Genomic DNA, 56,585 nt, shown 5'->3' on the forward strand with positions numbered 1-56,585 from the left:
AGTTCGCGCCGCCGTAAATACTCCTGCGCCAGCGCGAAGCGCACGCCATCGAGCACCTGCTGGAAGCTCGATCCGGCCTCGGCCAGCTTGCGCTGCAGCGTGCGCGCCGACAATCCCAGTTCTGCCGCCACCGGCGCCAGGCGTGCCTGGCCATCGGGCAGCCGCGGCGTCAGCGCCGCCGTCACCCGCGCCACGATACCGTCGGCGACCAGGACGCGCTGCGCCAGCAGCCCTTCGGCATGCTGTTGCAGCACCGGGTAGAGGCTGGGGTCGGCGTTCGGCACCGGCATGTCGAGCAGCGCCACGTCGAAGGCAGCGCAGTGGCGTGGCGCGTCGAAGGTTGGCGCGACGCCCAGCACGCGCCGGTATTCGTCGTGGCCGTGGCCGGGATCGGCGTGCCGGAAGCGCATCGCCTGCGGTAGTAGCGGCCGGCCCGCCATCCAGCTGCCGAACACGGCAATGCCGGCATACACGCTTTCAGCCAGGTGACGCGTGGCGTCCGGATAGCGGCTGATCCATTCATATTGTGCCTGCGGGCCCTCGATCCCCAGCCGGCTGCGGCCCAGGTCGTGCGCGAGCGATTCATAGCGCTGGGTCAGCGCCATCGCATGGCCGAAACTGCTGCAGGCCAGCAGCAGCAGGCCGTAGGCGCTGTAGGTTGCGGGCCGCACCTGTTCGCCGACATGCAAACCGAAAAACGGATCGTTCGCCAGCCGCGCGCCAGCATCGAGCAGGGCGATGTAGCGTGCTGTCGGCAGGGTGGCAGGAAGCGGGTCGAGTGCATCGGCGGCAAGGCCGACGGCAGCGGCAAGCGCATCGTGCGTAACACCGCGGGCAAGGGCAGCATGGAGAAGCGCCTGCAGGTAGGCGCCAGTCACGCGGGCGGGATTGGGCAAGTGTGGCGTGATGGAGCAAGGCGATGGCATGAATGCGCAATACAGTTGGCGAAGCCCTGACTAGTCTGGCAAAAAGGGCAACTTGTGCCCAGTATAACGGGAAGCGTATCGATGCGGCGTTGGAACGGCTGGAGTAACGAAGTAATGGCGGTGCGACTGCAAGACCGGCCCCGGGCGTTGGATGTCCGGCCATGTGCGCTGTTTTGCCGGTCCGGTCCCGCCGGCTGCATGCGTGCCGCCTGTATGGTGCGGCCATGACGACGTTCCCGCCACCGCGCGACTGGGATGTGCTCGTGATCGGCGGCGGCATCACGGGCGCCGGCGTCCTGCTTGAAGCGGCACGCCGCGGCCTCAAAACGCTGCTGGTGGAGCAGGCCGACTTTGGCTGCGGCACGTCGAGCCGCTCGTCGAAACTGATGCATGGTGGCCTGCGCTATCTGGCGGCCGGCAGCCTGCGCCGCACGCGCGACGCGGTGGCCGAGCGTGAAGCGCTGCTGCGCGCGGCGCCCGGCCTCGTCGATGCACAGCCGTTCGCGTTTGCCAACCATGGCGCCGACCTCACGCGCCGCCTGGGCCTGCTGTCGATGCTGCGCGTGGTCGACCTGCTCACGGGCCGGCGCGAACCGCAATGGCAGCGCCAGGACGCGCTGCGCAAACCGGCCCCGGATGCGCCCGATCCGCGCAGCGCCGGCAGCATCCGCTACACCGACGCCAAGACCGACGATGCGCGCCTCGTGCTACGCGTGCTGGGCGAGGCGCGCACCCATGGCGCGGTGGCGTGCAATTACGTGACCGTGCAATCGCTCGTGCGCGATGGCGGCAAGGTGCATGGCGCCTTGCTGCGCGACGAACGCACGGGCGCCGAGACGGCCGTGCGCGCCCGCCTGGTGATCGACGCCACCGGCGCGCCGCCGGCGCCTGCCAACGCCGGCGGCAACGACAAAGCACCCCGCCTGCGCTGGCTGCGCGGCAGCCACCTGCTGCTGCCGGCCGACCGCCTGCCACTGACCGAAGCCGTCAGCCTGCTGCATCCGGTCGACGGTCGTCCCGTGTTTGCCTTTCCGTGGGAGGGCGTGACGCTGGTGGGCACGGCCGACATCGACCAGGCCGACGACGTCAACGCCCAGCCGAGCATCACGCGCCGCGAATTCGATTACCTGATGGCGGCCGTGCAGGCCCAGTTCGCGCCGCTGGCGCTGGTCGATGCCGACGTGCTCGCCACGTTTGCCGGCGTGCGCCTCGTGTTCGACAGCGGTAGCGACGGCGTATCGATCAGCGACAAGCGCGAGCATCTGGTGTGGTCCGAGCCCGGCCTGGTGTCGGTCGCGGGCGGCACGCTGACCACGTTCCGCCTCGCCGCGCGCGACGTGCTGCGCGAAGCGGCCCGCCAGTTGCCGGGCTGGCAGATGCGCACCGAGCGCGGCGCCGTGTTCGCGCGCGCCAGTGCGCCGGCGCGGCGCGACCTGCCGCCCAATGTGCTGCGCCGGCTGACGGGCCGCCACGGCGCGCACGTCAAGGCGCTGCTTTCTGCCGCGCACGCGGGCGAGCTCGAATGCATTCCAGGCACGCACACGCTGTGGGCCGAGCTGCGCTGGGCGGCGCGCGCCGAACAGGTGTACCGCCTCGACGACCTGTTGCTGCGCCGCACGCGCCTGGGCATCCAGCTGACCGACGGCGGCGCCGCCCTCATGGGTCGGGTGCGCGCGATCTGCCAGAAGGAGCTGGGGTGGGATGATGCGCAGTGGGAGGCGCAGGAAAAACGTTATATCGCAGCCTGGCGGTTGCAGCACGCGGTGCCGGCAGCCTGAGTCGTACCAAGCTTGGTTTAAATTACCGGAACACGCAACTCCAGAAGGCGTTTCCGGAGCAGTCAGAATAAATCTTCGCCCTCTCAGTCGTCATCCTGAGGAATGTCGAGCCACATCTCGTAGAGGCCAACCTCTGGCGGGTCGCTGATTTTCCCGCCTCGGATTTTCGCTGAGCATTCAAAATGTTTGAACTCAGCCAGATCGCCCTCAATGACCGCGCGTCTGAAATCTTGGGCAAGGCGAGGAGACAGGTTGCCTACAATCTCTTCGTCCAACAAGACTCTCACGCTATTTGATGATGCTGCAAGAAGCAATTGAACTTGGGTGTCAACAACTGTACCTTTTTGGGTTCGTGGACCACATACAGCTTCAAACACATTTTGATAACGTCGCGTGCCGAGCGTTTCAATACGAAACTGCCGAGGCCCACTGATAACTGGAATAATCGAGGGCGCGCCTGCCTGCACTGTCTTGTCCCTGCTCCGTTCGGGCATGCCCGCAGAGTTCGCTTTGATGGCCCGGAAATAGACTTCCAGTGCAACCAGCGTGTCATCCAACGCACGATGGCTGGAGCCTGTTTCGAGATCCAAATGCTTTGCGAGATGGATCAGTTTGTGGCTCGACAAGTCGGGCCACGCAGATCGCGCTCTGGCGAGGGCACAATGTCCGACATTTCGCACGGGCATGCGACCGTGACGTTCGATTGCGGCATTAAGAAATCGCACATCAAAATTGATATTGAATGCCACGACATCGTGACCTCCAATGAATTCGATGAACTCATCCAACACTTCTTCCATCGGTCGGCCACCTTCGCGAAGCATGACGTCGGTAATACCCGTCAGATTTGTGATGAATCGGGGCAGGGGCCTGTCGATTGCAATCAGCTTCTGCATGTGGGGATGTGATACAGCGCCTGGAACATACTTGACCGCTGCTACTTCGATAATTCGATCTTTTTTTGAACAGAAGCCTGTGGTTTCAAAATCGAAGAAGACGATTGGCTCGCCGGACTGAGGATAGTAAGAATCGAGCATGGGTAAATTATGATGATTCGACTGGGGCGGTTAGGGGGCGCGGTTGGCGATGTTGAAAAAGCTTGAGATCAGGGCACGCGGCCGCCGCGCACGGTTTCCAGCGTCGTCCCTGCCTGCAGCATCACGACCTGATTGCGTCCGCGCGCCTTGGCCTCGTACATGGCCCGGTCGGCCGAGATGAACAGCGAGCGCAGATCGTCGAACAGCGTCGGCACGATGCAGGCCACGCCCAGGCTGGCCGTGACCACGCCGGTGCCGTCGGCGCGCGGGTTCGGCATGGCCAGGCGCTCGATGTGGGCGCGGATCGTTTCACCGAGACTCGCAGCGTTTGCGGCGCTGGTATCGGCGAGCAGCACGACGAATTCCTCACCGCCGTAGCGCGCCGCCAGATCGGTCGGGCGCATCGCATGCGATTGCAGCGCTTCGGCGATCGATTGCAGACAGGCGTCGCCGGCGGCGTGGCCCAGACTGTCGTTAAAGCCCTTGAAATGGTCGACGTCGATCACGATCAGCGACAGCGGCTGGCCATTGCGGATCGCGCGCTGCCATTCTTTTTCGAGGAAGGCGTCGAAGTGGCGCCGGTTGGCGATGCGCGTGAGCGGGTCGACCAGGGCGGCATGCTGCAGCGCCGTCTCGGACTGCTTGTGGTGCGTGATGTCGTGCAGCAGGATGACGAACAGGGTTTCGTCGCCGGCCATCGGCGAGAGTCCCATGTCGATCGCACGCAGTGCACCGTCGGGCTGGTGCAGCAGCACTTCGCGCGTGCCCCGGCAGCGTGCAGCGGCATTCTCGTCCGACGGGTTGGCGAAGAAGGCGGCATAGTCGTGGGCCGCCGGCGGCTCGAGCAGATCGCACAGCGGGCGCCCGACGAGCAGGCTGCGGGGCTGCGCCAGGAAGCCTTCGCTGGCAGGGTTGGCAAAGGCGATGCAACCGCTTGCATCGACGAGCATCAGGCCTTCGTCCATCCCGTCGACGACCAGCTGGAGGCGCTCGGCCTGCTGTTTCTGGCTGTCGCTGCTGCTGCGCAGGCGCAGCTGGGCGCGCACGCGCACGCAGACTTCGGCCATCCGTACGGGCTTGGCGATGTAATCGGCGGCGCCGGTGTCGAAGCCGGCGACGACGTCATCGGTCTCGCTGCACTCGCTGATGAAGATGACGGGGATGTGGGCGGTGTCAGGGGAGCGCTTGAGGCGGCGGCAGATTTCCAGCCCGTCGAGGTCGGGCAGGCGTACGTCGAGCAGGATCAGGTCGGGCTGCACGCGCAGCGCAATGTCGAGTGCACGTTTGCCGGTGCCGGCGACGAAGGTCTGGTAACCCTGCTGTCGCATCATGTCCTGCAACAAGCCGACGCTGTCCGGGGCGTCGTCGACGATCAAAATGGCGGATTGGCGCGCCGGAGCTGCTAGCGCTAGAGCAGGGTACATCATCAGTTGCGGAAAGACCTCATCAGTGTGCGGAAATCATAACCGCAATCCGAGGTAATCAGACAACTGATCTTGCCAGAAACCCACCACGTGATACGGTTGTTGCAATAATGCAACTGAACCGTTATTGGCCCGCGGACGAATCGCGGGCCAATCGGGGTGGTATTACAGCATGCCGGCGATGAGCTTGCCCAGGATGGCGATGCCTTCGCGGATGCGTTCAGGTGGCACCGTCACGAACGACAGGCGCAGCGTGTTCGACGCCGGATCGTTGGCATAGAACGGCGCGCCCGGCACGAACGCCACTTTGGCGGCCAGCGACTGCTCGAGCAGTTTCATCGCGTCGATCTGCTGTGGCAGCGTGACCCAGATGAACATGCCGCCTTCCGGTTCGGTCCAGCTGACGCTCGTCGGGAAGTGTTCTTTCATCGCGTCGAGCATGCACTGGCACTGGTCGCTGTACAACTTGCGGATGGTCGGGATGTGCTCGTCGAGGAAACCGTCCTTGACGACTTCATGCACGACCATCTGCGTGAGCTGCGCGGTGTGCAGGTCGGCAGCCTGCTTGGCCAGCTCGAGGCGGCGCACCAGCGGCAGCGGGGCGCACACGTAACCCAGGCGGATGCCGGGCGTCAGCACCTTCGAGAACGAGCCCATATAGATGACGCCATCCGGGTTCATCGCGACCATCTTCGGCATCGGCTCGCCGCGGTACGACAGCGAACCGTACGGATCATCCTCGATCAGCGGGATGGCCAGGCGCGCGCAGGTTTCCACCAGTTCGCGACGGCGCTCGAGCGACAGGCTGCGGCCGGTCGGGTTCTGGAAGTTCGGCAGCGAGTACAGCATGCGCGCGCCCTTGGCGACGGCGTCGATCGACGACGGCACCAGGCCGTGCTCGTCGGTGTCGACGGATTTGAATTCGGGGCGGTACACCGAGAACGCCTGCAGCGCGCCCAGGTAGCTCGGGGTTTCGACCAGCACGCGGCTGCCTTCGTCGACCAGCACCTTGCCGAGCAGGTCGAGTGCCTGCTGCGAGCCGGACGTCATCAGGATCTGTTCCGGCAGGATGATCGAGCCTTCGGTCGACAACGAATTGGCAATCCATTCGCGCAGTGGCGCGTAACCGTCGGTCGGGCCGTATTGCAGCGCCACCTTGCCGGCTTCGCTCAGCACCTTGTCGTAGGCCGCTTTCATGCGCTCGACCGGGAAGGTCGCTGGCGACGGCAGGCCACCGGCAAACGAAATGATGTCCGGACGCTGGGTGATCTTCAGGATTTCGCGGATGAAGGAGCTTTGCAGCTGCGCGGCGCGTTCCGAGAACTGCCACTGGATAGGATTAGGGTTGTCGATTTTCATACTTGTCTCGCAGGAAGGGGCACGGTCGTGCCGGGCCATTATATAGAACACGCCGGGTAGGCGATCTCTTGTCGGCGGACGGCGCCGGGTCAGCGCCACCCGTCATGACAGTAAAGGAAACACCGGCGAATGTGCGCCGGTTATTGCCACGCAAACGCTGTTTTTATGCCACTTCCACGATCATTTCGATCTCGACGCACGTGCCGCGTGGCAGCGATGCGACGCCAAAGGCCGACCGCGCGTGCTTGCCAGCGTCGCCGAATACTTCGCCGATCAGTTCCGACGCGCCATTGGTGACCAGGTGCTGCTCGTTGTACTCCGGGGTCGATGCGACCAGGCTCATGAGCTTGACGATGCGCTTGACACGGGTCAGGTCGCCGCCGACGGCTTCCTGCAGCGTGCCGATCAGGTCGATGGCGACCGAGCGCGCAGCGGCCTGGCCGTCGGCGGTGGTCTTGTCGCGGCCCAGGATGCCGGCGTTCGGCGAACCGTCGGCGTTCTTGGCGATGTGGCCCGAGATGAACACGAGGTTGCCGGTCTGGACGTACATGACGTAGGCTGCGGCCGGGGTGGCTGGCGCTTCCAGCGTGATGTTCAGTTCTTTGAGTTTGTCGTAGACGGTCATGGAATTTCCAGGGTGCGTGAATGAATCCGGTATTGTACGTCGAGCCGGCGGCGCTGCCCAACCACCGGGTTTGGGAGTACCCATCTACGGGGTCACCGGCGCCGCGCGATATTGCTTATCAAAAATATCTCTTGAAATCCCCCGGCAGGGCCACATATGCGTCCGGGTCTGACCAACCCTATTGTCTTTAACGAGGAACAAGATGGCACATGCCGAAAAAGAAACCCTTGGATTTCAGGCTGAAGTAAAACAGCTGCTGCAACTGATGATTCACTCCTTGTACTCCAACAAGGAAATCTTCCTGCGCGAACTGATCTCGAACGCGTCGGATGCCTCCGACAAGCTGCGCTTCGAGGCGATCAACAACGACGCCCTGTACGGCAACGACCACGAATTGAAAATCAAGGTGGCGTTCGACGCTGCCGCCAAGACGATCACGATCTCGGACAACGGTATCGGCATGAACCGTGACGAAGTGATCTCGCACCTGGGCACCATCGCCAAGTCGGGCACCAAGGAATTCTTCAGCAAGCTGTCCGGCGACCAGCAGCAGGATGCCGCGCTGATCGGCCAGTTCGGCGTGGGCTTTTACTCGGGCTTCATCGTCGCGTCGAAAATCACGGTCGAGACCCGCCGCGCAGGCGCCGACGCGTCCGAAGGCGTGCGCTGGGAGTCCGCCGGTGAAGGCGACTACAGCATCGAGCAGATCGACAAGACCGGTCGCGGCACCGACGTGATCCTGCACCTGCGCGACGGCGAAGAAGAACTGCTGTCGGCCTGGAAGCTCAAGTCGATCATCCGCAAATACTCGGACCACATCTCGCTGCCGATCGTGATGCAGAAAGAAGAGTGGGACGAAGAAAAGAAGGAAACCGTCCTGAAGGACGACGTCGAGACCGTGAACCAGGCCAGCGCGCTGTGGGCACGCTCGAAGAACGAAATCACCGAAGAGCAGTACAACGAGTTCTACAAGCACGTCTCGCACGACTTCCAGGAACCGCTGACTTATACCCATAACCGGGTCGAGGGCCGCAGCGAATACACGCAGCTGCTGTACGTGCCGGCGCACGCGCCGTTCGACCTGTGGGACCGCAACAAGCGCGGCGGTATCAAGCTGTACGTCAAGCGCGTCTTCATCATGGACGATGCCGAGCAGCTGATGCCGACCTACCTGCGCTTCATCAAGGGCGTGATCGACTCGAGCGACCTGCCGCTGAACGTCTCGCGTGAAATCCTGCAGGAATCGCGCGACGTGCGCGTGATCCGCGAAGGTTCGACCAAGCGCGTGCTGGGCATGCTCGAAGAAATGGCGAACTCGGACGAGCAGGCCGGCAAGGACAAGTACGCGACCTTCTGGAAGGAATTCGGCCAGGTGCTCAAGGAAGGCGTGGGCGAAGATGCGACCAACAAGGACCGCATCGCCAAGCTGCTGCGCTTTGCGTCGACCGCCAATGACTCGGATGCCCAGACCGTCTCGTTCGCCGATTATATCGGCCGCATGAAGGAAGGCCAGGACAAGATCTATTACGTCACGGCCGACAACTACAATGCCGGCAAGAACAGCCCGCACCTGGAAATCTTCCGCAAGAAGGGCGTTGAAGTCATCCTGATGACCGACCGCGTCGACGAGTGGATGCTGTCGTTCTTCACCGAGTTCGAAGGCAAGGAACTGGTGTCGGTCGCCAAGGGCGGCCTGGACCTGGGCGGGCTGGAAGACGAAGCCGAGAAGAAGGAACATGCCGAGACCGAGGCTGGCTACAAGGAACTGGTCGAGAGCATGAAGGGCGCGCTGGGCGAGAAGGCCAAGGAAGTACGCGTGACGTTCCGCCTGACCGATTCGCCGGCCTGCCTGGTGGCGGACGACAACGAGCTGTCGGGCAATCTGCTGCGCATGCTCAAGGCAGCAGGCCAGGACGCGCCGGAATCCAAGCCCATCCTCGAGATCAACCCGGACCACCCGCTGGTGCAGCGCCTGAAGTACGAAGACACCACGAGCCCGCGCTTTGCCAACTGGTCGCACATCCTGTTCGATCAGGCGATGCTGGCCGAAGGCGGCAGCCTGAGCGATCCGGCGTCGTTCGTGAAGCGCTTGAACGAGATGCTGCTGGCTGGCGCGAAGTAAGCGCCTGATCGGTCAGCGTAAAAGCCGCCGTTCCCGTCACCGGGAGCGGCGGCTTTTTTTTTGATGAGCGCTGCTGGTCCACCTACAAGTGACGCACCTCGGCTGGCGCTGTATGCCAGTTGTCGTTGCGGCCATCGATGTAGCGCACCGGCGCGGCCATGAGCGCATCGACCGGTAGATCGTCCAGGCTGGCGGCCGTCACGGCAATGAACGGACCCGCAGCGACGGTCGTGAAGACATGGATGCCGCAGGTACTGCAGAACGCGTGGCCATCACGGCGCGCACCAAAGCGGTAGTCGCGCAGCATCTCGTGGCCCTGCAACAGGCGAAACGCCGTTGGCGCGACGACAAAGGCCCAGAACCGCATCTTGGTGCAGATCGAACAGTTGCACTTGACCGTGCCGGCGGCCAGGTCGATGTCGGCGTCATAGCGTACTGAACCGCAGTGGCAACTGCCGTGAAAGGTGGTCACGTCGATTCTTTTTGCGCCGTCACGTCAGCGCAAAACGCGTCCAGCAGACGCATGCCGTCGGGCCAGTCGCCATAGCCCGAATCGGTGGTGACGTGGCCGGCGTCGCCGATCTCGACCAGTTTGCTGCCCCAGGCGTCGGCAAACGACTGGGTGCGCGCGAGGCTTGCATAAGGATCGTTCGTGCTTGCCACGATCATGCTGGGAAACGGCAGCGGCGTGCGCGGGATCGGCGCCCAGTTGCCGGCCGGGATCGGGAACGATGGCCGTTCAACGTCGCTGGGCGCCACCAGAAAGGCGCCGGCCACTTTCAGGGGCGAGCCCGACAGTGCCCAATGCGCGACCAGCATGCAGCCCAGGCTATGCGCCACCAGCACCGGGGCGCCGCTGCAGCCGGCAATGGCTTCTTCCATCTCGGCCACCCACTCGTCGCGGTCGGGGTTGGTCCAGTCGCGGTGGGCCGCGCGGCGCCACGCGGGATTGCGTTCGTGCCACAGCGATTGCCAGTGCTGGGGACCGGAGTTGAACAGGCCGGGCAGGATCAATACGTCACACGTCATCTTGTTTCTCCTTGATGGGGTTGGTCGGCGCCGAGGCCAGGACTGCACGCTGTGCAGGGCGCCGCAGCGGACGCAGCGCGCGCTCGAACAGGCGCTTGAACACGTCCTTGCGTTGCTCGGTCACCATGCCGAGCAGGGCCGTTGCGAGGGCGACGGCGGCCGACAGGGCCAGCACGTCAGTCACGCTGGCGGGATCATGCGGATACAGCACGGGCCAGCCGATCAGCACCAGCGCATGCGACAGGTACAGCGTCAGCGTATAGGCGGCGAACAGCCGGATGGGGCGCGCCACGCGCAGCAGGCCGGTGAAGCCGGCGAAGCGGGCGCAGGCGAAATTGAGGAGGACGATCAGGCCGAAGGCGTAGTCGGCCAGGAATCGGTCGGCGTTGCCGAGTGCAACGTACTGCCCGAGCCAGCTGGCCCTGCCGGCTGCGCGTAGCAGTTCCTCCATGCCGTATGCCTCGTACGCCACCAGCAAGACCATGCTCAGTGCCCAGCCGGCGCGCGCCGTGCTACGGCCCAGGCTGTAACGCGCCTGCCAGTGGTACAGCGCGACGCCGGCCAGCCAGACGGGCAGCAGGAGCCACAGCTTGTAGCCCATGATGGCCAGCAGCAGGCCGATCGCCGGCAGGCGCCATGGCTGGCGCACATAACAGGCGACGCCGAACAGCACGTAGAACCACACCTCGTAATTGAGCGACCACCAGGGGCCGAGCCAGGGCGGGTACTCCGACAGTGTCCACAAGTCGCCCATGAACAGCAGGTGGAACGGGATATAAAACCAGGGTTTGGCCACCTGGTAGCTTGCGCCCATGCCGGGAACATGCGGCCCCTGGCTCAGGTAAGCGCACAGAAAGCCCAGCAGGAGCACGGGCAGGGCCACCGAATAGATCCGGGCAGCACGCGCGACGGTAAAGTCGATTGCATCGGGGCGGCGCATCTGCGTCGTGTAGGCAATGACGAAGCCGGACAACACAAAGAAGGCCATGACCGATTCACGGCCGAGCAGCGTCCAGTGCTGGGAACCGGGAATATCGACCAGCTTGAACATGCGCATATGCATCAGCACCACGGCCACCGCAGCCAGGAAGCGCACCAGGTCGAGGTACACCGAGAACGGCTGGTTGAGGGGAGTGGGAGGAGCGCGCATTGCATTAATAGTAAAGCAAAACGCCGATTGCACGATTTTTGGCCAGGGACGGATACGTCGAAAAAAAACGTCAAAAATTTTTGCGGCGAACCCTAAAGTTCCCGCGGGACCATCCGATAACAATCCCAGATAGGCAGCAAACCGCGCACATTATTCAAAAATAGTTGCGGGTTACCCTAAAGTTGGTGGCGAGGCTGCCGTAAATGGAAGAGCAGACGGCGTCGGGCAGGTTGTGTGGTCAGCAAAAATAGTGAAAATTTTTTCAAACTGACCCTAAAGTTGTTCCGCGGGCTGCCGTTAAAGAGATAAGCGGCAATTGCCGAGTGGCAAAATTGCGACAAACGCGGTTTGTTGCTGTACATCATCAAGGTGCTTTCCTGCACCAAACAGCCCCGATTTTTACGGCGGCTTCATAGGGAACCAGATGGGTTTGTCAGACAAACTCCTATGGGTCCGTCTCGTCGTTCACTGACTGAAAATACAGACTTTCTCCAATTTGAGAATAGTTTCCCCACGGTCAGAATCTATCTCATCGGCAACACAACGGCAGCCGACACAACGACTGGAGAGAGAAAATGACGATGAACGACATGATGGCTGAAATTCGCGACGCTAACCTGAGCTACCTGATGCTGGCTCAGCAAATGATCCGTGCCGACAAGGTCACTGCCATTTTCCGCCTGGGCGTCTCGGCCGACATCGCCGACCTGATCGAAGGCATGAGCAACGCGCAAATCCTGAAGCTTGCTGGCGGCAACATGATGCTGGCCCGCTTCCGCTTCGACGACAGCGCAATCCTGTCGATGCTGACGAGCCACACGAAGGAACGCAGCCTGGCCCAGTCGCACGCTGCCATCCTGATGGCCGGCCAGCCAGTCGAAGAGATCGTATAATCGTTGTCAGCGGTCTTGCTGTAAGGCCGACAGTGCCGGGAGCCGTATCGCCATGAGTAAAAAGAGCGTTGTCACCGAGGCGCAGGAAATCCAGCTCGCCATTGAACTGATCAACCTGGGCGCACGCCTGCAACTGCTCGAGACCGAAGTCTCGCTGTCGCGCGAACGCCTGCTCAAGCTGTACAAGGAGCTCAAGGGTGTCTCTCCACCCAAGGGCATGCTGCCGTTCTCGACCGACTGGTTCCTGACCTGGCAACCGAATATCCATTCGTCGTTGTTCATCAATATCCACCAGTTCCTGGTGGAGCATGCCGGCGCCACCGGCATCCAGGCCGTCATGAAGGCCTATAAACTCTATCTCGAACAAATGCCGCCGGCGCCGAACGAAGAGCCGTTGCTTTCGCTCACGCGCGCCTGGACGCTCGTGCGCTTCTTCAATGGCGGCATGCTGCAACTGGCCCCCTGCAGCAAGTGCCAGGGCAAGTTCATCGTCAATGCCCTCGACCTGAACAGCGACTACCTGTGCGGCCTGTGCCACATGCCTTCACGCGCCGGCAAGACGCGCAAGGCCAAGGAAGCCCTCGACCAGGCCCGGGCCGACGAACAAGCCGAACAGGCGGGGCAGCAGGCCGAAGGCCTGGACCCGGCCTGATCCAGCCCGCCGGCTGCCACCCTTGCCAGCATCACCTTCCTCCCCGTCGCCCCGGCGCCTGCTGGGCGCGCCCGCGATCCGGGCGCTGCTGCTGCAACTCGCCGCCTTTCCCCTGACGCTCGCCGTCGTCTACCTGGTCGCCACGGGCGGCCTGGTCGTCTCATACTGGCACGTGGCCCTGGTCCAGGGCCTGCTTGCTGCAGGCCTGACCTGGTGGCGCGGCCTGGCCATCTGGTGGCGCGCGATCCAGTTTGGTTTCCCGCTGGCGCTGCTGGCCACCAGCACGCTGGCGATTCCGCCATTGGCGTTCCTCGTCGTCTTTCTGTTCCTGCTGCTGCTGTACTGGTCGACCTATCGCACGCAGGTGCCGTATTACCCGTCCGGGCGCAAGGTGTGGGAGGCGGTCGACGCCGCGCTGCCGCAGGGCAGGGCGCTGCGCGTGATCGACATTGGCAGTGGCATCGGCGGACTGGTGCTGGCGCTGCAGCACCGCCGGCCAGATGCGCGCATCGAGGGTATCGAACTCGCGCCGCTGCCATGGCTCGCCAGTTTCGCGCGCGCGAAGCTGGCGCGCAGTCCCGCCGCCTTCATCCGTGGCGACTATGAGCGACTCGACCTGGGCGACTACGACGCCGTGTTCGCCTACCTGTCCCCGGCCGCAATGACCGCGCTATGGCGCAAGGCCGCGCGCGAGATGCGCCCCGGTTCGATGCTTTTCAGTTACGAATTCATCGTTGTCGGACAAACACCGACGCGTGTTGTGCATCCATACACAGGCGGGCCCGCTTTGTATATATGGGACTTTTAAGAGACAAACGGTGAGTTTTCGGGGTGGTTTTGCTTGCCGGACAGCACTTCTCCAGCTAAAGTAATTCCCTGAATAAACATTTTCTGAAATTACCGGTTCCGAGTCGACATGTCGCGACGCGGCGCGGGTTTTCTGGAGCAAAATCCCTTGTTAGTTATTGTTGGTTACATCATCGTCTGTGCCTGCGTGTTTGGTGGCTTTGCCCTGGCGGGTGGTCACCTCGCATCGCTGTGGCAACCCATCGAGCTGTTGATGATCGGTGGCGCCGCGTTCGGCGCTTTGTTCGTCGGTAACAGCGGCAAGGCAATCAAGGCGACGCTCAAGGCGTTTCCCAGCATTTTCAAGGGCTCAAAGTACACGAAGGACATGTACATGGAACTCATGGCGCTGCAATTTGACGTGCTGTCCAAGGTCCGCAAGGAAGGCCTGATGTCGATCGAAGGCGATATCGAAGCCCCGGACGCGTCGCCGCTGTTTTCCAAGTATCCGGCTGTCGTGTCCGACCATCACATCATCGAATTCATGACCGATTATCTGCGCCTGATGGTGTCGGGGAACATGGACGCGATGCAGATCGAAAACCTGATGGACAACGAGATCGAGACGCACCACCACGAAGGCGCCATTCCGGCCCACGTGATCGCCAAGATCGGTGACGGCCTGCCGGCCTTCGGTATCGTGGCGGCCGTGATGGGCGTGGTGCACACGATGGAATCGGTCGGCTTGCCGCCGGCCGAACTGGGCATCCTGATCGCCAAGGCGCTGGTCGGTACCTTCCTCGGCATCCTGCTGGCCTATGCGTTCGTCAGCCCGCTGGCGACCGTGCTGGAGCAGAAGCTCGAAGAGTCGACCAAGATGTTCCAGTGCGTGAAGGTGACGCTGCTGGCGAGCCTGAACGGCTATGCGCCGGCGCTGGCCGTCGAATTCGGCCGCAAGGTGCTGTACTCGACCGAGCGCCCGACCTTCGCCGAGCTCGAAGAACACATCAAGAAGAAGAAGTAAGCCGCGATGACCGCATCCGATCTTTCGCCGCAATACACCAGGGAGCATGAGAGTGGCTGACGACAACGCACGTCCCATTGTCATCAAGCGCATCAAGAAGGTGGCCGGCGGCCACCACGGCGGCGCCTGGAAAATCGCGTACGCCGACTTCGTGACCGCGATGATGGCGTTCTTCCTGCTCATGTGGTTGCTGGGCTCGACCGCGAAGGGCGACCTGGTGGGCATCTCGGAATACTTCAAGACCCCGCTGAAGGTGGCGATGCAGGGCGGCTCGGGCTCTGGCGATTCGTCGTCCGTCATCCAGGGCGGCGGCGAAGACCTGACGCGCACCGCTGGCCAGGTCAAGCGCGGCGACTCGGCGCCGGTCAGCAAGAGCTACGACCTGCAGGCGGCCAAGGCTGCGCTGGCGCGCGAAGAAGGCGAGCGCCTGAAAAACCTGAAGGCACGGATCGAGTCGGCCATCGAGGTCAATCCGATGCTCAAGAAGTACCAGAACCAGCTGCTGCTCGACATCACCAGCGAAGGCTTGCGCATCCAGATCGTCGATGAAAAGAACCGCCCGATGTTCGCGATGGCCAAGGCCGAACTGCAGCCGTACACGAAGGAAATCCTGCACATCATCGGCATGGTCCTCAATGAGGTGCCGAACAAGCTGGGGATTTCGGGTCATACCGATTCGACGCCGTATCACAGCGACGCCGGCTACAGCAACTGGGAACTGTCGGCCGACCGCGCGAACGCGTCGCGGCGCGAGATGGTCCTGGGCGGCTTGCAGGACGATAAGGTGCTGCGCGTGGTGGGGCTGGCCTCGGCCGCCCACCTCGACGCCACCGACCCGTTCAGCCCGATCAACCGGCGCATCAGCATCATCGTCATGAACAAGCGCACCGAAGATGCGGTGCGGCGCGATGCATCCACGCTGGACGTGCCGGCCGAGGACGCCGAGGCGGCAGCGACGGCAACGTTAAATGCGGTGAAACCGCGATGACCGACGCTGTGCGGGCAGGTTTGGAGAGAACACGATGACAAGAAAAAAGATACTCGGATCGCATGTCAAGCGCCTGCTGTCAGGCGTGTCGGTGCATGGCCGGCGCCACCTGACCGAAGTGGAAGCCGATCTGCTCCAGACCGAATTGCTGCTCGAAGAAGCTATCGACAAGCTCACCGGCAGCTTCGTGGCAGTGCACGCCGTCGTCGGTGCGCGCCAGGAAGCGATCAACCGCATGCTCGCCGGCGGCGTGCTGTCGCTTGAAGATCGCGTTCTGCTGGGCTCGATGTCGGACGACGTGAGCGAGCACGTGAACACGGCCATTACCAGCATGCAGTTCCAGGACCTGACGGCGCAACTGATCGAACGGACACTGCGCCGCGTCGCGGGCTTGCGTGACTTTCTGGGCACGCTGAACGACCATGGCGCAGGGATCGCACCGGACCACGGCAGCGACGAAATCGTTGACCGGCTGGGCCAGGTCAGCGTCGCGCTGGCGATCCAGTCCCTTCAGTTGCGCAGCAAGCTGCGCAGATCGGTCGAACAGAAACACCTGGAAAGTGGCGACGTCGAGCTGTTCTGACCGCGCCGCCGCCGCACCGATTTTACTCAACAACCAATTCAACCCGGGCCCGCCCGGTGTAAAAACAGCAGGAGCACAAGATGGCAAAAACGATTCTCGCAGTCGACGATTCCAGTTCGCTACGCCAGATGGTGGCTTTCAGTCTGAAAGCCGCCGGCTACCATGTGGTGGAAGCCGTGGACGGCCAGGATGGCCTCGACAAGGCGAAGCTGCAGGCCGTCGACCTGGTGCTGACCGACCAGAACATGCCGAAGATGGATGGCCTGGCGCTGATCAAGTCGCTGCGCACGTTGCCCGGCTACGCGAAGACGCCCATTCTGATGCTCACCACCGAGTCGTCGGATGAAATGAAATCCAAGGGCCGTGCTGCCGGCGCCAATGGCTGGCTGGTCAAGCCGTTCGATCCACAGCGCCTGATCGAGGTGGTCAAAAAAGTGATCGGTTAAGCCATGAATTTTGGCTTAGGCAACCACGAGCGGACATCCCCATGAGCATCGACATCAGCCAGTTTTACCAGGTCTTTTTCGACGAAGCAGAAGAACTGCTCGCCGAAATGGAGCGCCTGCTGCTGGGCGTCGATCTGGCAGCGCCCGACGCCGAGGACCTGAACGCGATTTTCCGCACCGCGCACTCGGTCAAGGGCGGCGCATCGACCTTCGGCCTGACCGACATGTGCGACGTCACCCACGTGCTCGAGTCGCTGCTCGACCGCATCCGCAAGGGCGAGATGGCACTGACGTCGAATCACGTGGACGCGTTTTTGGCGGCCAAGGACGCGCTCAAGATGCAGCTCGACGGCCATCGCCATGGCAAGCACGTCGACCACGAAGTCGTCGCCAACGTGCGCATGGCGCTGCACGACCTGGCCGAAGGCCTCGTGCCGGCGGCGCCAGTGGTCGCACCGTCCTACCTGTCGGCGCCGGCACGCGTTGACGTGCCCACCGAAGGCGCGCACCGCTACAAGATCGAACTGCCGCAAGTGGCGCAGCGCGACATCGATGCGCTGGTCGACGAGCTCGGACTGATGGGCCGGATCTCCGTCGCGCCGCTCGACGGCGGGCGCACCGCCGTCATCATCACGACGCTGGAAAGCCTGGACGACATCATCGCCATCTGCTCGTTCGTGCTCGATCCCGATGACCTGAAAATCTTCGAGGCGCCGGCGCTCACGCCCGAGCAGCGATTGATCGAGGCGGCCGAACGCAAGCGGATCGAAGATGACCAGGGCTACGGTTTCTTCGGCCCGGACGACGATATCGCCCCTGCCGCGGGCGAGCCGTCCGAAGACGAACTCGGCTACGGCTTCTTCCAGCCGATCGAGCAGATCCGCGCTGCCGCCGGCATCGTCGACAGCGCGCCGGAACCGGTAGCGGCGCTTGCCACGCAAGCCCAGAACGTGGTGGAGCACCTGGCCGAACTGGCGCTGGAAAAGAAAGCCGCGCGCAAGGATGACAAGAACGAGTCGTCGTCCATCCGCGTGTCGGTCGAAAAAGTCGACCAGCTGATCAACCTGATCGGTGAACTCGTCATCACCAATGCAATGCTCGAGCAGCGCAGCGCCGTACTCGATCCGATCCTGCACGAGCGCCTGCTGTCGTCGGTCAGCCAGCTCGACCGCAACACGCGCGAGCTGCAAGAGGCGGTGATGTCGATCCGCATGATGCCGATGGACTTCGTGTTCTCGCGCTTCCCGCGCATGGTGCGCGACCTGGCCGGCAAGCTCGGCAAGAAGGTCGACTTCATCACCAATGGCGCCGCGACCGAACTCGATAAAGGGCTGATCGAGCGCATCGTCGATCCGCTGACGCACCTGGTGCGCAACTCGATCGACCATGGCGTCGAGATGCCGGCCGCGCGCATTGCCGCGGGCAAGAGCGAAGCAGGGCGCCTGTTCCTGTCGGCCGGGCACCAGGGCGGGCATATCGTCATTGAAGTGGCCGACGACGGCGCCGGCCTGAACCGCGAAAAAATCCTGGCCAAGGCGGCGCAGAACGGGCTGGCCGTGGCCGACACGATGACGGATGCCGAAGTCTGGCAACTGATCTTCGCACCGGGCTTCTCGACCGCCGATACCGTCACCGACGTGTCGGGCCGCGGCGTGGGCATGGATGTGGTCAAGCGCAATATCACCGCGATGGGCGGCACGGTCGACATTCGCTCGGCGGCCGGTTTCGGCACGACGATCTCGATTTCGCTGCCGCTGACGCTGGCGATCCTGGATGGCATGTCGATCCGCAGCGGCGAAGAAATCTATATTTTGCCACTGTCGTTCGTTGTCGAATCGCTGCAGCCGACGCCGCAGGACGTGCGCGAGATCGCCGGCCGCGGACGCGTGCTGAAAGTGCGCGGCGAATACCTGCCAATGATCCCGCTGTACCAGATGTTCGATATCGAACCGGTGCACCGCGACCCGTCCGACGGCATCGTCGTCATCCTCGAAACCGAGGGCAAGAAGGCCGCGCTGTTCGTGGACGAACTGGTCGGGCAGCAGCAGGTGGTCGTCAAGAACCTGGAAGCGAATTACCGAAAAGTGGCCGGGATTTCCGGCGCAACCATCATGGGCGACGGTGGTGTTGCCCTGATCCTCGACGTGGCAGCGCTGGTGCGCTCGTCGCGCCAGCTGGCCGACGATCCCGTCGTTCAATAAATTCTATTTTCACTGCAAACAAAGGAATACCATGTCCAACCTGGCAAACACCCTCTCGACCGACGGCACCGCGCACGACGGCGCCGGCAGCGAATTCCTTGCCTTCACCCTGGGCTCGGAAGAATACGGCATCGATATCCTGAAGGTGCAGGAAATCCGCGGCTATGAAGCCGTGACCCGCATCGCCAACGCCCCCGAATTCATCAAGGGCGTGATCAATCTGCGCGGCATCATCATTCCCGTGGTCGACATGCGCATCAAGTTCAAGCTGGGCACGCCGGTGTACGACCAGTTCACCGTCGTGATCATCCTGAACATCGGTGGCCGCATCATGGGCATGGTGGTCGACAGCGTCTCGGACGTCACCACGCTCACGCCAGACCAGATCAAGCCGGCCCCGGAAATGGGCAGCGCCTTCAATTCGGACTACATGATTGGCCTGGGTACCGTCGACGAGCGCATGCTGATCCTGGTTGACATCGACAAGCTGATGTCGTCGAGCGAAATGGGCCTGATCGACAAGCTGGCGGCGTAAGCCACCCGTCTGCGTCGGCACGAAGCACAACAATCCGGCAGGCTCGTCGAGCCCGCCCATCGTATCCAAGAAAGTCACGCACAGTGCCGCAGCAGAAAACAGAAACCAATAAAGAGTTCGATTTCACCCGGCGTGATTTCGAGCGGGTGCGCGCGCTGATTCACCAGCGCGCCGGCATCTCCCTGGCCGACAGCAAGCAGGAGATGGTCTACAGCCGCCTGGCCCGGCGCCTGCGCGCGACCGGCATCCAGTCGTTCACGCGCTACCTGGATGATCTGGAAGCAGGGCGCATGGACCGCGAGTGGGAGTCGTTCACCAATGCGCTGACCACCAACCTAACGTCGTTCTTCCGCGAGGCCCATCACTTCCCGCTGCTGCTCGAGCACCTGGTGGCACTGCACAAGAAGGATTCGCGCCCGCTGCGCATCTGGTGCTCGGCCGCGTCCACCGGCGAAGAGCCGTATTCGATCGCGATGACGGCCTGTGAAGCGTTCAATACGCTCACGCCCAAAGTCGAGATCATCGCCACCGACATCGACACCAATGTGCTGGCCACGGCGTCCAATGGCGTGTACCCGATGGAGCGCATCGAGAAGGTGTCGCCGGAACGCCTGCGCCGGTTCTTCTTGCGCGGCAAGGGCGCCCACGAAGGCATGGTGCGCATCCGCCCCGAGTTGCGTGCGCTCGTGACGTTCAAGCCGCTCAATCTGCTGGCCGATGGCTGGCCGCTGGATGGGCAGTTCGACGCGATCTTTTGCCGCAACGTGATGATCTATTTCGACAAGCCGACCCAGCGCACCATCCTGAGCCGCTTCGTGCCGCTGATGAAGAGCCACGGCCTGTTGTTTGCCGGCCACTCCGAGAACTTCCTGTATGTGTCCGATTCCCTGCGCCTGCGCGGCAAGACCGTGTATGAACTCGACGCGCGCACGGCGTAGGAACGAAGGGCGACCATGAACAGCCAATTCGCAACCAATCTGTACCACGACCGCACGTTCGCGATCGATGCCGCCAAGATCCTGCCCGGCGAGTACTTCTACACCAAAGAGAACATGCTGATCGCGACCGTGCTCGGCTCGTGCGTATCGGCCTGCATCCGCGATCGCGTCACGGGCCTGGGCGGCATGAACCATTTCATGCTGCCTGACGGCGCGGCCGAGCCCAACAACCCGGTATCGGCCTCGATGCGCTACGGCACCTTCGCCATGGAGATCCTGATCAACGATCTGCTCAAGGCCGGCGCGCGCCGCGAACACCTCGAAGCGAAGGTGTTCGGCGGCGGCGCCGTGCTGCGCGGCTTTACCGCGATGAATGTCGGCGAGCGCAATGCCGCGTTCGTCATGCAGTTCCTGAAGACCGAACGGATTCCGGTGCTGGCCGAAGACCTGAACGACATCTACCCGCGCAAGGTGTTTTTCTTCCCGCGCACGGGCAAGGTGCTGGTCAAGAAGCTGATGCAGACCCATAACGACACGCTGGCCAAGCGCGAACTCGATTACGCCAAGCGACTCAAGGTCGAACCGGTCGGCGGCGCGATCGACCTGTTCTGAGCAACCACGGAGACACCATGAAAATCAAGGTCCTGATCGTCGACGACTCGGCATTGATCCGCAGCGTGATGAGCGAGATCGTCAATTCGCAACCCGATATGGAAGTGGTGGCCACGGCGCCCGACCCCCTTGTCGCGCGCGAGCTGATCAAGAAACACAATCCGGACGTGCTCACGCTCGACGTCGAGATGCCCAAGATGGATGGCCTCGACTTTCTCGAAAAACTGATGCGCCTGCGCCCGATGCCGGTGCTGATGGTCTCGTCGCTGACCGAGCGCGGCTCGGAAATCACGATGCGCGCGCTGGAGCTTGGCGCCGTCGACTTCGTCACCAAGCCCAAGATATCGATCCAGAGCGGCATGCGCGAGTATGCCGACATGATCGCTGACAAGATTCGCGGCGCCGCGCGTGCGCGCATCGCACCGCGCAGCCGCACGCCCCAGGTGGCCAGCACGCAACTGTCGGCGCTGAGGAGTCCTCTCATTTCTTCTGAAAAACTGATCATCATCGGCGCCTCGACCGGCGGTACCGAAGCGATCCGCGAATTTTTGATGCAGATGCCGTCCGATTGCCCGGGCATCCTGATTGCCCAGCACATGCCGGAAGGCTTCACCACGTCGTTCGCCAAGCGCCTTGATTCGCTGTGCAAGATCAGCGTGGTCGAGTCGGCTGGTAACGAGCGGGTGCTGCCTGGCCACGCGTATATCGCGCCCGGCCACTCGCACCTGTTGCTGGTGCGCTCCGGTGCCAATTACATGACGCGCATCGAGCAGAGTCCGCCCGTGAATCGCCACCGTCCATCGGTCGATGTGTTGTTTCGTTCCGCTGCGCAGGCGGCCGGTAAAAACGCCGTTGGTGTTATCCTGACCGGGATGGGCAAGGACGGCGCGGCGGGCATGCTCGAGATGCGCGAAGCCGGCGCCCACAACTTCGCTCAGGACGAAGCGAGCTGTGTGGTGTTCGGTATGCCGCGTGAAGCGATTGCCATTGGCGCGGCACATGAGGTCGGTCCATTGCAGGCTTTACCGCGCCTTGTACTCGACCATCTGGCGGCCCAAGGCGGCCGGGCGTTGCGTGTTTGAGCTGAATTCATCATCCTTCCATGCTTTGTAGGCTATTTTATCGCCGTAGAGCAACAAAAATGCTATTCTTGCGTCTGTAAAAGTAGCTTACCCAACAAACCAAATTAGTAGATTCAAACGGAGTAATTCATGGCTGATCCAAAGATGCGTTTTCTGGTTGTTGACGATTTCTCGACGATGCGCCGCATTGTCAGGAATCTGTTGAAAGAACTGGGTTATGCCAACGTCGACGAAGCAGAAGATGGCGTCATGGCGCTGGCAAAACTGCGCAGTGAATCGTTCGACTTCGTCGTGTCGGACTGGAACATGCCGAACATGGACGGCCTGACGATGCTGCAGAATATTCGTGCCGATCCGGCACTGGCCAAGCTGCCGGTGCTGATGGTGACTGCCGAAGCGAAGAAGGAAAACATCATCGCGGCAGCACAGGCAGGCGCCAGCGGCTATGTCGTCAAGCCATTCACGGCAGCGACGCTCGACGAAAAGCTGAACAAGATCTTCGAGAAACTGGACAAAGCCGGAGCCTGAAATGGTTGAGCAGAACACCGCGCCTGTTGCCGGCGCGTCCACGCACGATGAGGTGCTGAGCCGGGTCGGTCACATGACCCGTGCGCTGCACGAGAATCTGCGCGGTCTGGGCCTCGACAAGTTGATCGAGAAGGCCGCAAGCGACATCCCCGATGCGCGCGACCGGCTCGACTACGTGGCGCAGTTGTCCGAACAGGCGGCCAAGAAGGTGCTTGACTCAACCGACGCGGCCGGCCCGCTGCAGGATGCCATCGAAGCACGTTCGACCGACCTCAAGGCAGGTTGGCAGGCGCTGCTCGACGCGCCTGCAGGTGAGGCAACGGATGCGCAATGGCGCGCGCTGGCGCAGCGCACGATCGCTGGCCTGGACGAGTCGCGGGCCGGGGCGGTTGCCACCCGCAGTGAACTGATGAGCATCATGATGGCCCAGGATTTCCAGGATCTCACGGGCCAGGTCATCGGTCGCATCACGGGCATTGCCCAGAACCTCGAAAAGCAACTGGTCCAGGTCCTGATCGATTTCGCACCAAGCGAGATCAAGCGCGAGCTGGACAATGGCCTGATGAACGGTCCGCAAATCAAGCCGATGGGTACCGAAGTCGTGGCAAACCAGGGGCAGGTCGACGACCTGCTCGACAGTCTCGGGTTTTGAGCTTGCGCCGAGCAATTTGAAACGGCGCCTCCATGCATCGCACCAACTTCATTGTCCGTGAACCGCTGCTTGATCCCCGGCAGCGTGTTCTCGGTTACGAGCTGTCGTGGCAACAGCACGACGGCCGTATCCCGACCGGCCCCGACCTTGAAGGCCTGGTCGGCTTTGTCGCCGAGCACGTCAACCATGTCGACCAGGGTTGGCTGCTGCGTGAAAAGATCCTGTTCCTGGACGCCGTCCCCGCCATGCTGTCGACCGATGCACTGCATGCGCTGCCGCCGGAACGCACCGTCCTCGCCTTCGATATCCGCCAGTTGACCGACGTCGACGTGCGCTCGGCCGTGCAGGCCGTGCGCGCCGGTGGCGTGGGCGTGGCCATTCGCGGCTGCGACCTCACGCTGCTGGGGCGCAATCTGGCACCGTACGCTTCATACGTCGAGGTGCGCTTTACCGGCGTCAACGTGGCGGACCAGGCCCGGACCTATGCGAGCGCCAAGCATTCTTCGCTGCGCATGGTCGGGCGGCCGGTGGGCACGTGGGCCGATTTCGATGCCTGCGCCGCGCTCGGGCTCGATGCCTTTGTCGGCAAGCTGCACCTGACCCCGCGACCGGGCAATCCCGTCAAGGGCATGAACCCGAGCCAGCAAATCATCCTGCAACTGATGCAGATGGTGCAGGCCAATGACGACGTGGCCCGGCTCGAAAGCGTGCTCAAACGCGACCCGGCATTGACCTACAAGCTGCTGCGTTACATCAATACCGCCGGCTTCGGCGCGGGCCGCGAAGTGCAGTCGCTGCGCCAGGCCATCTCGCTGCTCGGCTACGCGCCGCTGTACCGCTGGCTGGTGCTGCTGCTGGCCACGGCCAGTGCGAGTGGCTATTCGCCGGTGCTGATGGAAACGGCTGTCGTGCGCGGCCGCCTGGCTGAATTGCTGGGGCAAAAAGCCCTGGGCCGGGGCGCCGGTGAACACCTGTTCGTGGCCGGCATGTTCTCGCTACTCGACCGTCTGCTGGGCCTGTCCATGCAGGAAGTGCTCGATGCGATCCAGTTGCCCGATGAAGTGGTCAAGGCATTGACGAAGCGCGAAGGCAGTTACGGGCCCTACCTGGCGCTGGCCGAAGCATGCGAGCTCAATTCGAACCTGGTGGCGTCACTGGCGGCGACGCTGGGGCTGAGTCCGTCCGACGTCAATGAGGCGCATCTGTCGGCGCTGGCGTGGGCGCAGAGCGTGGGGCTGGACGGCTAGTCTGTCGTCCCCTGTGCATACGTGGCGGCGTCCGTTTGGCGGCTCTGCTAGCATGCAGGATGAAAAATATTCTCCTGGTCGACGATCTGGGCATTGATGTCATGCTGACGCGACTTGCCCTGCAAGAATTCGCGTTCGACCACGAACTGGTCGTGGCAGGCGATGGCGCCCAGGCGTACGAGATGCTTCGCCAGCAGCGCTTCGATCTGCTGCTCCTCGACATCAAGATGCCGCAGGTCGACGGGTTCGAGCTGCTGGCGCTTCTGCGCACCGAGTCGCTGGCCGGGATGCCCGTCATCATCGTGTCGGGGTCCGGTCTGGCAGCCGACCGTGAGCGCGCCCAGGCGCTGGGTGTCGACGACTATGTGCAGAAAGCCGTCGATTACACCGGGTTCAAGCGGGAGTTGAAGGCAGCGCTGGTGCGCCAGGGCTGCCCGGCGGGCTGAGGCCCGCGGGGCGGCCCAAACGATCAGATTTCCAGATTGTCGATCAGGCGCGTGTTGCCCAGCTTGGCTGCGGCAAGCACGACCAACGGCGCGCCATTCGTCAGGTCGGCCGCATCCGGCGCCTGCAGGTCGCCGCGCTTGCGCACCGAGATGTAGTCGGGTTTCCAGCCACGCTCGGCCAGCGCCGCCATCGCGCGCGCTTCGACTTGTGCGATATCGCGCTCGCCGCCACGCACGCTGTCGGCCACTGCATTCAGGTTCTGGTACAGGGTCGGCGCTTCGGCCCGCTCGGTCTCCGACAGATAACCGTTGCGCGACGACAGCGCCAGACCATCTTCGGCGCGGTAGGTCTCGGCGCCGATGATCTGGGTTGGCATGGCGAACTGGCGCGCCATATTGCGCACGATCATTAGCTGCTGATAATCCTTCTTGCCGAACACGGCCACGCGCGGCTGCACGCACGAAAACAGCTTGGTAACGACCGTGCAGACACCTTCGAAGAAGCCGGGACGGAACTCGCCTTCCAGCGTGCTGCCCAAGCCGTCAGGCGGGCGCACCCGATACTCTTGCGGCTCCGGGTACAGGTCTTTCTCGGTCGGGGCGAACAGCACGTAGACGCCTTCTTTTTCCAGCTTCGCCACGTCTTCATGGAACGTGCGCGGATACTTGTCGAAGTCTTCGTTGGGGCCGAATTGCAGGCGGTTGACGAAGATCGACGCGACGACCGGATCGCCATGGCGGCGCGCCAGACGCATCAGCGACAGGTGGCCTTCGTGCAGATTGCCCATCGTTGGCACAAATGCCGTGCGCAGTTGGCCGCTGAGCTGGTCGCGCAGTTCGTCGATGGAAGAGATGATTTTCATGATGGATCGGGTCAGGAGAGGCCGGCGTTATGCCGGCGAATAGGCCAGTCGCACGTAGATCGGTGCAAACGGTTCGGCCTGGGTAATTTCAATCAGGGTTTCTTTGGCAAGTTCGAGCATCGCGACGAAGTGCACCACGACAATCGGCACCGTGTGCTGGCCCGCGAATAGGTCGCCGAACTCGACGAAGCGCTGTGACTGCAGCGTGCGCAGGATGGCCGACATGTGCTCGCGCACCGATAGTTCCTGGCGGCCGATCCGGTGATGCTGGGTCAGCTTGGCGCGGCGCAGTACATCGAGCCAGGCGCGCTGCAAATCCCATGGATCAACATCGGGCAGCGGCTGGACCAGGCCCTGTTCGACGAACAGCTCGGGCCGGACAAAGTCGCGGCCTTCCTGCGGCACGTTGCCCAGTGCGACGGCGGCGGTCTTGATCTGTTCATAGTCCAGCAGACGACGCACAAGTTCGGCGCGCGGGTCGCCTGCATCTTCGATCAATTCATCCTGGCGCTTGGGCAGCAACATGCGCGACTTGATCTCGATCAGCATTGCCGCCATCAACAGGTATTCCGCGGCCAGCTCGAGATTGCTTTTGCGGATCTGCTCGACATAGACGAGGTATTGCAGGGTGACCTGCGCCATCGGGATATCGAGGATATTGAAGTTTTGCCGCCGGATCAGGTACAGCAGCAGATCGAGCGGGCCTTCAAATGCGTCGAGAAAGATCTCAAGCGCATCGGGCGGGATGTACAGGTCATTCGGCAAGCGCGTGAGCGGTTCGCCGTACAGGCGTGCCAGGGTGGCGTCGACCGGCGCAGGATGCGGTGTTTCCATGGCGGGCTGGACAGCCTGAGTGTGTACCTCGTCGTGCCCGTCAGCCGCCCCGTCGGGCATCATGCGCGCGACCGTCCTCAGACCTTGTTCTGGTACGGATAAGCTTGCTGGCGCAGGCGCGACTCTTCAGTGCGCGCCTGTTCGTCGAGCGAGACAGGGGACTTGTCCCACAGCAGCGCGCGACCGGCCACTTGGCCGGCATCCATCTCTGGATGCTGTTTCTTCAGTTCCGAGATGAACTTGGTGTGCTCGGATTCGTAGTTCACGTGTTTTTTCGAGAAGATCATGATTGGCTTCGTGGATGCAATGGAACAGCGGCTTGACGACACCTGGAGCGGGACAGAATCTTGCGCCCCGCCCCAGGTGTCGTCAAGTATGACGATGTCAGGCTTACTTGTGCAGCGCGTTCAGCTGGCGCGCGATGATGTCGTGATTCAGCCACAGCACCGGGGCGATCTTTTCCGACGCGCCATGGAACATCAGCGGACCGGCGCCTTCCAGGACCAGGCTCGACAGGTGATCGGTGATCAGCGCTTTCTTGTCCTTGTGCAAGGCCGTGATCGCTTCCGAGGTGCCGATCATCACATCGGCCAGGGCCGGCGTGTTGTCCATCGGCCAGGCTTCGAAATTGCGGAACTCGGCGCTGGTGGCGTCGTTGTTGTAGCCCTCGATCGTGTCGAGCAATTGCTGCAGCGACGTGCCTTCGCCCAGCAATTCTTCGCAGATACGCCACTGCTCATCGGCCCAGGCGCCGCCGCCTTCGCGCTTGAGCGCGACCAGCAACGGGAACAGCGACAGTTCCACGCCGACAAAGATGTCCGACGAATTCGTGCGGATTTCCGGGCAGTTGAACACCGTGGCAGTGATGCCGTTCTTCCACGCCGCTTCAGCCACCGACTCCAGGCGCATCTTGGCGTAGCCCTGCGTGTAGTTGGTGTAGGTCTGCCAGTGGTACTCGCCGCCGATCAGAATCTCGGTGCCGTGGTAGCCATACGCCGTGTAGCGCACTTCGCCACCAGCCTGGGTCACGCGGTCGCGGATCGTGGCCGACGCATCGATCAGGTACTTGAGCGTGTTGGCCGAGACTTCGTCGAAGTTCATCAGGATCAACTTGCCCAGATCGCTCTCGAGCAGGGCACGCGACGACATGAAACGCTCGCCGCGGCCTTTGTAGATGCGATTGGCAATGGCCAGGAAGGCCTTGATCTTCGGGATGCCGCCCGCCATGGTATGGGCGAAGAACACGTTCGCACCCTGTGGCACCAGCTTGTCGACTTCCTGCATGACTTGCGCGGCCGAGGTCGTGAAGCGGCGCACGCCGGCTTCGCGGCAACGCTCGATGTGCGCCCAGTCCAGCGTTTCTTCTTGCCAGGTTTTCAGCGTGATACCCGACAGCATTTCGGTCGGGTTCTTTTCGCCCTCCGGTGCATCCATGTCGAAGCCGGCCATCAGCGGCACATTGATGATGCGGCCGCCCAGTTTTTCTTCGGCTTCGGCCAGTTCGGCGGCGTCCAGCGGGCGCAGTGCGCCGGTTTCGTCGCGGCGGCCCACGGTGATGCCGACGATCGTCATGCCGGCAGCGCGCGCTTCGTCGATCAGGCCATTCACGTAGCCGCGGCCGAACAGTTCACCGAACAGGACGAACACGTCGCCTTTGCGGAACACGTTGGCGGTCGGAATATGGCGCAGGGGAGTCAAATCGGTCATGGTTCTTGGCTACCTATCAAAAGAGTTTGTAGGGCGTCTTGTCATAGTTTAAACATGGCATTGTACACCCGGTACTGGCCCCGGAATTCGCACCCCGGGGCCGGCCAGTGGCTGGCTGGCGGCCACGTCATCGTGGCACGCCAGACCAGCCGCTGTCGTGAAGCATCAGCGGATGCGCATGCCTGGCGTCGCGCCCGGCATCGGGTCGAGCAGGTACAGACCCGGATTGGTTTTCTCGTCAGCGCTTGATGCGCACAGCACCATGCCTTCGGACACGCCGAACTTCATCTTGCGCGGGGCCAGGTTGGCCACCAGCACTGTCAGCTTGCCGATCAGGTCTTCCGGCTGGTATGCCGACTTGATGCCCGAGAACACATTGCGGTGACGGCCTTCGCCGACGTCCAGTGTCAGGCGCAGCAATTTGGTCGAACCTTCGACGTGTTCGCAATTGACGATTTTCGCGACGCGCAGGTCGATCTTGGTGAAATCGTCGATCGTGATGGTCGGAGCCAGGGCTTCGATGTCGCCTTCGTCCGACGCGTCGGTCACTGGCGTAGACGCCGGGGCGATCGCCGCAGCGGCTGCCGGCGCAGCGATCGCCGGAGCAACCGCCGCCGGGACCGGCTTGTCGAACAGGTTCTCGACCATCTTGGCGTCGACGCGCTGCATCAGGTGCGTGTAGGTGCCGATGGTGCGGCCGAGCATCGATTCGTAGACGGCGGCGCCATGGGTGTCGGCCCAGCTCAGTTCAGCGTCGCCCAGGAATTCGGCGACGCGCGCGGCCACTTGCGGCAGCACCGGTTGCAGCATGATGGTCAGTTGACGGAACAGGATCAGCGCGGTCGTGCAGACATCGTGCAGTTCGGCCGTTTTGGTCTCGTCCTTGGCCAGGATCCATGGCTTGTGCTCGTCGACGTACTGGTTGATGACGTCGGCAATCTCCATGATTTCGCGCAGTGCACGGCCGTATTCGCGCGCCTCGAAGCTGGCGGCCACCGATGCCTGGCGCTCGGCGCCGTCATGCATCAGTGCCTTGCAGATCCAGTCGCGGCCCAGCGGCGAGACGCTGTCGGCCAGTTTGCCGTCGAAGCGCTTGGCGATGAAGCCGGCGCAGCGGCTGGCGATATTCACGTACTTGCCGATCAGGTCGCTGTTGACGCGGGCCACGAAGTCGTCGCCATTGAAGTCCAGGTCTTCCACCTTCGCGTTGAGCTTGAAGGCCAGGTAGTAGCGCAGCCACTCCGGGTTCATGCCCAGTTCGAGGTAGCGCAGTGGCGAGATGCCGGTGCCGCGCGACTTCGACATTTTTTCATTGTTCACCGTCAGGTGGCCGTGGACGGCGACCTTCAGGTTGTCGATGATCGGGTGGCCCGAGAAATTCAGCATCGCCGGCCAGAACAGCAGGTGGAACGAGACAATGTCTTTGCCGATGAAGTGCAATTGCTCGGCAGCCGGGTCGTTCAGGAACGCCTCGACATCCAGACCCTGCTTGTCGAAGTAGTTTTTCAGGCTGGCCAGGTAGCCGACCGGCGCGTCCAGCCACACATAGAAGAACTTGCCCGGTGCATCCGGAATCGGGATGCCGAAGTAGGGCGCGTCGCGCGAGATGTCCCAGTCGGCCAGCTTTTCGCCGGCTTCGCCCAGCCACTCCGACACCTTGTTGACCATTTCAGGCTGCAGGCGGCCCGGGGTGTTGAGCCACTCCTTGAGGAACGCGAAGCAGCGCGGGTCGGACAGCTTGAAGAAGTACTGCTCCGACGGTTTCAGCACGGGCGTAGAGCCGGTGAAGACCGAGAACGGGTTGATCAGTTCGGTGGGCTGGTAGGCAGCGCCGCACACTTCGCAGTTGTCGCCGTACTGGTCCTTGGCATGGCACACCGGGCACTCGCCCTTGATGTTGCGGTCGGCCAGGAACATGCCCTTGACCGGATCGTAAAAGCGATCGACGGTCTTGGTGACGATCAGGCCGGCATCGCGCAGCTTGCGGTAGATGCCTTGCGAGAGTTCGACGTTTTCGGGCGAATCGGTGGAATACCAGTTATCGAAGGCGATATGGAAGCCATCGAGATATTGCGCGCGGCCGGCGGCGATCTTGGCCACGAATTCCTGCGGCGTGATGTTTTCTTTTTCGGCCGCGATCATGATCGGCGTGCCGTGCGTATCGTCGGCACAGACGAAATGCACTTCGCGTTTCTGGCCGCCCTGCGCATTGCCTTCGCGCTGCATTCGCTGGAAGCGGACCCAGATGTCGGCCTGGATGTATTCCATCATGTGGCCGATATGGAAGGCAGCATTGGCGTAGGGCAGTGCGGTGGTGACGAACAGCTTGCGGGTCATGGTTGAAACGCTTCGGTTATATGAAAAGAAGCATTTTAACAGCGGATGGCCCTGTGCGCGCAGGGGGTATTCCCCGTGGTTTACGACCAACAGGCTGGCTGCCCTGCCGTTTTGCGCTACACTTCGCCCCAATATCAATCGGAGAACACCCGGAGAGCACCATGAGCATCACTGAAAGCGATATCAAGACGGCATTGGCGAGCGTTATCGACCCCAATACCACCAAGGATTTCATCACCACCAAGTCGATCAAGAACATCAATATCGACAATGGCCAGGTCACGTTCGAACTGGAACTGGGCTACCCGGCCGCCAGCCAGGTCGAGATGCTGCGCCAGATGGCGGCCAGCGCCGTGCTGGCCCTGCCAGGCGTCGAAGGCGTGGCCATCCGCGCCTACAGCAAGATCGTGTCGCACACGGTCCAGCGCGGCATGAAGGTCATGCCGAACGTGAAGAACATCATCGCTGTTGCCTCGGGCAAGGGCGGCGTCGGCAAATCGACGACGGCCGTGAACCTGGCCCTGGCGCTGCACGCCGAAGGCGCCAGTGTCGGCATCCTGGATGCCGACATCTATGGTCCGTCGCAGCCGATGATGCTGGGCGTGAGCGGTCGCCCGCTGACCAACGACGGCAAGAGCATGGAGCCGCTGGAAAACCACGGTATCCAGGTGTCGTCGGTCGGCTTCATGATCGACCCGGATGAGCCGATGGTGTGGCGCGGCCCGATGGCCAGCGGCGCGCTGCAGCAGCTGCTCGAGCAGACCAACTGGCGCGACCTCGATTACCTGATCGTCGACATGCCGCCAGGCACCGGCGACATCCAGCTGACGCTGTCGCAGAAAGTGCCGGTCACGGGCGCCGTGATCGTCACCACGCCGCAGGACATCGCCTTGCTCGACGCGCGCAAGGGCCTCAAGATGTTCGAGAAAGTCGGGATCCCGATCCTGGGCGTGGTCGAGAACATGAGCACCCACACCTGCACCAACTGCGGTCATACCGAAGCGATCTTCGGTCACGGCGGTGGCGAGAAGATGTGCGCCGATTTCGGCATCGAATTCCTCGGCGCGCTGCCGTTGACGATGTCGATCCGCGAGCAGGCCGATGCCGGTCGCCCGACCGTCGTCGCCGATCCGGATGGCGCCGTCGCTGCGGTCTACAAGCAGATCGCCCGCAAGGTCGCGATCAAGATCGCCGACAAGGCCAAGGACATGAGCAGCAAGTTCCCGAGCATCGTCGTCAGGAACGACTGATCTCAAGCCTGGCCGGGCCTGGTGCCCGGAGCCGTTTCACAAAGCCCCTGCGCAACGCTGTTGTACAGGGGCTTTGTTCATTTTGCAGGCCCGTGTCGTGCAGGGAGGCGGCCGGTGGCGCTGCGCGCGCCCGGCATGGCCGCTCGGCCCATCGCGCCGTGGTGCGCGGTTGAAGAGACTGGGCCAGGGACCGTGGGGATGCATGCTGGCCGGCCGGGCGTCGGGGTAGAATACGCCTTTTACCTGATTGCTTTCCGCCATGACCGTCCGCACCCGTTTTGCTCCCAGCCCGACCGGCTATCTCCACGTTGGCGGCGCGCGCACCGCGCTGTATTCGTGGGCCTACGCCCGCCACTTCGGTGGCACTTTCATCCTGCGCATCGAAGACACCGACCTCGAACGCTCGACGCCCGAAGCCGTGCAGGCCATCCTCGACGGCATGAAGTGGCTGGGACTGGAGCACGACGAAGGCCCGTTCTACCAGATGCAGCGCATGGACCGCTACCGCGAAGTGGTCGCCGGCATGCTCGACGCCGGCACCGCCTACCTGTGCTACTCGTCGCCTGACGAAGTGGAAGCGATGCGCGAGCGCATGCGCGCAGCCGGCGAGAAGCCGCGCTACGACGGCACCTGGCGTCCGGAAGACGGCAAGGTCCTGCCGGCCGTGCCGGAAGGCGTCAAGCCGGTGGTGCGTTTCAAGAATCCACTCGATGGCGACGTGACCTGGACGGACGTGGTCAAGGGCACGATCACGATCGGTAACAAGGAACTCGACGACCTGGTCATCGCGCGCCCGGACGGCACGCCGACCTATAACTTCTGCGTCGCGGTCGACGACTGGGACATGAAGATCACGCACGTGCTGCGCGGCGACGATCACGTCAACAACACGCCACGCCAGATCAACATCCTGCGCGCGCTCGGCGCCGAGTTGCCGCTGTATGGCCACCTGCCGATGATTCTCGGCACCGATGGCGCAAAGCTGTCCAAGCGCCATGGCGCCGTGAGCGTCATGGATTATCCGGAGCAGGGCTATCTGCCTGAAGCGATGCTCAATTACCTGGCGCGCCTGGGCTGGAGCCACGGCGACGACGAAGTATTTTCGATGGCGCAGTTCACCGAGTGGTTCAATCTGGAACACCTGACCGCATCGGCGGCCCAGTTCAATCCGGAAAAGCTGAACTGGCTGAACAACCACTATATCAAGGCAGCCGACAATGAGCGCCTGGCCGCACTGGCGCTGCCAAAGCTGAAGCGCGACGGTGCGCGCTTCGATGGCGCGCCGGCACTGCCAACCGTGCTGGGCCTGATGAAGGAACGCGCGAACACGATCAACGAGCTGGCCGATGCTGCCATGCTGTTCTACCGCGATCCGCAGCCGGACGCCGAGCAACTGGCGCTGCACCTGACCGAAGCCGTGCGCGGGGCGCTGGCGCTGTTTGCCGAGCGCTGCGCCACGGTGGCGTGGGACAAGGCGTCGCTGGCAGCGATGATCAAGGAAGTATTGGCTGCCCACAGCCTCAAGATGCCGCAACTGGCCATGCCACTGCGCCTGCTGCTGACAGGCCAGTTGCAGACGCCGGCGATCGATGTGGTGCTCGAGTTGTTTGGCCGCGACGTCGTGCTGGCGCGCGTGCAGAAGGGGTTGTAACAGCCCGCATTGGACACCCCGCTTCGACGTCTCAAAACGTTGTTTGCGAAATGCAAGGGTGTCCTATATAATGCTCGCACTTCAGCGCTGCGGGGGTATAGCTCAGCTGGGAGAGCGCTTGCATGGCATGCAAGAGGTCAGCGGTTCGATCCCGCTTACCTCCACCAACTCTGAAGTGTGGCAGTGGTTTTGCCTCGGTTGTAATGTGAAGCTGTGTAGCCAGCAGCAATGTAGTAATGCAGTATCGGTTGTTCATGGTCCCCATCGTCTAGAGGCCTAGGACATCACCCTTTCACGGTGAGTACCGGGGTTCGAATCCCCGTGGGGACGCCAGCTTGCTGGTTAGAATAACAAGACACAGTATGCAAGCAGCATGCGCTACTGGTCGAAGCAGGTGCAGTGTAGTAAAATGTTGTTTTCCCGTGGGGGGTATAGCTCAGCTGGGAGAGCGCTTGCATGGCATGCAAGAGGTCAGCGGTTCGATCCCGCTTACCTCCACCACGTAAAAGAAAACGACATTGAGTAGTACCGCAGTACGAGTAAAGCAAGCGCAGTAAAAGTTTCAGCAAGTCCAGGGTCCCCATCGTCTAGAGGCCTAGGACATCACCCTTTCACGGTGAGTACCGGGGTTCGAATCCCCGTGGGGACGCCAAGAATTTGGCAGATGTGCCGCGCCAGCGGCGGCGCATGGAAGTCAGCAGCATCATGTAGTTGTAGCGCGCTCGTTAGAGCAAAACAGTTTTAGGTCCCCATCGTCTAGAGGCCTAGGACATCACCCTTTCACGGTGAGTACCGGGGTTCGAATCCCCGTGGGGACGCCAGTTTAAAACCGGGGTAGACCAACGCGCTTGCGCGGAGAGGTGCTCCGGTTTTTCTATTGTGGCACTACATTTGTGTGCGCAATGATTTGGTTGTAAAGTAGGATCGCAGGATCGTTATTGTGATGGCTTGCGAAGGTTGCCACAGTCTTGTGATGTTTTGCGTTGCAGTCAGCGGCATCGGGCAACACGCAGTCGGTAATATGCAGCACCAGTTTTAGGTCCCCATCGTCTAGAGGCCTAGGACATCACCCTTTCACGGTGAGTACCGGGGTTCGAATCCCCGTGGGGACGCCAGTTTAAAACCGGGGTAGACCAACGCGCTTGCGCGGAGAGGTGCTCCGGTTTTTCTATTGTGGCACTACATTTGTGTGCGCAATGATTTGGTTGTAAAGTAGGATCGCAGGATCGTTATTGTGATGGCTTGCGAAGGTTGCCACAGTCTTGTGATGTTTTGCGTTGCAGTCAGCGGCATCGGGCAACACGCAGTCGGTAATATGCAGCACCAGTTTTAGGTCCCCATCGTCTAGAGGCCTAGGACATCACCCTTTCACGGTGAGTACCGGGGTTCGAATCCCCGTGGGGACGCCAGTTTAAAACCGGGGTAGACCAACGCGCTTGCGCGGAGAGGTGCTCCGGTTTTTCTATTGTGGCACTACATTTGTGTGCGCAATGATTTGGTTGTAAAGTAGGATCGCAGGATCGTTATTGTGATGGCTTGCGAAGGTTGCCACAGTCTTGTGATGTTTTGCGTTGCAGTCAGCGGCATCGGGCAACACGCAGTCGGTAATATGCAGCACCAGTTTTAGGTCCCCATCGTCTAGAGGCCTAGGACATCACCCTTTCACGGTGAGTACCGGGGTTCGAATCCCCGTGGGGACGCCAGACAGAAAGCCGGAGCCGGCCACGACAGTGGGGCTCCGGTTTTTTTTCGTCTGCGACAGGCTCGCGCGGCGCTTCGTACTTCACCAACCTGACACCCGCAGCGTGCCGAACGGATATGGCAGCGTCGGTCCTTGATTCGGCATGCCCTGCTGTTGCATACCCTGCTGTTGCATACCCTGATGTTGCATGCCCTGATGCTGCATGCTGACCCCCACCGCGCTGAGCCATCCACCGTCATGGGTTGCCATGCCATGCATGCCAACCGGCGCACCAAACCCTGCTGCCGTGCTCTGCCAGGGCATCGTTTGCTGCGCCGTAGGCAAGCCCAGCGCCACCAGCGCATCGGGCAAACCATAGCCGATGTGGTTGGGATCATTCAGCGTGACAGGGCGCGCGCTCATCCGTAGAACGTGGAATAGCCGTTCAACCCGTTCCGGCGAGCGGGCCTGCAGCATCGACCCGAATTCGGGCCTGTGTGCCAGAACGAGCGCAGCCAGGCCCGACACATGTGGCGCCGCCATCGATGTCCCGTCCCATGCGGCGAAATTATTTGGTGGCACCGACGACACGACGGCCACACCGGGCGCGCACACATCGACCTGTGGCCCGAAGCAGCTGAAGCGCGCCGTGAAGTAGCCATACACGTCGATGTCGGCGCCGATGGTTTCCGCATGGTAGCTGTCGGACGGGAACTCACCGATCTTGCCGATGGCCGCGACGGCCAGCACATGTGACGATGACGCCGGATATTGCACGGCAGCGGCGGAGTTGCCGGCGGCGGCAATGCAGGCCACCCCGGCCTGTTTGGCGCGCACGATCTGGCGCTCGAGTGCTTCGGAGGGCGCCGAGCCGCCCAGGCTCATGTTGACGATGTCGATGCCTTGCTCGATGCAGTATTCGAGGGCGTCGATCAGCTGACTCACCTGGCCACCGGGGAACAGCTTGCAGACGTGAATTTCGGCCTCGGGGGCGAAGCCGCGGATACCCCATGCGGGATCGGTGGCGGCAATCACGCCGGTGCAGTGCGAGCCATGGCCGAGCGTGTCGACATTCCAGGTGCTGCGGTCGGTGCGCTTGTTGATGACGTCGAAGCCTTCGTGGATCTCGTTCAGATTGCCATGCGTGGTAGCGGCACCGGAATCGATGACGGCCACCTTGATGCCACGCCCGCGATAATGCTGGGGCACCTGGTCGAGGCGCATGGCACGCGCCCCCCAGCCCATGGCATTTTGCTGCGGCAGGCCGCGCAGCGCCGGCCATTCGGCCAGGGGGCGCAGCATGACGACGTTGGCCTCTTGCAGGCTCAGGTCGGGATCGCGCTGGTAGAAGCTCCAGTAATCGGCGCGTGGTTTTACATACAGGCCGCTGATCGTGTGGGGATCGTCGCCATACAGGCGCAGGTGCGCCACGCCGTCGGCGCCGGTGACGGCAGTGCTGGGCAGCACGCCACCGAACAGCGAGACCTCGACCTCGGGCAGCGGCCCACCGTCAGTGCCCACGACCGCCAGCAAGAGTTCGCACTGCGGGCCCTGGTAGGGCGTGAGCGAGCTGACCAGGTCGGGGCGGCGCAGCATGGGGTCGAGCAGTGCGAGGTGCTGGTCGCGTTCGACGAGCAACTGGCCCTGGCCGCGCTGCAGCAGTTCGCCGGCTTTTTGATCGGTCATGCGCGCGACGACAACGCCCTCGGCGCCGTCGCCCATCGACGATGGCCCGAAACCGGCTGTGGTCAGCCCGGCGCGCGGCGTGATGGTGTCGACCACGTCGATATCAGGCATGGCGGTGAGCGCTTGCTGCACCGATGACAGGCCCAGCGGCGTCATCCAGCTGCTGGTGCCAAATGCACCGAGCACGGCACGCGGCGCCACCAGGTATTTTTTCTTGCGCTCGGTGACCGGGCGCCCGTGCGCAGGGGTGGGGCTGCTGCCGGTATCGGCGCGGGCGTCTCCTGCGCCGTCATGCAACTCGGTGGGCGTCTGCTGCGAATCGGCAGCACCGCCTTTTGCTTGTTTGGCCATAGTGTGTCCTTTGCCCGGCGCCGCTCAGTCGGACAGTGAGAGGGGTTCGTCGGGTTCGATCGTTAACTGGTCAAGAGTCTGCTGCCGCAGCCGCTCGGCGGTGGGCGCGTCGGTTTCGACGACTGCCGTGTGTGGCGGGCCGGACGACGGACCGATCAGGTCGACAACCTGCACGCCGGGTTCGGCGCTCAGGATCGCCAGGAACCGGACGAGTTCGTTGTCGTCGCTCGCAGCGCGCACGATGTAGCGGCCGGGACAAGCAGGGGGCAGGGAAGCCGGCATGGCGGGGACTCCTCGGCGCCAGATCACTGCAGGCAGTTGCCTGCAATAACCTGGCTATATGTCATGGTGTGGTGTGGCTCATGGTTTAGTGCACGGTTTGCTGGCCGAACTGGCCAGACTGGCCGTACTGCGCTTGCTGACCGGTGAACTGGCCACCGAGTTGTCCCCCGAGCTGGTTGCCGAACTGCTGCCCATACGGATCAACGGATGCGGGTATATAACGGCCAAGCTGCGCCGCCACGCCGCCGATCGCGGCGCCCAGGCCCTGGTTGCCCAGTTGCTCGCCGATGAAGCCGCCGACCGGCCGTGCATACTGGGTGATCGCATTGCTGAGCCAACCCTGCGGCGCCAGTTGACCGCCTTGCTGCACGATTTGCTGTTGCAGCATGACGGCCTGTTGCTGGACCTGCTGCAGCAGTTGTTGCAATTGCTGCTGCTGGGCCTGCAACTGCTGTAGCTGGACCATCGGGTGTTGCTGCTGGACCTGCTGCTGCCCTTGCGGGTCGGCGCCGAGCGGCAATAGCCGGGCATAGCCGGAATAGTCGCTGATCATGTTGCCGAGGTGGCGGTTGCCGGTCAGGTTGCCGACCAGGGCGCCGGCAGGCTTGCCGATCGTGCTGATCAGATTGCCGAAGAAACCGCCCTGCGGGGTCAACTGCCCTTGCAGCTGCTGCATCTGCTGTTGCTGCTGAAGTTGTTGCAGTTGCTGCAGCTGTTGCATCTGCTGGAGTTGCTGCAGCTGTTGCGGATCGATCTGCTGCTGCGCACCCATGGCAGCGGCGGGATCGACCGAGAATGGCGACAGGTGACCGAGGAAGTTGCCGGCCATTTCGCCGATGCGCCCGCCCGCGCCACTATTGCCAAACCAGCCCCCGATGCCGCGGCCAACGGCGCCGCCTAGTGCGCCGCCGAACATGCTGCCCAGGCCTTGTGGTGCAAACTGTGGTTGACCAAATGGTTGTTGAAATTCGTTCATGGTGCTAAGCCTCCGGTTGATCGGTCGCGCTGAGGCTGGCTTGAAACAGCAAGGGCCTGCCACAAACGACCGTGTTCATATAATTCGCGCCGCGGCGTGACCGGTGGCGCGAGGGAAGGGCAGGATGGCGGCCTTTCGAGGCTGCTTTTCCTGCAGGTAGGCGTTCGACCGGTGCCTGGCAATGAAGTTTTGGTCTTATGGCGATGTGGGCAACGTTAAAATCGCGCTTTGCGGTAGCGCAGACGCGCGTCAGAAAGCGCCAACTTTCTTCGCGATGCGCACTGGTGCTTGAGAAAAATCACCACGTAAATCCGGGTTAGAATGACGACCCTCGTCTCCGCGCGTCAAAGCACCGCCCGCATCCATGTCCCTGTCTTCCTCCGCGCCGTCACTGGCGATTTTCTGCAAGGTCATCGATAACTATGGGGACATCGGCATTTGCTGGCGCCTGGCGCGCCAGCTGTGCCACGAGCATGCGCTGGCGGTCACGCTGTGGGTCGACGACTTGGTCAGTTTCCGGCGCATCTGCCCCGAGGTGGATCCGGTGGGAACGCAGCAAGCGATACAAGGCGTCACAGTGCGTCACTGGCAGGATCAGGATGGCCAGTTCGACGCCCGTGACATCCCCGACGTCGTCATCGAGTTCTTCGGTTGTGAGCTGCCGCCCGACTATCAACGGGCCATGGCCGCCCGCACGCCGCGCCCCGTATGGCTGAACTACGAGGGCTTGACGGCCGAGGACTGGGTCGAGGGCTGCCACCGCCTGCCATCGATGCATCCCCGCCTGCGGCTGACCAAGCATTTCTATTTCCCGGGCTTTAATGCGCGTACCGGCGGGCTGCTGTACGAAGCGGGACTGGACGCGCGCCGTCGTGCATTCCAGCAGGATGGCGCTGCGGTGACCGATTTCCTGGCCCGGTTTGGCGTGACCGCGGCCGAGGCAGCAGGGCGCAAGGTGTCGCTGTTCTGCTATCCGGATGCACCGGTCGCGGCACTGTTTGACACCTGGCGGGGCGGCGCCACCCCCACGCTGTGCCTGGTGCCGGAAGGCGTCGCGTCCGCGCAGGTCAGCGCCTTCCTGGGTACCGCGCCAGTGGCCGGCGCGAGCGCGCGCCATGGCCAACTGACGGTACGCGTGCTGCCATTCCTGCCCCAGGCCGATTACGACCTGTTACTCTGGGCCTGCGACGTCAATTTCGTGCGTGGCGAAGATTCGTGGGTACGGGCGCAATGGGCCGGTCGCCCGTTCGTCTGGCACATTTATCCGCAGGACGAGAATCTGCACCACAAGAAGCTGCGCGCGTTCCTGTCGTTGTACGCGCGAGGGGCGCCGGCACTGACGGCGTACATGCTTGGCTGGAACGGTGCGCAGCCGATGGATGATCACCGGGCCGCCTGGAATGCCCTCGACGCCACGTTGCCCGACATCGCAGCGCAGGCCGATGCATGGCGCCAGACCGTGCTCGCGCAGGGCGATCTGGTCACGCAACTGCTCGATTTCGTGCGCGATCTGCGGTTTGCCCAGGAAAACAGCGTATAATGCCCGGTTAGTTTCTAACGGATTCCGACGATCAAACGCAGGTCCGGGGCCTACGGCCCACCAGCCGGCGATGATTTAATGCAACTATCTTTTTACGTAAAATATCTATGAAACCCGCAAAAGAAATTCGTGTTGGCAACATCATCATGGTTGATGAAAAGCCGTTCATCGTGCTGCGTTCCGACGTTAACGGCTCGAGCCGCACGGGCTTCACCTACAAGTGGAAGATGAAGAATCTTCTGACCAATGCACCGCTGGAAAACGTGTTCCGTGGCGATGACAAGTTCGACGTCGTCGTGCTGGACAAGAAGCCAGTGACCTACTCGTACTTCGCCGATCCGCTGTATGTCTTCATGGACGCCGATTACGAACAGTTCGAAATCGAAGAAGAGAACCTGGGCGACGCGCTGCACTACCTGAAAGACGGTATGGAATGCGAAGCCGTGTTCTATGACGGCAAGGCCATCTCGGTCGAACTGCCAACCACGATCGCACGCCAGATCGTGTACTCGGAGCCAGCAGTCAAGGGCAACACGTCGGGCAACGTCCTGAAAGAAGCCAAGATCGAAAACGCCATCGAAGGCAAGCAGCACACCGTGATGGTGCCGTTGTTCGTCAGCGGCGACGACATGATCGAAATCGACACCCGTACCAACGAGTACAAGAAAGTCGTGCGTAACTAAGCACGAGTTTCTCCATAAAAAAACGCTGCCTCGGCAGCGTTTTTTTTATGTCCCGACCTTATGTTACTTGCGGCGCAGCTGCGCCAGATCCCGCACCGCGCCGCGATCGGCCGACGTGGTCAGCGCCGCATACGCCTGCAGTGCCTGCGAGACGTAACGCTCGCGCCCCAGCGGCAACCAGGCGTCCGCGCCCAGTGCGTCCATCGCCGCACGGCGGTGCGCCAGTTCCTCGGTCGTCACGCGCAGGTTGATGGTGCGCTCGGGGATGTCGATGTCGACCATGTCGCCTTCCTGCACCAGTCCGATCGCGCCGCCTTCGGCCGCTTCGGGTGATGCATGCCCGATCACCAGGCCCGATGAACCGCCCGAGAACCGGCCATCGGTAAACAATGCGCACGCTTTGCCCAGGCCTTTCGACTTGATGTACGAGGTCGGGTACAGCATCTCCTGCATGCCCGGCCCGCCTTTCGGGCCTTCGTAGCGGATGATGACGACGTCGCCGGCCACCACGTTGTCGCCCAGGATCGCTTCGACCGCCGCGTCCTGGCTCTCGAACACGCGCGCCTTGCCTGAGAATTTGAGGATGCTTTCGTCCACGCCGGCCGTCTTCACGATGCAGCCTTTTTCGGCGATGTTGCCGTACAAGACCGCCAGGCCGCCATCCTTCGAATACGCGTGCTCGCGGTCGCGGATGCAGCCCATGGCGCGGTCGAGGTCGTTCTTTTCGTAGCGCTCGGCCTGCGAAAACGCCACCTGGGTCGGCACGCCGCCCGGTGCTGCGCGGAACCACTGGTGCACGGCTTCGTCGGTACTGACCGCGATGTCGTATTTTTCAATGGCCGCAGCCATCGTCGGGCTGTGGATCGTCGGCAGCGACGTGTCGAACAGGCCGGCGCGTGCCAGTTCGCCCAGGATCGAGAAGATGCCGCCGGCGCGGTGCACGTCTTCGATATGGTATTTGTCGGTCATCGGCGCCACCTTGCACAGGCAGGGCACAAGTCGCGAGATGCGATCGATGTCAGCCATCGTGAAGTCGACTTCGGCTTCGTGCGCGGCGGCCAGCAGGTGCAGCACGGTGTTGGTCGAGCCACCCATCGACACGTCGAGCGCCATCGCGTTCTCGAACGCGGTCTTGGTCGCGATCGAGCGCGGCAGCACCGAGTAGTCGTCTTCCTCGTAGTGGCGCTTGGCGGTCTCGACGATCAGGCGGCCGGCGCGCAGGAACAGTTCCTTGCGGTCGGCATGGGTCGCGACGATCGTGCCGTTGCCCGGCAGCGCCAGGCCCAGCGCCTCGGTCAGGCAATTCATCGAGTTGGCCGTGAACATGCCCGAACACGAGCCGCAGGTCGGACAGGCCGAGCGCTCGATCTCGGCCACGTCGGCGTCCGACACGGAGGCGTCGCCGGCCTTGATCATCGCATCGATCAGGTCGAGCTTGATGACCTTGCGTTCGTTGTTCACGACCTTGATGACCTTGCCGGCTTCCATCGGACCGCCCGAGACGAACACGGTCGGAATGTTCAGGCGCATCGCGGCCATCAGCATGCCGGGTGTGATCTTGTCGCAGTTCGAGATGCAGACCATCGCGTCGGCGCAGTGCGCGTTGACCATGTATTCGACCGAGTCGGCGATCAGGTCGCGCGAAGGCAGCGAGTACAGCATGCCGCCGTGGCCCATCGCGATGCCGTCGTCGACGGCGATGGTATTGAATTCCTTGGCCACGCCGCCAGCCGCTTCGATCTCGCGTGCGACCAGCTGGCCCAGGTCTTTCAGGTGGACGTGGCCCGGCACGAACTGCGTGAACGAGTTGACCACGGCGATGATCGGCTTGTCGAAGTCGCCGTCTTTCATGCCGGTGGCGCGCCACAGGGCGCGGGCGCCTGCCATATTGCGACCCTGGGTCGTGGTGTGTGAACGGTAAGTCGGCATGGCAATCTCCCAGAATAATGCAAAAACAATGATTGAATCAGAGTGACGGCTGGCGCTGGATTTGTCCAATATATGATCGACGCGTCTGTGAGTCATTTCACCTATCACAGCCGGGCAGTTCGCCTGTCACGTTGCTGCTATGCTATTGCTTGGCCATTTGATGGAGTACACAGGCATGGAGCGCAGGGATTTTGTACGAATGGGCGTGGCCGGGACGGTATCCGGTTCGGTTGCCGGCACGAGCATGCTGGCACACGCCGCCCCATCGAAGACGGCGCCGGCCGCCATCCTCGAGGCCGGTGTCCACGCGCAGGGGCAGGCCATGCGCGCCGGCAAGCTGACGGCGCACGAGCTGGCCTCGCGTTACCTGGCCCGCATCGCGGCCATCGACCGCGCCGGCCCACGCCTGCGCTCGGTCATCGAACTCAATCCCGACGCGCTCGAGATCGCCCGCGAGCGTGACCGCGAACGCAAGGCGGGCAAGCTGCGCGGACCGCTGCACGGCATTCCGGTCCTGCTGAAAGACAATATCGCTACCGCCGACAAGATGAGCACGACAGCAGGCTCGCTGGCGCTGGATGGCGTCAAGGCCCGGCGCGACGCCCACATCGTGGCCCGCCTGCGCAATGCCGGCGCCGTCATCCTTGGCAAGACCAATCTGTCGGAATGGGCAAACATGCGCTCGACCCGCTCGACCAGCGGCTGGAGCGGACGCGGCGGCCTCACCCGCAATCCGTATGCGCTCGACCGCAACACCAGCGGCTCGAGTTCCGGCTCGGCCTCGGCAATGGCAGCCAGCCTGGCCACGCTGGCCGTCGGCACGGAAACCGATGGCTCCATCGTCTCGCCCGCGTCAACCTGCGGCATCGTCGGCATCAAGCCGACCCTGGGCCTGGTCAGCCGCAGCGGCATCATTCCCATCGCGCATTCGCAGGACACGGCCGGGCCGATGACGCGCAGCGTCGCCGACGCGGCGCTGCTGCTGGGAGCACTGGCCGGCGCCGACCCGCAGGATGGCGCCACGGCGCGTGCCCCCGCCATCAATTATGCGAACGCGCTGCGCAAGGATGGCTTGCGCGGCAAGCGCATCGGTGTCGCGCGTGACTTTTTTGGCGGGCATGACGGTGTTAATGCGCTGATCGAGAAGGAACTGGGCGTGCTCAGGGCGCAGGGCGCGGTGCTGGTCGATGTCACGGTGCCCAATACCGACAAATACGGCGCGTCCGAGCTGACCGTGTTGCTGCACGAATTCCGGCCCGACCTCGAAGCGTGGCTGGCGACCTATGCGCCGCATGCGCCGGTCAAGACCATGGCCGACATCATTGCGTTCAACCTGCGCAATGCAGCGCGGGAGATGCCGTTCTTCGGTCAGGAACACTTGATCGCAGCGCAGGCGGCGGGTGGCCTGCAGGCGCGCGACTACGTGAAGGCACTGGCGAATAACCAGCGCTATTCGCGCGACAAGGGGATCGATCAGGTGCTGCGTGCCTACAAGCTCGACGCGCTGGTGGCGCCGACCGGCGGGCCGGCCTGGCTGACCGACACCGTCAACGGCGACCATTACGGCGCAAGTTTTTCGTCGCCGGCAGCGGTGGCCGGCTATCCCCATATCACAGTGCCCGCAGGGTTTATCCACGGTTTGCCGGTCGGGCTGTCATTCGTTGGCACGGCGTGGAGCGAGCCGGCGCTGATCGGGATGGCGTACGCCTACGAGCAGGCCAGCCGGCGCCGCCGCGCGCCGACCTACCGGGCGCGCGTCAGCGCGTAAATCACTAGCGGCGCGCCGCCCCCTTGGCCTGGCTGAAGACCGGGCCCCACAGCGGGTGGCCGTGTTCGCCGGGGCTCAGGTCGAAGCCCGGATCAAGCCGGAACGCGCCGTCGAACGTCTCGCGGCACAGCGCCTGGCGCCCGCTCACGCAATAGCTGAACGCCGTGTATTTGGCGGCGGACAGGCGTTCGCGCGGGGTGCCGGTTTTCATGTCGGCGCTCGTCAGGCGCCGGATCGCACCGTTGTAATCGCCGTCGTTGTACAGCGCGATGCCTTCGCGCAGCGCGACATCGCTGCGGTCGACCGTGCCGGCGGCAGGGCGGTTCGTGCGGTCCGCGCGCTGGGCACGTTCAGCGCGCGGGCGCGCATCGTCGGCGCGGGGATGGGCGCGCGCGGCTTCCTTGCCGCCCAGTGCCGGGCCGAATTCGGCGCAGCCAGTCGCCATCACGGCGATCAGCGCCGCAGGCAGGTGTTTCATGAAACGGGTGCTCAAGGCGTTTTCTCCTCGGTGAAATCAAGTTCGATCGTACCGCTCTGGCCTTCGGCCGACTGCACGGTCACCGTGTGCTCGGGGAAGCCCGGGTTGACGATGCGGATCGTGTGCTCGCCCGGCGGCAGCGTGATGTGTTTGAGCGGCGGCGTGGCGCCGCGCTCGACGCCATCGACGACGATCGTCCCCCACGGCTGGATCAGGAGTTTATAGGTGGTGCCGGCGACAGCCGCTTCGGGCGGTGTGCCCTGCGGCGCCAGGCGCACGGCGGTCGGTGGTACGGCAACGTCGGGTTTGGCTGGCGGCGGGGTGGCAGTGGTCGCGCGCGGTGCGGTCTCGTCGATGACGGGGGCGTCGAGCCGTGGCGGTTCTTCGGCCAGCGTCACCAGCGGCGCGGGCGCGGCTGCCGGCACGGTCGCCTCGGGCGTCTCCGGCAGCGCGGACATGTCTTTCATGCCGCTCAGGTCGGCCTGGCGCGTCAGTGCGAACAAGGCGGCCAGCGCGGCCAGGATCAGGAGGATGGTGCCGACGATCAGCGGCCAGCGTGTCTTGTTGCGCCGGGCAGCGACCGGGGTTGGCGCGGGCGCCATCGGCGTCGATGCGTTGGCGGCGGCGCGCATCGGGAGCGGACCGGGGGCGGGGGGAGGGGGTGGCGCTGCCGGCGCTGGCTTTGGCACCGCTACTGGTTCAGGCGCGCGGACAGGTTCTGGCGTCGGCGGAGGGGCCGGCGTCGGTGCCGGCGTAGGCATTGGCAGCGGCACCACTGGCGCCATGGGCTCGTCGTCGATCGGTGGCAGCGAGATGGCGGGCTTCGGCGCGATGACGGCAATGCCCAGCAGGCCGCGCATCTGCTCGATGGTTTGCGGCCGCACGGCGGGGTCGGGCGACAGGCAGCGGTCGAGCGCCGCGAGGAAGCTCTCGCTGTACTCGGTCAGGCCCAGCGTGCGCAACTGCGCGACCGGTGCCAGTTCCTGTGAAATCGCGTAATGCATCACGGCGGCCAGGTCGTACAGGTCGCGTGCTTCGTAGTCGGCCGGCACGGCGGTGTCCGGCAACTCGCTGTAGCCCGGCACCAGCATCGGGTCGCCGGCCTCGAGGATGTGCAGACTGTCGGGCGTGATGCGGCGGTGCGGCACGTTCATGCCGTACTGGACTTCGAGCGATTGCAGCACCTGACGGATGATGCGGCGGCACCATGGCTCGCTGACCATCTCGTGGTTGTACTCGACGATCTCGCGGGCCGTGCGGCCGTCGAGTTGCTGCGGGGGCGTGCTGGGGTTCATGGCATCTTGCCGGTCGCCGCTTGCGCGGGCCGAACGAATGTTTATTTATTGCAAATAATGCCAGATTTGTGGGGAAGACGGTACCCCCAACTTAAGCGTGCGCGGCAGATGGGGTAGTAGATGCGCGGCAAGTACGCTGCCGCGCAACCGTTCAGGCGTCGAGAAAACGCATTTTGAACCAGCGGCCCTTGATGACGCCAAAGCCCGGTCCCGGCGCGTCGCCTTCGCCCAGGCGCTTGACGGCAGCCTGCGCCACGCTGCGCTCGAGTGCGACGTAGCTGTTGAATTCGCCGATATTGATCTTGCCGACCTGGTCTTTCGTCAGACCGGCGTCGCCCGTCAGCGCGCCCAGCAGGTCGCCCGGACGCAGCTTGGCCTTCTTGCCGCCGGCGATCACCAGCGTGACCATTGGCGCCGGTGCGGCCGGTTCGGCATCGTCGCCCAGCGCAGCCAGGCTTTCCCAGACGGCTGGCTGGTCCTGGTACTGCTCGATCAGGCCAACCCATTTTTTTTCGTTCGGCGCGCACAGGGTATGCGCCATGCCGCTGCCGCCGGCACGGCCGGTGCGGCCGATGCGGTGCACGTGGACTTCGGGGTCTTTCGATACGTCCACGTTGATCACGGTGTCCAGGTCGGCGATATCCAGACCGCGCGCGGCGACGTCGGTGGCCACCAGCACCGAGCAGCTGCGGTTGGCGAACAGCACCAGGATTTCATCGCGTTCGCTCTGTTCAAGTTCGCCGTACAGCGCGCGCGCCGAAAAACCCTGCGCCTGTAATGCGTCGGCCAGTTCGCGGCAACGCGCCTTGGTGTTGCAGAAGGCCAGCGCCGACACCGGACGGTGATGGCGCAGCAGGCGGCCGACCGCATCTTCGCGGCCTTCGAAGCCGATCTCATAAAAACGCTGGTCGATCTGCTCGAAGCTGTGCTTGCCCTCGACCTTCACTTCCAGCGGATCGCGCAGGAAGCCCTGCGTGGCAAAGCGGATATCGTCCGGGTAGGTGGCCGAGAACAGCAGGGTCTGGCGGTGCTTTGGCGTGGCCGACACGATGCCCGCGATCTCGTCGTAAAAGCCCATGTCGGTCATGCGGTCCGCTTCGTCCAGCACCAGCGTCTGCACGTTGGCCAGGTCGAGCGTCGCGCGGCCCAGGTGGTCGCGGATGCGGCCCGGCGTGCCGACGACGATGTGCGCGCCATGTTCGAGCGAGGCGATTTGCGGGCGCATCGAGACACCGCCGGTCAGCGTCAGGATCTTGACGTTGCCCACGCCGCGCGCCAGCCGGCGCAGTTCGCCGGCGACCTGGTCCGCCAGTTCGCGCGTCGGGCACAGCACCAGGCCCTGGATCGCGAACCAGGCCGGATTGAGCTTGTGCAGAATGCCGATGCCGAACGCCGCGGTCTTGCCGCTGCCGGTCTTGGCCTGGGCGATCAGGTCGCTGCCGGCCAGGACGGACGGCAGCGTTTCCGCCTGCACCTGCGTCATGTGGTCGTAACCGAGGGTGGTCAGGTTGGCGAGAAATTGCGGCGTGAGGGCCAGCGAGGTAAACGAATCGGATTGCATGGAAGCCTCCAGCCGGCAGGGCCGACGCTATTGGGGATCGGGCGCCCAGACCGGCAGGCCGGTCAGGTCGAGCTTGTCGTCGCGGCGCCAGACAGGCAGGCCGGAGTTGTCGGTTTCGTCGATCAGGCAGAGTTGTTCTTGCTTGAGCGAACCGCGGCGGGGACGAGGGCCGGTGCGTTTGGGTTCGGTGACCGTATCGAGCGGCGCTGCCGGCTCGAAACCAGGCAGGTCGAACGTTGCGTGGTCTTTCTTGTCTCTCATCCTCTGCCTTCGAGGTTGCATCTTGTTGCCATAGAAAACAAAAGCCCGGCTCTGTGAGTCGGGCTTTTGTATTGAATTGGTTGCGGGGACAGGATTTGAACCTGTGACCTTCGGGTTATGAGCCCGACGAGCTGCCAGACTGCTCCACCCCGCAGCGCAATTATAGCGCGCTGCGCAGCAATATGCAATGCGCGACGTGCAGAGGGGGTAAATCCCTCAAATGGCGCTGCTGCGCAGGCGCCACAGCGACGTGACTTCCTGCGAGCGTGCCGCGTGCAGCGGATCGTCAGCATCGGTCGCGCGCGGGTGCACGGGCCGCGTGTCGTGGCGCTCGATGACTTCCAGGCCACCTGCCGCAATCCATCCAAGCAACTGATCGCGGCTGCGCAGGCCCAAGTGCTCGGCAAAGTCCGACATGATCAGCCAGCCTTCGCCACCGGCCTCCAGATGGGCACCGAGGCCCGCCAGGAACGCGCGCAGCATGCGGCTGTCCGGATCGTAGATCGCATACTCGATCGCCGAACTCGGCTTGCCCGGCAACCACGGTGGATTGCAGACAACCAGCGGCGCGCGGCCGTCCGGGAACAGGTCGGTCTGCGCGATCTCAACCTGCGCCGTCAAACCCAGGCGCGCGATGTTTTCGCGCGCGCAGCCCTGCGCCCGCGGATCGACCTCGGTTGCCAGCACCTGCAGGCCGCGCCGCGCCAGCACGGCCGACAGCACACCGGTGCCAGCCCCGATGTCGAATGCGCGCCGGGCGCCGGCAGGCAGCGGCGCCTGCGCGACCAGTTCAACGTATTCGCCGCGCACGGGCGAGAACACGCCGTACCACGGGTGGATGCGGTCGTTCAGCGCCGGAATCATGACGCCCTTGCTGCGCCATTCATGGGCGCCGATCACGCCCAGCAGTTCGCGCAGCGAGGCGACATACGGCGCATCGACCGCGCCGTAGGCTTCCAGGCAAGCCTGTTGCGCATCGGGCGCGCGGCGCAGGGGGATGCTGTGATCGGCTTCGAACGGCAGCACGAGCATTGCCAGCGTGCGGGCGCGCTGCAACTGGGAGAGGCGATGGCGGTGGAAGGCTTCGAGTGGCGTAGGCACGGCCTTGCCGGCCTTGGCGCGGCGTGGGCGCTCGCCCTTGTGGTCGATCCGGCGCGCGAGCGCCTGCACCAGCTGGCGGGCGTTCTGAAAGTCGCCGCGCCACAGCAGCGCCGTGCCGTCGAGCGCCAGCCGGTAGGCGGCGTCGGCGCTCATCGTGTCGTCGGCCAGCACGACCTTCTTCGGCGCGGGCCAGCCGCTCTCCGAGCGCCAGACGGCCGAGCGTTCGACGCCGTCCTCGACCCATTCGATGCGTGCCATCGCTTGATCCCCTATTAGTATTAGTGATGGTGGTTCCAGTTGCCGTCGCTCGAGGCAAGATAGGACGCAACGGCGTCGGCATTGCCGGTGGCGTGGCGCTTGACTTCACCGCAGCCGCAGATGCCCTGGTAAGGCTGGATGTGCGAGCACGCGGAGACTTTCTGCAGGTAGACGGTGACTGGCTTGGTGCATTTTGCGCACTTGAACGTCAGGGTACGGGCTGGTTTCATGATCACGGAGCAGGTAAAGGAGAGGAGGGCGGCATTTTACACCGCCTGGCCCGGCGTCATTCGACCACCACCGCGCTGCTGCCGCCACCCGCCGGGCGCACCAGCACCTTGGTCGCGATGCGCTCGGTCATCTCTTGCACGTGCGAAATCACGCCCACCTTGCGGCCCAGTGACTGCAGCGCGTCCAGCGCGTCCATTGCCACGCCCAGCGTTTCGCTGTCGAGGCTGCCGAAGCCCTCGTCGATGAACAGCGACTCCACCCGCACCCGGTTCGATGACAGCGAAGCGAGACCCAGCGCCAGCGCGAGCGACACCAGGAACGATTCGCCACCGGACAGCGAATTGACCGAACGTACTTCGCCGCCCATGTCCTGGTCGCGCACCATCAGCGCCAGCGACGGCATGCCCGCGTAACTGACGCGCTCGAGGCGATAGCGTTTGGCCAGCTGCGCCAGGTGCGCATTCGCATAGCCAAGCAGCACGTCGAGCGTGAACTGCTGCGCGTAATTGCGGAATTTCTTGCCGTCGCTCGAACCGATCAGCTCCGACAGCTTGCCCCAGCGCTGCTCCTGCACCTGCTGCTGCTCGATCTCGCGCAGGCTCGACGCGGCGGCCACGCGCCGCTCGTCGTCCTGCATGACGCGCAGGCGTGCCGAGGTCGATGCTTCGATCGCCGCATGGCGCTCGGCCTGGATCGCATCGAACGCCGCCGTGACGGCCTCGACCGGCTGGCCGTCCGGCGGGGCCGACGCCAGATGCGCCAGACGCTGGGCGCGGCGCTCGTTCAGGATGGCGGTGGCCTGGCCGACCTCGGTGTCGATCGCATTCAACGCCGTGCGCTCCTGTGCCAGCCAGGCGGCGCCCACTTGCAGCAGGCGGGCCAGCGCATCCAGATTGGCGATGTCGTCCACGCCGTCGGGATCCTTGCGGTAGTCCTCCAGCCAGTCGGCCAGGGCGGTGGCCGCCGCCGCACCGGCGCTGTCGAGTTGCGCCACGCGCTCGACCAGGCCCGCCAGTGCGGTGCGCGCCGTCGTTTCGCCCTGTGCCGCGTGCTGCGCCACCAGCTGGCGCGCCGCAAGTTGTTCACGCGCGCCGGTGACGGCGGTGTTCAGTTCGCGCTCGACCTCGCGTGCCGGGCGGCCGGCCCACAGCGCGGCGCGCGCCGTGCGTTTCTGCGTGAGCTCGGTGTCGATGCGTTCGAAGTCGAGCGCACTGCGCGCGCCGGCGGCGTCGATCTCGGCGATGCGCGTGGCCAGCGCCGTCGTTTCGACGTCCAGTGTGGCAATCGTGGCAGTGGCGCGGGCCAGCGCGTCGGTCTGCTCACGCCAGGCGGCGGCTTCGTGCCCGCGCGCCGCGCGCCAGGTGGCCGGATCGCGGCGCCATGCTGCTTGCCAGCCATCGCCAAGCGCGTCGGCCAGCGGGCCGTCGAGTTCGGCCAGTAGCGCGGTCAGTTGCGCGCTCGCTGCCTCGTGGCGCAGCGTGTGGGTCTTGAGCGCGGCTTGCAACCCGGCTGCCGCTTCGCGCTCGGCTTCTTCTTCCGATCGCAGGCGGGCCAGGTCGGACTGGGCGGCGTCGACGTCGTGCTGGGCCGCGTCGCGGGCAACGGCGGCGGCGCGCCACTGTTGTTCTTGCCGGGCCAATGCGTCCAACGCGTCGCGCAGCGCGCTGCGCTGGGCAGCGAACCAGTCGGCGCGTTCGGCGGCCGGCGGCGCGGCCGCCGCCAGCGGGTCGGCGTGCCAGGCTTGTTCGAGGCTGGCGACGCGCTCGCTCAGCGTGCTGCGCTCGTGCGCCAGCGCCGCCAGCCGCTCGTGCGCCGCGCCGGCTGCCGCCGCATTCTGCGCCTGCAGCGCGTTGTTGCCGCGCACGCGCAGGCGGCAGCCGTCGACTTCGGCGCGCAGGCTGGTGAGCATGTTTCTCAACGGTGCAGCCTGATGGGCATATGGATGCTCGTGCGCGCCGCAGACGGGGCAGGGCGCGTCGTCGTCCAGATTCGCACGCAACTGTTCGACATCTGCCGCGCATGCGAGTTCCGCTGCCGCCAGCGAGCGTTCGGCCTGCGTCATGGCCGCTTCCAGCGCTGGCGCGGCAGCGCGTACCTCGGCCAGTCCCTGTTCGGCGCCTGAGCGCGCTGTCTCCACGCGATCGATGTCGCGCGCGAGGCTGGTCAGCGTAGCGTGCGCGGCCGCCAGGTCATTCCAGGTGCGCTCGGCCTGCGTCAGGCGTTCGCGGCGCACATCGAGAGCCTGGCGTTCGGCGCCGATGGCGTCGGCATCGACACCGGCCAGCGCGGCCATCGCCGCGCGGCGCGTCGTCTCCAGCGCATCGAGGCGCTCGGTGCTGGCCGCGAGCGCGCTCGTGGCTTGCGCTTCGCGCCCGGCAGCGCCCAGTGCCTGGGTCTGGATGGTCTCGGCCGCCGTCTGGTTGGCGTCCAGCGTGGCAAGCGTGTCTTCGCCCTGGCGCAGCAATCGTTCCCATTGGCCCCAGGCACCGGCCACCGCGTCGAGGCGCGACCGGGCTGCCAGCCAGGCGGCAGCGTTATCGCGGGCTTGCTGCGCACGTGCCAGTGCAGTCGATTTGGCCGCGTGCTGCTCGCGGGCCTGGCGCGCCTGCATGCGCGTGGCGTCGAGCGCCGACTGCGCCTGCACGTGGTTTGGCGCCAATGTCGCCAGCGCCGCATCGAGGGCCTTGGCGTCATCCAGTTGCGGCGTTGCTGTACGCAGTGCTGCTTCGGCGGCATCCAGCTGCGCGGTGGCTGCGTCGGTCTCGGCCACGCTGCTGCGTCGCACCTCGAGCGCTGCCGCCAGCTGGGCCTGCGTCGTCTCGATGGCGGAATGGGCTTGCCGACGCTCGGCTTCAAGGCGCTGCACCTCCATGCTCAAGGGTCGCGCCGCCTGCACCGCGTCGAGGGTGGCCAGGCGCTGGCGCCGCTCGCCGGCATCCGCGCGCTGCGCGTTGGCCGCCGCCAGTGCCTGTTCGGCCTGCGCTTCACCGCGCGTGAGCTTGTCCAGTTCCTGGTGCCAGCGCAGTTGTCCCTCGAGCAGGGCGTGGCGATCGTCCAGCGCTTGCCGGGCCAGGTCGGCGTTCGTGCGTTCGGTCTCCAGCAGCGCGCGGTCTTCCGGCGACAGCGGGGCCGCATTGGCCAGTTTCGATTGCAGCACCTGGGTGCGGACCTGTTCGGCCTTGTAGCGCTCGAACGCCCGGCGCGAAATGTCGCTGTAGATCGTCGTGCCGGTGAGCGTTTCGAGCAGTTCGCCACGCTCGTTCTCGTCGGTTTTGAGGAATGCCGAGAATTCGTTCTGGGCCAGCAGTACGGCGCGCGTGAACTGTTCGAACGACAGGCCGATGCGTTGCACGATCTCTGCCGCGGCTTCCGTATTGGTGCCGCCGACCGGGATCAGTTCGGGCAGCCGGTTCAGCGAAATCTTGACTGGTTGCAGCGCGCCGTTGGGCTTGTTGCGCGAACGCCGCACGGCCCAGCGGGCGCGGTAACGCCGGTCGTCGCTCCCCACAAAGTCGACCTCGGCCCAGCCTTCGGCGGCGCCCCGGCGCAGCAGCGTGCGGGCATCCTGGGCGGTGACGGTTTCTTCGCCCACATCGGGCAGGCGCGTGCTCGAGCGCTTCAGCAGCCGTGGCGTGTCGCCATACAGCGCGAGGCACAGTGCGTCGAGCAGGGTGCTCTTGCCGGCGCCGGTTGGGCCGCTGATGGCAAACAGGCCGGCGGAGGCAAGCGGCTCGGATTCGAAATCGATGGCGAATTCGCCCGCCAGCGAAGCGAGGTTCTTGCCGCTGATACGCAGGATCTTCATCGCGGCTCACCTTCTACCGCGTGGAACAGTTCGGCAAACGACGCGATCTGCTCGGGCGGGGCCTCGGCGCCGTATTTCTGTAGCCACAGGCGGCGGAACACATCGTCCGGCTGTAGCTGCGCCAGTTGATCCAGGCTCAGCGCGAGTTCGGTGTCGTCGGTGACCACGTGCTTGCGGGTCGGTTCGATCTTGGCCAGACGCACTGGCCTGCCGGCCAGTACCGCCTCGATGCGCGCGCGCAGACCGGGTTCCGGCCCGTCGAGCAGCACCCTGACTTCGAGAAAGGGCCAGGCATGCTGCGGCAGGTCGGGATCGAGTTCGAGCGCCTCGAGCGCCGCGAGTGCCTCGTCGAGCGGCGCAGGTTTGGCCGGCACCCGCAGCAAGGCCACCGCGCGGGGCACGAACAGCGGCGTGACCTCCGCGGCATGATCGCCCTCCAGGTCGATCCGCAGCACTTGATGCTGGTAATTGACTTCGGAAAACGACAACGGCAGCGGACTGCCGCTGTAGCGCACGTTCTCGCGCCCGCCGACCTTCTGGGCCAGGTGCAGGTGGCCAAGTGCTGCGTAGGCGATGCCCGGATCGAACATGCTGCTTGGCAGCGCCTCGGTGCCGCCGATGACGATGCGGCGTTCGGAGTCGAGCGACGCCTGGCCATCGACCATATGGCAGTGGCCCATGGCGATGATGGCCTGGCCCTCCGTGGCGCGGGACCGCGCCAGCGCATACGCCTGGCGGTACAGCAGGGTGGTGCCCTGCAGATAAGGATCGAGCTCTGGCGCATCGCTGGCCCCATCGCCCGCCGCGGCGCACAGGCGCGGGACGTCGCCAGGACGCAGGAACGGCACGGCCAGGCACCAGGCGGCAACCTTGCCGGCACGGTCATGCAGCGGCACCAGCAGCCGGTCGAGGTCGACCTCGCCATCGCTGCTGCGCAGCACGTTGCCCACGACAATCGTGCCATAGGCCTCAAGCAGCGGCGTGGGGGCTTCCAGCCGGCCGGCGGAATCGTGGTTGCCCGCGATGACCACCACCTGCAGATGGGGTACGCGGCTGCGGGCCTGCTGCAGGAAGCGATACAGCTGGCGGTGCGCGGCCGACGACGGATTGGCGTTATCGAAAATATCGCCCGCGATCAGCAGCACGTCGATGCGCTCTTCGTCCAGCGTATCGACCAGCCAGTCGAGGAAGCACTGGTGTTCGTGGATCCGGTCGAAATTGTGCAGGGTCTGGCCAAGATGCCAGTCGGAGGTGTGCAGCAGCCGCATGGGGAGTTCTACCGTTGGGAAAGCCGAAATCGGGGCCTACTATAACGCAGCCGGCGACCCGTCGTGGCGCGCCGTGCAATACCATCTCGCAAGCATGTTGTGTGGGGAAATTCGTCGTGCCTGACCCCGCTCTTGTTGTCAAATCGCATTTGACGAACATCAAACCTGGCCAGGACTGTGTCTCTACACTAGCTAGTTCTTGTCGCCGGCTACTACTACAAAATCCATCGCCGGCTACCCCGATACCCGCATCCCCAGCCGATCCGGCATGGCCTCGCCATGCGCGCTGGCGGCGCATTGAGAGGAGACATCATGCTCACTTCCACCTACACGCTGGTGGCGCTATCCGTCGAACAGGCCCGGGCGCGCGTCGATTTGCAGGCGCTGCTCGAGCGCTGGCGGCCCGCCGCCTGGTGGGGCGAGCCGCCAGCGGCGCACCAGTACCAGGCGGCCTGTGACGCGCTGCGCCAGGTCAGCGACGCGTGCCACTGGCGCAAGCTCGACAAATTCGTGTTGCCGGCGCTGCGCCGGCGTGGCGCCGATGCCGGCGCGCTGCTGGCCGAACTCGATGCGCTGAGCCGGCGCGCGCACGCGGCGCGCATGGCGGCTCAGGCGGCCGCTGCCGAAGGCGATCCCGGCTGCCTGGCGGCGCTGCAAGAATGCTGCGAACTGCTGCTCGAGCGCCTCGAACGCGAAGAGCGCGAGTTGCTGCCGCTGGCGCGCACGCTGATTCCCGGCGACCACTGGTTCACGATTGCCAACCAGATGCTTGCCCACGACTCGGTGCAGAACGAACAGCGCGACACGGGGCGCGGCATGGTGCGCGCCAGGTTTCCCGCAGAAGTTTCAACAAGGAAATCGTCCGCCTTGCCGCCCGTCGTGCCCATCGTGAATTAGCCGCTGCAGCAGGGCGTGCGCGCCGGTTGACGCCATGTTCTTTGCTATGATGGCAGTTTTAGCGGTGCGAATTTCCTATGTTCGATTTTCTCTTCAAGCGGCAGGGCAGCAAGCCGGCGGCGTCCGGCGAGCAACAGGGCGCCGTCAAGCCGGCCCCGGCAAAATCGGGCGCTGCCCAGCCCGCTGTTAGCAAGACCGCTGGCAAGGCCGGTAGCAAAGCCAATAACAAGGCCAAGGCGGCAGCAGCCGCAGCAGCAGAGCAGGCGGCAAACCAGGCCGCGGCGCAGGCCGCCGAGGCGCGCGCCGCCGTGGCCAGCGCCCGCGAGCGCCAGGCAGCGCAGCTCAAGGCGCTCGGCAGCGACGAAGCAGCCGCCGCCGAGTTCATCCTGCAATCACCGTTTTCCGAATTGCGTCTGGCCGCCGCCGAGCTGCTCCATGGCCGCGAGCACCTCGAACGCGTGTACGGCGCAATGCGCAATGTCGATCGCCGCGTTGCCAAGCTCGTTCATGGCCGGCTCGACGCGATCCGCCACCATGAAGCCGAACTGCGCCGTGGTGAAGACACCCTGGCGCAGGCGCGCGCCATGTTGGGTGACGTGTTGCTGACGCCCAACCACGTTGGCGAACTTGACCGCAAATGGTCGGTCATCCGCGCGCCCGAACTCGCTGCCGACTTCGAGGCCGTGCGCGCCCAGCTTGGCGCGCGTCTTGAAGCGCAGGTGCAGTTGCAGCGCGCCATGATCGATCGCCTGACGGCGTTGCGCCAGCTCGACGGGCAGGGGCTGGACGCCGCCGCGCTCGGCGAGGCGCTGGCCCGCCTGCAGCAGGA

General features: G+C 63.9%; 50 protein-coding genes and 9 tRNA genes (2 of these 59 cut by a window edge). 33 read left to right on the forward strand and 26 right to left on the reverse strand.

Annotated features, from left to right (window positions below):
* A protein-coding gene (locus IFU00_06855; GenBank protein MBD8542004.1) for an AraC family transcriptional regulator crosses the window boundary here: on the reverse strand, positions 1–926 show its 5' portion. Its footprint begins 115 nt before the window's first position; only the first 926 of its 1,041 coding nucleotides appear in the window; its start codon is at positions 924–926; its stop codon lies off the left edge, out of view.
* A gap of 224 nt (positions 927–1,150) precedes the next feature.
* Between IFU00_06855 and IFU00_06860 the strand changes: the two genes are divergently transcribed.
* A complete protein-coding gene (locus IFU00_06860; GenBank protein MBD8542005.1) occupies positions 1,151–2,704 on the forward strand; it encodes a glycerol-3-phosphate dehydrogenase/oxidase in 1,554 nt (517 codons plus the stop codon).
* Between the two features lie 83 nt (positions 2,705–2,787).
* On the opposite strand, the gene IFU00_06865 is transcribed toward IFU00_06860, so the two are convergent.
* The 4 genes from IFU00_06865 to IFU00_06880 all read right to left on the reverse strand — a co-directional run bounded on the left by IFU00_06865 (position 2,788) and on the right by IFU00_06880 (position 7,149).
* Positions 2,788–3,741, reverse strand: coding sequence for a 3'-5' exonuclease (locus tag IFU00_06865; protein ID MBD8542006.1), 954 nt, complete (start codon positions 3,739–3,741; stop codon positions 2,788–2,790).
* A gap of 68 nt (positions 3,742–3,809) precedes the next feature.
* Positions 3,810–5,168, reverse strand: coding sequence for a diguanylate cyclase (locus tag IFU00_06870; GenBank protein ID MBD8542007.1), 1,359 nt, complete (start codon positions 5,166–5,168; stop codon positions 3,810–3,812).
* Positions 5,169–5,330: 162 nt separating this feature from the next.
* The gene (locus tag IFU00_06875) at positions 5,331–6,524 is read right to left on the reverse strand and encodes a PLP-dependent aminotransferase family protein (protein MBD8542008.1); all 1,194 of its coding nucleotides are present in this window, start codon (positions 6,522–6,524) and stop codon (positions 5,331–5,333) included.
* A 163-nt stretch (positions 6,525–6,687) separates the two neighbouring features.
* Entirely contained in the window at positions 6,688–7,149 is a 462-nt protein-coding gene (locus IFU00_06880; GenBank protein MBD8542009.1) for a RidA family protein, read from the reverse strand.
* A gap of 202 nt (positions 7,150–7,351) precedes the next feature.
* Between IFU00_06880 and htpG the strand changes: the two genes are divergently transcribed.
* On the forward strand, positions 7,352–9,271 hold the full coding sequence (htpG, locus tag IFU00_06885; GenBank protein ID MBD8542010.1) for a molecular chaperone HtpG: 1,920 nt from the start codon (positions 7,352–7,354) through the stop codon (positions 9,269–9,271).
* Between the two features lie 82 nt (positions 9,272–9,353).
* On the opposite strand, the gene IFU00_06890 is transcribed toward htpG, so the two are convergent.
* Genes IFU00_06890 through IFU00_06900 form a run of 3 tightly spaced genes read right to left on the reverse strand, consistent with a single transcriptional unit; the run spans position 9,354 to position 11,450 of the window.
* The gene (locus IFU00_06890; protein MBD8542011.1) at positions 9,354–9,743 is read right to left on the reverse strand and encodes a GFA family protein; all 390 of its coding nucleotides are present in this window, start codon (positions 9,741–9,743) and stop codon (positions 9,354–9,356) included.
* Positions 9,740–10,300, reverse strand: a complete 561-nt coding sequence (locus tag IFU00_06895) for an alpha/beta hydrolase (protein MBD8542012.1) — start codon at positions 10,298–10,300, stop codon at positions 9,740–9,742. Before IFU00_06895 ends, IFU00_06890 begins: the two co-directional genes overlap by 4 nt.
* Entirely contained in the window at positions 10,290–11,450 is a 1,161-nt protein-coding gene (locus tag IFU00_06900; GenBank protein MBD8542013.1) for an acyltransferase, read from the reverse strand. The genes IFU00_06895 and IFU00_06900 overlap by 11 nt, the downstream gene beginning before the upstream one ends.
* A 575-nt stretch (positions 11,451–12,025) precedes the next feature.
* Between IFU00_06900 and flhD the strand changes: the two genes are divergently transcribed.
* The 16 genes from flhD (at position 12,026) to IFU00_06980 (ending at position 25,063) form a co-directional block, all read left to right on the forward strand.
* Positions 12,026–12,343 carry a flagellar transcriptional regulator FlhD gene (gene flhD / locus IFU00_06905; protein ID MBD8542014.1) on the forward strand — a complete coding sequence of 106 codons (318 nt, stop codon included), beginning with the start codon at positions 12,026–12,028 and terminating at the stop codon, positions 12,341–12,343.
* 52 nt (positions 12,344–12,395) lie between these two features.
* Positions 12,396–12,995 (forward strand): flagellar transcriptional regulator FlhC, encoded by a 600-nt coding sequence (flhC, locus tag IFU00_06910; GenBank protein MBD8542015.1) that lies wholly within the window; start codon positions 12,396–12,398, stop codon positions 12,993–12,995.
* Positions 12,996–13,017: 22 nt separating this feature from the next.
* Positions 13,018–13,803, forward strand: coding sequence for a class I SAM-dependent methyltransferase (locus tag IFU00_06915; GenBank protein MBD8542016.1), 786 nt, complete (start codon positions 13,018–13,020; stop codon positions 13,801–13,803).
* Positions 13,804–13,950: 147 nt separating this feature from the next.
* The gene (gene motA / locus IFU00_06920; GenBank protein ID MBD8542017.1) at positions 13,951–14,805 is read left to right on the forward strand and encodes a flagellar motor stator protein MotA; all 855 of its coding nucleotides are present in this window, start codon (positions 13,951–13,953) and stop codon (positions 14,803–14,805) included.
* Positions 14,806–14,857: 52 nt separating this feature from the next.
* Complete coding sequence (gene motB, locus IFU00_06925; protein ID MBD8542018.1) at positions 14,858–15,793, forward strand: flagellar motor protein MotB; 936 nt, start codon at positions 14,858–14,860, stop codon at positions 15,791–15,793.
* 34 nt (positions 15,794–15,827) lie between these two features.
* Positions 15,828–16,376: a chemotaxis protein gene (locus IFU00_06930; protein MBD8542019.1), complete on the forward strand. Its 549-nt coding sequence runs from the start codon at positions 15,828–15,830 to the stop codon at positions 16,374–16,376.
* A gap of 80 nt (positions 16,377–16,456) precedes the next feature.
* Positions 16,457–16,822: a response regulator gene (locus tag IFU00_06935; protein MBD8542020.1), complete on the forward strand. Its 366-nt coding sequence runs from the start codon at positions 16,457–16,459 to the stop codon at positions 16,820–16,822.
* 41 nt (positions 16,823–16,863) lie between these two features.
* The gene (cheA, locus tag IFU00_06940) at positions 16,864–19,023 is read left to right on the forward strand and encodes a chemotaxis protein CheA (protein ID MBD8542021.1); all 2,160 of its coding nucleotides are present in this window, start codon (positions 16,864–16,866) and stop codon (positions 19,021–19,023) included.
* Between the two features lie 31 nt (positions 19,024–19,054).
* Positions 19,055–19,558, forward strand: coding sequence for a chemotaxis protein CheW (locus IFU00_06945; protein ID MBD8542022.1), 504 nt, complete (start codon positions 19,055–19,057; stop codon positions 19,556–19,558).
* An 83-nt stretch (positions 19,559–19,641) separates the two neighbouring features.
* Positions 19,642–20,496, forward strand: a complete 855-nt coding sequence (locus IFU00_06950; protein MBD8542023.1) for a chemotaxis protein CheR — start codon at positions 19,642–19,644, stop codon at positions 20,494–20,496.
* 15 nt (positions 20,497–20,511) lie between these two features.
* A complete protein-coding gene (gene cheD, locus IFU00_06955; GenBank protein MBD8542024.1) occupies positions 20,512–21,108 on the forward strand; it encodes a chemoreceptor glutamine deamidase CheD in 597 nt (198 codons plus the stop codon).
* Between the two features lie 17 nt (positions 21,109–21,125).
* Complete coding sequence (locus tag IFU00_06960; protein MBD8542025.1) at positions 21,126–22,190, forward strand: chemotaxis response regulator protein-glutamate methylesterase; 1,065 nt, start codon at positions 21,126–21,128, stop codon at positions 22,188–22,190.
* 129 nt (positions 22,191–22,319) lie between these two features.
* Positions 22,320–22,718, forward strand: coding sequence for a chemotaxis response regulator CheY (cheY, locus tag IFU00_06965; GenBank protein ID MBD8542026.1), 399 nt, complete (start codon positions 22,320–22,322; stop codon positions 22,716–22,718).
* Between the two features lies 1 nt (position 22,719).
* Positions 22,720–23,370, forward strand: a complete 651-nt coding sequence (locus IFU00_06970; protein ID MBD8542027.1) for a protein phosphatase CheZ — start codon at positions 22,720–22,722, stop codon at positions 23,368–23,370.
* Positions 23,371–23,402: 32 nt separating this feature from the next.
* Entirely contained in the window at positions 23,403–24,617 is a 1,215-nt protein-coding gene (locus IFU00_06975; GenBank protein ID MBD8542028.1) for an HDOD domain-containing protein, read from the forward strand.
* 59 nt (positions 24,618–24,676) lie between these two features.
* Positions 24,677–25,063 (forward strand): response regulator, encoded by a 387-nt coding sequence (locus IFU00_06980; GenBank protein MBD8542029.1) that lies wholly within the window; start codon positions 24,677–24,679, stop codon positions 25,061–25,063.
* 23 nt (positions 25,064–25,086) lie between these two features.
* On the opposite strand, the gene IFU00_06985 is transcribed toward IFU00_06980, so the two are convergent.
* The 5 genes from IFU00_06985 to metG all read right to left on the reverse strand — a co-directional run bounded on the left by IFU00_06985 (position 25,087) and on the right by metG (position 30,804).
* Positions 25,087–25,926, reverse strand: a complete 840-nt coding sequence (locus tag IFU00_06985) for a pantoate--beta-alanine ligase (protein MBD8542030.1) — start codon at positions 25,924–25,926, stop codon at positions 25,087–25,089.
* A gap of 27 nt (positions 25,927–25,953) precedes the next feature.
* Positions 25,954–26,823: a segregation/condensation protein A gene (locus IFU00_06990; GenBank protein MBD8542031.1), complete on the reverse strand. Its 870-nt coding sequence runs from the start codon at positions 26,821–26,823 to the stop codon at positions 25,954–25,956.
* 14 nt (positions 26,824–26,837) lie between these two features.
* Complete coding sequence (locus tag IFU00_06995) at positions 26,838–27,047, reverse strand: DUF3460 family protein (protein ID MBD8542032.1); 210 nt, start codon at positions 27,045–27,047, stop codon at positions 26,838–26,840.
* A 103-nt stretch (positions 27,048–27,150) separates the two neighbouring features.
* On the reverse strand, positions 27,151–28,467 hold the full coding sequence (locus IFU00_07000) for a hypothetical protein (protein ID MBD8542033.1): 1,317 nt from the start codon (positions 28,465–28,467) through the stop codon (positions 27,151–27,153).
* A gap of 165 nt (positions 28,468–28,632) precedes the next feature.
* Complete coding sequence (gene metG / locus IFU00_07005; GenBank protein MBD8542034.1) at positions 28,633–30,804, reverse strand: methionine--tRNA ligase; 2,172 nt, start codon at positions 30,802–30,804, stop codon at positions 28,633–28,635.
* A 161-nt stretch (positions 30,805–30,965) separates the two neighbouring features.
* Here metG and apbC point away from each other — a divergent pair, with 161 nt between their 5' ends.
* The 10 genes from apbC (at position 30,966) to IFU00_07055 (ending at position 35,408) form a co-directional block, all read left to right on the forward strand.
* Entirely contained in the window at positions 30,966–32,054 is a 1,089-nt protein-coding gene (apbC, locus tag IFU00_07010) for an iron-sulfur cluster carrier protein ApbC (protein ID MBD8542035.1), read from the forward strand.
* 259 nt (positions 32,055–32,313) lie between these two features.
* Entirely contained in the window at positions 32,314–33,705 is a 1,392-nt protein-coding gene (locus tag IFU00_07015; GenBank protein ID MBD8542036.1) for a glutamate--tRNA ligase, read from the forward strand.
* A gap of 91 nt (positions 33,706–33,796) precedes the next feature.
* Positions 33,797–33,872, forward strand: a tRNA-Ala gene (locus IFU00_07020).
* 90 nt (positions 33,873–33,962) lie between these two features.
* Positions 33,963–34,038: transfer RNA gene (locus tag IFU00_07025), tRNA-Glu, on the forward strand.
* 92 nt (positions 34,039–34,130) lie between these two features.
* A tRNA-Ala gene (locus tag IFU00_07030) sits at positions 34,131–34,206 on the forward strand.
* 75 nt (positions 34,207–34,281) lie between these two features.
* Positions 34,282–34,357: transfer RNA gene (locus IFU00_07035), tRNA-Glu, on the forward strand.
* Positions 34,358–34,450: 93 nt separating this feature from the next.
* Positions 34,451–34,526 (forward strand) — tRNA-Glu (locus IFU00_07040).
* A gap of 218 nt (positions 34,527–34,744) precedes the next feature.
* Positions 34,745–34,820, forward strand: a tRNA-Glu gene (locus tag IFU00_07045).
* Between the two features lie 218 nt (positions 34,821–35,038).
* Positions 35,039–35,114 (forward strand) — tRNA-Glu (locus IFU00_07050).
* Between the two features lie 218 nt (positions 35,115–35,332).
* Positions 35,333–35,408, forward strand: a tRNA-Glu gene (locus IFU00_07055).
* An 80-nt stretch (positions 35,409–35,488) separates the two neighbouring features.
* Here IFU00_07055 and IFU00_07060 read toward each other — a convergent pair.
* The 3 genes from IFU00_07060 to IFU00_07070 form a co-directional block, all read right to left on the reverse strand.
* On the reverse strand, positions 35,489–37,423 hold the full coding sequence (locus IFU00_07060; protein MBD8542037.1) for a S8 family serine peptidase: 1,935 nt from the start codon (positions 37,421–37,423) through the stop codon (positions 35,489–35,491).
* 24 nt (positions 37,424–37,447) lie between these two features.
* On the reverse strand, positions 37,448–37,705 hold the full coding sequence (locus IFU00_07065; protein MBD8542038.1) for a hypothetical protein: 258 nt from the start codon (positions 37,703–37,705) through the stop codon (positions 37,448–37,450).
* 85 nt (positions 37,706–37,790) lie between these two features.
* On the reverse strand, positions 37,791–38,681 hold the full coding sequence (locus IFU00_07070) for a hypothetical protein (GenBank protein MBD8542039.1): 891 nt from the start codon (positions 38,679–38,681) through the stop codon (positions 37,791–37,793).
* Positions 38,682–39,045: 364 nt separating this feature from the next.
* Here IFU00_07070 and earP point away from each other — a divergent pair, with 364 nt between their 5' ends.
* Both earP and IFU00_07080 read left to right on the forward strand, forming a co-directional pair.
* Positions 39,046–40,221, forward strand: coding sequence for an elongation factor P maturation arginine rhamnosyltransferase EarP (gene earP / locus IFU00_07075; protein MBD8542040.1), 1,176 nt, complete (start codon positions 39,046–39,048; stop codon positions 40,219–40,221).
* A 107-nt stretch (positions 40,222–40,328) separates the two neighbouring features.
* Complete coding sequence (locus tag IFU00_07080) at positions 40,329–40,904, forward strand: elongation factor P (protein ID MBD8542041.1); 576 nt, start codon at positions 40,329–40,331, stop codon at positions 40,902–40,904.
* 63 nt (positions 40,905–40,967) lie between these two features.
* Here IFU00_07080 and ilvD read toward each other — a convergent pair whose 3' ends face one another.
* A complete protein-coding gene (ilvD, locus tag IFU00_07085; protein ID MBD8542042.1) occupies positions 40,968–42,833 on the reverse strand; it encodes a dihydroxy-acid dehydratase in 1,866 nt (621 codons plus the stop codon).
* Positions 42,834–43,008: 175 nt separating this feature from the next.
* Between ilvD and IFU00_07090 the strand changes: the two genes are divergently transcribed.
* On the forward strand, positions 43,009–44,601 hold the full coding sequence (locus IFU00_07090) for an amidase (protein MBD8542043.1): 1,593 nt from the start codon (positions 43,009–43,011) through the stop codon (positions 44,599–44,601).
* A gap of 4 nt (positions 44,602–44,605) precedes the next feature.
* Here the strand turns inward: IFU00_07090 and IFU00_07095 are convergent, their stop codons facing one another.
* The 9 genes from IFU00_07095 to IFU00_07135 form a co-directional block, all read right to left on the reverse strand.
* Entirely contained in the window at positions 44,606–45,079 is a 474-nt protein-coding gene (locus tag IFU00_07095; GenBank protein ID MBD8542044.1) for a TssQ family T6SS-associated lipoprotein, read from the reverse strand.
* 11 nt (positions 45,080–45,090) lie between these two features.
* On the reverse strand, positions 45,091–46,374 hold the full coding sequence (locus IFU00_07100; GenBank protein MBD8542045.1) for a PEGA domain-containing protein: 1,284 nt from the start codon (positions 46,372–46,374) through the stop codon (positions 45,091–45,093).
* A 151-nt stretch (positions 46,375–46,525) separates the two neighbouring features.
* Positions 46,526–47,935 carry an ATP-dependent RNA helicase DbpA gene (gene dbpA / locus IFU00_07105; protein MBD8542046.1) on the reverse strand — a complete coding sequence of 470 codons (1,410 nt, stop codon included), beginning with the start codon at positions 47,933–47,935 and terminating at the stop codon, positions 46,526–46,528.
* A 27-nt stretch (positions 47,936–47,962) separates the two neighbouring features.
* Positions 47,963–48,196, reverse strand: a complete 234-nt coding sequence (locus IFU00_07110) for a hypothetical protein (protein ID MBD8542047.1) — start codon at positions 48,194–48,196, stop codon at positions 47,963–47,965.
* A 77-nt stretch (positions 48,197–48,273) separates the two neighbouring features.
* A tRNA-Met gene (locus tag IFU00_07115) sits at positions 48,274–48,350 on the reverse strand.
* A gap of 62 nt (positions 48,351–48,412) precedes the next feature.
* The gene (locus IFU00_07120) at positions 48,413–49,555 is read right to left on the reverse strand and encodes a class I SAM-dependent methyltransferase (GenBank protein ID MBD8542048.1); all 1,143 of its coding nucleotides are present in this window, start codon (positions 49,553–49,555) and stop codon (positions 48,413–48,415) included.
* A 20-nt stretch (positions 49,556–49,575) separates the two neighbouring features.
* Positions 49,576–49,785, reverse strand: a complete 210-nt coding sequence (locus tag IFU00_07125; protein ID MBD8542049.1) for a hypothetical protein — start codon at positions 49,783–49,785, stop codon at positions 49,576–49,578.
* 56 nt (positions 49,786–49,841) lie between these two features.
* Positions 49,842–53,591, reverse strand: a complete 3,750-nt coding sequence (locus IFU00_07130; GenBank protein ID MBD8542050.1) for an AAA family ATPase — start codon at positions 53,589–53,591, stop codon at positions 49,842–49,844.
* The gene (locus tag IFU00_07135; protein ID MBD8542051.1) at positions 53,588–54,859 is read right to left on the reverse strand and encodes an exonuclease SbcCD subunit D C-terminal domain-containing protein; all 1,272 of its coding nucleotides are present in this window, start codon (positions 54,857–54,859) and stop codon (positions 53,588–53,590) included. Before IFU00_07135 ends, IFU00_07130 begins: the two co-directional genes overlap by 4 nt.
* 312 nt (positions 54,860–55,171) lie before the next feature.
* On the opposite strand from IFU00_07135, the gene IFU00_07140 reads away from it, so the two are divergent.
* Together IFU00_07140 and IFU00_07145 are read left to right on the forward strand one after the other, a co-directional pair.
* Positions 55,172–55,756, forward strand: coding sequence for a hypothetical protein (locus IFU00_07140; protein ID MBD8542052.1), 585 nt, complete (start codon positions 55,172–55,174; stop codon positions 55,754–55,756).
* A gap of 77 nt (positions 55,757–55,833) precedes the next feature.
* Positions 55,834–56,585: the start of a DUF349 domain-containing protein gene (locus IFU00_07145; protein ID MBD8542053.1), read on the forward strand. The gene runs 1,978 nt beyond the window's last position; only the first 752 of its 2,730 coding nucleotides appear in the window; its start codon is at positions 55,834–55,836; its stop codon lies off the right edge, out of view.

The organism is Oxalobacteraceae sp. CFBP 8761 (assembly GCA_014841595.1).
Taxonomy (GTDB): domain Bacteria; phylum Pseudomonadota; class Gammaproteobacteria; order Burkholderiales; family Burkholderiaceae_D; genus Telluria.

What these genes read in the sequence shown, in the direction of transcription:
- IFU00_06860 (MBD8542005.1), top strand. Translation starts at nt 1,151, where the DNA reads ATGACGACGTTCCCGCCACCGCGCGACTGGGATGTGCTCGTGATCGGC.
- IFU00_06865 (MBD8542006.1), bottom strand. Translation starts at nt 3,741, where the DNA reads ATGCTCGATTCTTACTATCCTCAGTCCGGCGAGCCAATCGTCTTCTTC.
- IFU00_06870 (MBD8542007.1), bottom strand. Translation starts at nt 5,168, where the DNA reads ATGATGTACCCTGCTCTAGCGCTAGCAGCTCCGGCGCGCCAATCCGCC.
- IFU00_06875 (MBD8542008.1), bottom strand. Translation starts at nt 6,524, where the DNA reads ATGAAAATCGACAACCCTAATCCTATCCAGTGGCAGTTCTCGGAACGC.
- IFU00_06880 (MBD8542009.1), bottom strand. Translation starts at nt 7,149, where the DNA reads ATGACCGTCTACGACAAACTCAAAGAACTGAACATCACGCTGGAAGCG.
- htpG (MBD8542010.1), top strand. Translation starts at nt 7,352, where the DNA reads ATGGCACATGCCGAAAAAGAAACCCTTGGATTTCAGGCTGAAGTAAAA.
- IFU00_06895 (MBD8542012.1), bottom strand. Translation starts at nt 10,300, where the DNA reads ATGACGTGTGACGTATTGATCCTGCCCGGCCTGTTCAACTCCGGTCCC.
- IFU00_06900 (MBD8542013.1), bottom strand. Translation starts at nt 11,450, where the DNA reads ATGCGCGCTCCTCCCACTCCCCTCAACCAGCCGTTCTCGGTGTACCTC.
- flhD (MBD8542014.1), top strand. Translation starts at nt 12,026, where the DNA reads ATGACGATGAACGACATGATGGCTGAAATTCGCGACGCTAACCTGAGC.
- flhC (MBD8542015.1), top strand. Translation starts at nt 12,396, where the DNA reads ATGAGTAAAAAGAGCGTTGTCACCGAGGCGCAGGAAATCCAGCTCGCC.
- IFU00_06930 (MBD8542019.1), top strand. Translation starts at nt 15,828, where the DNA reads ATGACAAGAAAAAAGATACTCGGATCGCATGTCAAGCGCCTGCTGTCA.
- IFU00_06935 (MBD8542020.1), top strand. Translation starts at nt 16,457, where the DNA reads ATGGCAAAAACGATTCTCGCAGTCGACGATTCCAGTTCGCTACGCCAG.
- cheA (MBD8542021.1), top strand. Translation starts at nt 16,864, where the DNA reads ATGAGCATCGACATCAGCCAGTTTTACCAGGTCTTTTTCGACGAAGCA.
- IFU00_06945 (MBD8542022.1), top strand. Translation starts at nt 19,055, where the DNA reads ATGTCCAACCTGGCAAACACCCTCTCGACCGACGGCACCGCGCACGAC.
- cheD (MBD8542024.1), top strand. Translation starts at nt 20,512, where the DNA reads ATGAACAGCCAATTCGCAACCAATCTGTACCACGACCGCACGTTCGCG.
- IFU00_06960 (MBD8542025.1), top strand. Translation starts at nt 21,126, where the DNA reads ATGAAAATCAAGGTCCTGATCGTCGACGACTCGGCATTGATCCGCAGC.
- cheY (MBD8542026.1), top strand. Translation starts at nt 22,320, where the DNA reads ATGGCTGATCCAAAGATGCGTTTTCTGGTTGTTGACGATTTCTCGACG.
- IFU00_06970 (MBD8542027.1), top strand. Translation starts at nt 22,720, where the DNA reads ATGGTTGAGCAGAACACCGCGCCTGTTGCCGGCGCGTCCACGCACGAT.
- IFU00_06975 (MBD8542028.1), top strand. Translation starts at nt 23,403, where the DNA reads ATGCATCGCACCAACTTCATTGTCCGTGAACCGCTGCTTGATCCCCGG.
- IFU00_06980 (MBD8542029.1), top strand. Translation starts at nt 24,677, where the DNA reads ATGAAAAATATTCTCCTGGTCGACGATCTGGGCATTGATGTCATGCTG.
- IFU00_06985 (MBD8542030.1), bottom strand. Translation starts at nt 25,926, where the DNA reads ATGAAAATCATCTCTTCCATCGACGAACTGCGCGACCAGCTCAGCGGC.
- IFU00_06990 (MBD8542031.1), bottom strand. Translation starts at nt 26,823, where the DNA reads ATGATGCCCGACGGGGCGGCTGACGGGCACGACGAGGTACACACTCAG.
- IFU00_06995 (MBD8542032.1), bottom strand. Translation starts at nt 27,047, where the DNA reads ATGATCTTCTCGAAAAAACACGTGAACTACGAATCCGAGCACACCAAG.
- IFU00_07000 (MBD8542033.1), bottom strand. Translation starts at nt 28,467, where the DNA reads ATGACCGATTTGACTCCCCTGCGCCATATTCCGACCGCCAACGTGTTC.
- metG (MBD8542034.1), bottom strand. Translation starts at nt 30,804, where the DNA reads ATGACCCGCAAGCTGTTCGTCACCACCGCACTGCCCTACGCCAATGCT.
- apbC (MBD8542035.1), top strand. Translation starts at nt 30,966, where the DNA reads ATGAGCATCACTGAAAGCGATATCAAGACGGCATTGGCGAGCGTTATC.
- IFU00_07015 (MBD8542036.1), top strand. Translation starts at nt 32,314, where the DNA reads ATGACCGTCCGCACCCGTTTTGCTCCCAGCCCGACCGGCTATCTCCAC.
- IFU00_07060 (MBD8542037.1), bottom strand. Translation starts at nt 37,423, where the DNA reads ATGGCCAAACAAGCAAAAGGCGGTGCTGCCGATTCGCAGCAGACGCCC.
- IFU00_07065 (MBD8542038.1), bottom strand. Translation starts at nt 37,705, where the DNA reads ATGCCGGCTTCCCTGCCCCCTGCTTGTCCCGGCCGCTACATCGTGCGC.
- IFU00_07070 (MBD8542039.1), bottom strand. Translation starts at nt 38,681, where the DNA reads ATGAACGAATTTCAACAACCATTTGGTCAACCACAGTTTGCACCACAA.
- earP (MBD8542040.1), top strand. Translation starts at nt 39,046, where the DNA reads ATGTCCCTGTCTTCCTCCGCGCCGTCACTGGCGATTTTCTGCAAGGTC.
- IFU00_07080 (MBD8542041.1), top strand. Translation starts at nt 40,329, where the DNA reads ATGAAACCCGCAAAAGAAATTCGTGTTGGCAACATCATCATGGTTGAT.
- ilvD (MBD8542042.1), bottom strand. Translation starts at nt 42,833, where the DNA reads ATGCCGACTTACCGTTCACACACCACGACCCAGGGTCGCAATATGGCA.
- IFU00_07090 (MBD8542043.1), top strand. Translation starts at nt 43,009, where the DNA reads ATGGAGCGCAGGGATTTTGTACGAATGGGCGTGGCCGGGACGGTATCC.
- IFU00_07095 (MBD8542044.1), bottom strand. Translation starts at nt 45,079, where the DNA reads ATGAAACACCTGCCTGCGGCGCTGATCGCCGTGATGGCGACTGGCTGC.
- IFU00_07100 (MBD8542045.1), bottom strand. Translation starts at nt 46,374, where the DNA reads ATGAACCCCAGCACGCCCCCGCAGCAACTCGACGGCCGCACGGCCCGC.
- dbpA (MBD8542046.1), bottom strand. Translation starts at nt 47,935, where the DNA reads ATGCAATCCGATTCGTTTACCTCGCTGGCCCTCACGCCGCAATTTCTC.
- IFU00_07110 (MBD8542047.1), bottom strand. Translation starts at nt 48,196, where the DNA reads ATGAGAGACAAGAAAGACCACGCAACGTTCGACCTGCCTGGTTTCGAG.
- IFU00_07120 (MBD8542048.1), bottom strand. Translation starts at nt 49,555, where the DNA reads ATGGCACGCATCGAATGGGTCGAGGACGGCGTCGAACGCTCGGCCGTC.
- IFU00_07125 (MBD8542049.1), bottom strand. Translation starts at nt 49,785, where the DNA reads ATGAAACCAGCCCGTACCCTGACGTTCAAGTGCGCAAAATGCACCAAG.
- IFU00_07130 (MBD8542050.1), bottom strand. Translation starts at nt 53,591, where the DNA reads ATGAAGATCCTGCGTATCAGCGGCAAGAACCTCGCTTCGCTGGCGGGC.
- IFU00_07135 (MBD8542051.1), bottom strand. Translation starts at nt 54,859, where the DNA reads ATGCGGCTGCTGCACACCTCCGACTGGCATCTTGGCCAGACCCTGCAC.
- IFU00_07140 (MBD8542052.1), top strand. Translation starts at nt 55,172, where the DNA reads ATGCTCACTTCCACCTACACGCTGGTGGCGCTATCCGTCGAACAGGCC.